The 55893-nt window shown below is 67.3% G+C and carries 51 protein-coding genes and 4 tRNA genes (1 of these 55 only partly in view); 24 read left to right on the forward strand and 31 right to left on the reverse strand.

The window, feature by feature from the left end:
* Positions 1-150 carry the beginning of a DUF92 domain-containing protein gene (locus GT355_RS07400; protein ID WP_160134077.1) on the reverse strand. The gene continues 1212 nt to the left of window position 1, outside the view, so only the first 150 of its 1362 coding nucleotides appear in the window; the start codon lies at positions 148-150; the stop codon falls past the left edge of the window.
* A gap of 627 nt (positions 151-777) precedes the next feature.
* Here GT355_RS07400 and GT355_RS07405 point away from each other — a divergent pair.
* Both GT355_RS07405 and GT355_RS07410 read left to right on the forward strand, forming a co-directional pair.
* A complete protein-coding gene (locus tag GT355_RS07405; RefSeq protein ID WP_120072844.1) occupies positions 778-1386 on the forward strand; it encodes an undecaprenyl diphosphate synthase family protein in 609 nt (202 codons plus the stop codon).
* Positions 1387-1472: 86 nt separating this feature from the next.
* A complete protein-coding gene (locus GT355_RS07410) occupies positions 1473-1856 on the forward strand; it encodes a hypothetical protein (protein WP_160134078.1) in 384 nt (127 codons plus the stop codon).
* Positions 1857-1934: 78 nt separating this feature from the next.
* On the opposite strand, the gene uppS is transcribed toward GT355_RS07410, so the two are convergent.
* Positions 1935-2864 carry a polyprenyl diphosphate synthase gene (gene uppS, locus GT355_RS07415; protein ID WP_160134079.1) on the reverse strand — a complete coding sequence of 310 codons (930 nt, stop codon included), beginning with the start codon at positions 2862-2864 and terminating at the stop codon, positions 1935-1937.
* Between the two features lie 169 nt (positions 2865-3033).
* Here uppS and GT355_RS07420 point away from each other — a divergent pair, with 169 nt between their 5' ends.
* The 8 genes from GT355_RS07420 to prs all read left to right on the forward strand — a co-directional run bounded on the left by GT355_RS07420 (position 3034) and on the right by prs (position 9058).
* On the forward strand, positions 3034-3228 hold the full coding sequence (locus GT355_RS07420) for a cold-shock protein (RefSeq protein WP_007695559.1): 195 nt from the start codon (positions 3034-3036) through the stop codon (positions 3226-3228).
* 2 nt (positions 3229-3230) lie between these two features.
* Entirely contained in the window at positions 3231-3425 is a 195-nt protein-coding gene (locus GT355_RS07425; protein WP_120072840.1) for a cold-shock protein, read from the forward strand.
* A gap of 86 nt (positions 3426-3511) precedes the next feature.
* On the forward strand, positions 3512-3907 hold the full coding sequence (locus GT355_RS07430; RefSeq protein ID WP_120072838.1) for a DUF5778 family protein: 396 nt from the start codon (positions 3512-3514) through the stop codon (positions 3905-3907).
* 37 nt (positions 3908-3944) lie between these two features.
* On the forward strand, positions 3945-5060 hold the full coding sequence (ahbB, locus tag GT355_RS07435) for a siroheme decarboxylase subunit beta (protein WP_160134080.1): 1116 nt from the start codon (positions 3945-3947) through the stop codon (positions 5058-5060).
* Positions 5057-5740, forward strand: a complete 684-nt coding sequence (locus GT355_RS07440; protein ID WP_160134081.1) for a precorrin-2 dehydrogenase/sirohydrochlorin ferrochelatase family protein — start codon at positions 5057-5059, stop codon at positions 5738-5740. The genes ahbB and GT355_RS07440 overlap by 4 nt, the downstream gene beginning before the upstream one ends.
* Positions 5737-7068: a glutamyl-tRNA reductase gene (gene hemA / locus GT355_RS07445; protein ID WP_160134082.1), complete on the forward strand. Its 1332-nt coding sequence runs from the start codon at positions 5737-5739 to the stop codon at positions 7066-7068. Before GT355_RS07440 ends, hemA begins: the two co-directional genes overlap by 4 nt.
* Before the next feature lie 340 nt (positions 7069-7408).
* Positions 7409-8185, forward strand: a complete 777-nt coding sequence (locus GT355_RS07450) for an HVO_0234 family beta-propeller protein (RefSeq protein WP_160134083.1) — start codon at positions 7409-7411, stop codon at positions 8183-8185.
* A 21-nt stretch (positions 8186-8206) separates the two neighbouring features.
* Positions 8207-9058, forward strand: coding sequence for a ribose-phosphate diphosphokinase (gene prs / locus GT355_RS07455; protein ID WP_160134084.1), 852 nt, complete (start codon positions 8207-8209; stop codon positions 9056-9058).
* A 74-nt stretch (positions 9059-9132) separates the two neighbouring features.
* On the opposite strand, the gene GT355_RS07460 is transcribed toward prs, so the two are convergent.
* The 4 genes from GT355_RS07460 to GT355_RS07475 form a co-directional block, all read right to left on the reverse strand.
* On the reverse strand, positions 9133-10401 hold the full coding sequence (locus GT355_RS07460; protein WP_160134085.1) for a digeranylgeranylglycerophospholipid reductase: 1269 nt from the start codon (positions 10399-10401) through the stop codon (positions 9133-9135).
* A 265-nt stretch (positions 10402-10666) separates the two neighbouring features.
* Positions 10667-10945, reverse strand: a complete 279-nt coding sequence (locus GT355_RS07465) for a hypothetical protein (RefSeq protein ID WP_160134086.1) — start codon at positions 10943-10945, stop codon at positions 10667-10669.
* A 92-nt stretch (positions 10946-11037) separates the two neighbouring features.
* A complete protein-coding gene (locus GT355_RS07470) occupies positions 11038-12258 on the reverse strand; it encodes a hypothetical protein (protein ID WP_160134087.1) in 1221 nt (406 codons plus the stop codon).
* A 311-nt stretch (positions 12259-12569) separates the two neighbouring features.
* Positions 12570-12691, reverse strand: a tRNA-Met gene (locus GT355_RS07475).
* 84 nt (positions 12692-12775) lie between these two features.
* Here GT355_RS07475 and GT355_RS07480 point away from each other — a divergent pair.
* Positions 12776-14152, forward strand: coding sequence for a DUF7115 domain-containing protein (locus GT355_RS07480; RefSeq protein WP_160134088.1), 1377 nt, complete (start codon positions 12776-12778; stop codon positions 14150-14152).
* Here the strand turns inward: GT355_RS07480 and GT355_RS07485 are convergent.
* From GT355_RS07485 to GT355_RS07510, 6 genes are all read right to left on the reverse strand, one after another.
* Complete coding sequence (locus tag GT355_RS07485) at positions 14136-14492, reverse strand: DUF5830 family protein (RefSeq protein ID WP_160134089.1); 357 nt, start codon at positions 14490-14492, stop codon at positions 14136-14138. The two genes, GT355_RS07480 and GT355_RS07485, sit on opposite strands and share 17 nt — an antisense overlap.
* 64 nt (positions 14493-14556) lie before the next feature.
* Positions 14557-15309, reverse strand: coding sequence for a maleate cis-trans isomerase family protein (locus tag GT355_RS07490; protein WP_160134090.1), 753 nt, complete (start codon positions 15307-15309; stop codon positions 14557-14559).
* Complete coding sequence (locus tag GT355_RS07495) at positions 15306-16982, reverse strand: hydantoinase B/oxoprolinase family protein (RefSeq protein ID WP_160134091.1); 1677 nt, start codon at positions 16980-16982, stop codon at positions 15306-15308. Before GT355_RS07495 ends, GT355_RS07490 begins: the two co-directional genes overlap by 4 nt.
* On the reverse strand, positions 16979-18988 hold the full coding sequence (locus GT355_RS07500) for a hydantoinase/oxoprolinase family protein (RefSeq protein WP_160134092.1): 2010 nt from the start codon (positions 18986-18988) through the stop codon (positions 16979-16981). The genes GT355_RS07495 and GT355_RS07500 overlap by 4 nt, the downstream gene beginning before the upstream one ends.
* The gene (locus GT355_RS07505; protein WP_160134093.1) at positions 18989-20197 is read right to left on the reverse strand and encodes an Nramp family divalent metal transporter; all 1209 of its coding nucleotides are present in this window, start codon (positions 20195-20197) and stop codon (positions 18989-18991) included.
* Between the two features lie 170 nt (positions 20198-20367).
* On the reverse strand, positions 20368-20925 hold the full coding sequence (locus GT355_RS07510) for a ribbon-helix-helix protein, CopG family (protein ID WP_120072809.1): 558 nt from the start codon (positions 20923-20925) through the stop codon (positions 20368-20370).
* Positions 20926-21032: 107 nt separating this feature from the next.
* On the opposite strand from GT355_RS07510, the gene GT355_RS07515 reads away from it, so the two are divergent.
* Entirely contained in the window at positions 21033-21698 is a 666-nt protein-coding gene (locus GT355_RS07515; protein WP_160134094.1) for a TVP38/TMEM64 family protein, read from the forward strand.
* On the opposite strand, the gene GT355_RS17990 is transcribed toward GT355_RS07515, so the two are convergent.
* Positions 21671-21811 carry an HVO_2523 family zinc finger protein gene (locus GT355_RS17990; RefSeq protein ID WP_192927988.1) on the reverse strand — a complete coding sequence of 47 codons (141 nt, stop codon included), beginning with the start codon at positions 21809-21811 and terminating at the stop codon, positions 21671-21673. The genes GT355_RS07515 and GT355_RS17990 overlap by 28 nt on opposite strands.
* Positions 21812-21912: 101 nt before the next feature.
* On the opposite strand from GT355_RS17990, the gene GT355_RS07520 reads away from it, so the two are divergent.
* Positions 21913-23562: a molybdopterin-dependent oxidoreductase gene (locus GT355_RS07520; RefSeq protein WP_160134095.1), complete on the forward strand. Its 1650-nt coding sequence runs from the start codon at positions 21913-21915 to the stop codon at positions 23560-23562.
* Between the two features lie 45 nt (positions 23563-23607).
* On the opposite strand, the gene GT355_RS07525 is transcribed toward GT355_RS07520, so the two are convergent.
* The 5 genes from GT355_RS07525 to trpD all read right to left on the reverse strand — a co-directional run bounded on the left by GT355_RS07525 (position 23608) and on the right by trpD (position 30954).
* The gene (locus tag GT355_RS07525) at positions 23608-26715 is read right to left on the reverse strand and encodes an adenosylcobalamin-dependent ribonucleoside-diphosphate reductase (protein ID WP_160134096.1); all 3108 of its coding nucleotides are present in this window, start codon (positions 26713-26715) and stop codon (positions 23608-23610) included.
* A 348-nt stretch (positions 26716-27063) separates the two neighbouring features.
* Positions 27064-27699: an anthranilate synthase component II gene (trpG, locus tag GT355_RS07530; RefSeq protein ID WP_160134097.1), complete on the reverse strand. Its 636-nt coding sequence runs from the start codon at positions 27697-27699 to the stop codon at positions 27064-27066.
* The gene (gene trpE / locus GT355_RS07535) at positions 27696-29309 is read right to left on the reverse strand and encodes an anthranilate synthase component I (RefSeq protein WP_160134098.1); all 1614 of its coding nucleotides are present in this window, start codon (positions 29307-29309) and stop codon (positions 27696-27698) included. Before trpE ends, trpG begins: the two co-directional genes overlap by 4 nt.
* Positions 29306-29938: a phosphoribosylanthranilate isomerase gene (locus GT355_RS07540; RefSeq protein WP_160134099.1), complete on the reverse strand. Its 633-nt coding sequence runs from the start codon at positions 29936-29938 to the stop codon at positions 29306-29308. The genes trpE and GT355_RS07540 overlap by 4 nt, the downstream gene beginning before the upstream one ends.
* Positions 29935-30954, reverse strand: a complete 1020-nt coding sequence (gene trpD / locus GT355_RS07545; RefSeq protein ID WP_160134100.1) for an anthranilate phosphoribosyltransferase — start codon at positions 30952-30954, stop codon at positions 29935-29937. The genes GT355_RS07540 and trpD overlap by 4 nt, the downstream gene beginning before the upstream one ends.
* Before the next feature lie 143 nt (positions 30955-31097).
* On the opposite strand from trpD, the gene GT355_RS07550 reads away from it, so the two are divergent.
* Positions 31098-31172, forward strand: a tRNA-Val gene (locus GT355_RS07550).
* Between the two features lie 972 nt (positions 31173-32144).
* On the opposite strand, the gene GT355_RS07555 is transcribed toward GT355_RS07550, so the two are convergent.
* A complete protein-coding gene (locus GT355_RS07555) occupies positions 32145-33059 on the reverse strand; it encodes a DUF726 domain-containing protein (protein WP_160134101.1) in 915 nt (304 codons plus the stop codon).
* A 92-nt stretch (positions 33060-33151) separates the two neighbouring features.
* Here GT355_RS07555 and GT355_RS07560 point away from each other — a divergent pair, with 92 nt between their 5' ends.
* Entirely contained in the window at positions 33152-34222 is a 1071-nt protein-coding gene (locus GT355_RS07560) for a deoxyhypusine synthase (RefSeq protein WP_160134102.1), read from the forward strand.
* Positions 34223-34252: 30 nt separating this feature from the next.
* Here GT355_RS07560 and GT355_RS07565 read toward each other — a convergent pair whose 3' ends face one another.
* Entirely contained in the window at positions 34253-34465 is a 213-nt protein-coding gene (locus GT355_RS07565) for a hypothetical protein (protein ID WP_160134103.1), read from the reverse strand.
* 275 nt (positions 34466-34740) lie between these two features.
* On the opposite strand from GT355_RS07565, the gene GT355_RS07570 reads away from it, so the two are divergent.
* The 3 genes from GT355_RS07570 (at position 34741) to GT355_RS07580 (ending at position 38465) form a co-directional block, all read left to right on the forward strand.
* On the forward strand, positions 34741-36441 hold the full coding sequence (locus GT355_RS07570) for a nitrite/sulfite reductase (protein ID WP_160134104.1): 1701 nt from the start codon (positions 34741-34743) through the stop codon (positions 36439-36441).
* Positions 36434-37912, forward strand: coding sequence for a Coenzyme F420 hydrogenase/dehydrogenase, beta subunit C-terminal domain (locus GT355_RS07575; protein WP_160134105.1), 1479 nt, complete (start codon positions 36434-36436; stop codon positions 37910-37912). The genes GT355_RS07570 and GT355_RS07575 overlap by 8 nt, the downstream gene beginning before the upstream one ends.
* A gap of 67 nt (positions 37913-37979) precedes the next feature.
* Positions 37980-38465 (forward strand): cupin domain-containing protein, encoded by a 486-nt coding sequence (locus GT355_RS07580; protein ID WP_160134106.1) that lies wholly within the window; start codon positions 37980-37982, stop codon positions 38463-38465.
* Between the two features lie 60 nt (positions 38466-38525).
* Here GT355_RS07580 and pdhA read toward each other — a convergent pair whose 3' ends face one another.
* The 6 genes from pdhA to GT355_RS07615 form a co-directional block, all read right to left on the reverse strand.
* Complete coding sequence (gene pdhA, locus GT355_RS07585; protein WP_160134107.1) at positions 38526-39632, reverse strand: pyruvate dehydrogenase (acetyl-transferring) E1 component subunit alpha; 1107 nt, start codon at positions 39630-39632, stop codon at positions 38526-38528.
* A 440-nt stretch (positions 39633-40072) separates the two neighbouring features.
* Positions 40073-40249 carry a hypothetical protein gene (locus GT355_RS07595; RefSeq protein WP_160134109.1) on the reverse strand — a complete coding sequence of 59 codons (177 nt, stop codon included), beginning with the start codon at positions 40247-40249 and terminating at the stop codon, positions 40073-40075.
* 144 nt (positions 40250-40393) lie between these two features.
* Positions 40394-40588 (reverse strand): cold-shock protein, encoded by a 195-nt coding sequence (locus GT355_RS07600; RefSeq protein ID WP_120072785.1) that lies wholly within the window; start codon positions 40586-40588, stop codon positions 40394-40396.
* 336 nt (positions 40589-40924) lie between these two features.
* Positions 40925-41031 (reverse strand) — tRNA-Glu (locus tag GT355_RS07605).
* 44 nt (positions 41032-41075) lie between these two features.
* A complete protein-coding gene (locus GT355_RS18545; protein ID WP_160134110.1) occupies positions 41076-41804 on the reverse strand; it encodes an HNH endonuclease in 729 nt (242 codons plus the stop codon).
* Positions 41805-41893: 89 nt separating this feature from the next.
* The gene (locus GT355_RS07615; protein WP_160134111.1) at positions 41894-43867 is read right to left on the reverse strand and encodes a 3-hydroxyacyl-CoA dehydrogenase/enoyl-CoA hydratase family protein; all 1974 of its coding nucleotides are present in this window, start codon (positions 43865-43867) and stop codon (positions 41894-41896) included.
* 200 nt (positions 43868-44067) lie between these two features.
* On the opposite strand from GT355_RS07615, the gene GT355_RS07620 reads away from it, so the two are divergent.
* A complete protein-coding gene (locus GT355_RS07620) occupies positions 44068-44631 on the forward strand; it encodes a DNA-3-methyladenine glycosylase family protein (protein ID WP_160134112.1) in 564 nt (187 codons plus the stop codon).
* A gap of 1 nt (position 44632) precedes the next feature.
* Here GT355_RS07620 and GT355_RS07625 read toward each other — a convergent pair whose 3' ends face one another.
* Positions 44633-45985: a putative ATP-dependent zinc protease gene (locus GT355_RS07625; RefSeq protein ID WP_160134113.1), complete on the reverse strand. Its 1353-nt coding sequence runs from the start codon at positions 45983-45985 to the stop codon at positions 44633-44635.
* A 108-nt stretch (positions 45986-46093) separates the two neighbouring features.
* Here GT355_RS07625 and GT355_RS07630 point away from each other — a divergent pair, with 108 nt between their 5' ends.
* Positions 46094-47110, forward strand: coding sequence for a succinylglutamate desuccinylase/aspartoacylase family protein (locus GT355_RS07630; protein ID WP_160134114.1), 1017 nt, complete (start codon positions 46094-46096; stop codon positions 47108-47110).
* A gap of 8 nt (positions 47111-47118) precedes the next feature.
* Here GT355_RS07630 and GT355_RS07635 read toward each other — a convergent pair whose 3' ends face one another.
* On the reverse strand, positions 47119-48084 hold the full coding sequence (locus tag GT355_RS07635; RefSeq protein ID WP_160134115.1) for a cation diffusion facilitator family transporter: 966 nt from the start codon (positions 48082-48084) through the stop codon (positions 47119-47121).
* Between the two features lie 271 nt (positions 48085-48355).
* Here GT355_RS07635 and GT355_RS07640 point away from each other — a divergent pair, with 271 nt between their 5' ends.
* From GT355_RS07640 to GT355_RS07650, 3 genes are all read left to right on the forward strand, one after another.
* Positions 48356-48556 (forward strand): hypothetical protein, encoded by a 201-nt coding sequence (locus GT355_RS07640; RefSeq protein WP_160134116.1) that lies wholly within the window; start codon positions 48356-48358, stop codon positions 48554-48556.
* A gap of 25 nt (positions 48557-48581) precedes the next feature.
* Positions 48582-48980: a CBS domain-containing protein gene (locus tag GT355_RS07645; RefSeq protein WP_160134117.1), complete on the forward strand. Its 399-nt coding sequence runs from the start codon at positions 48582-48584 to the stop codon at positions 48978-48980.
* Positions 48981-49060: 80 nt separating this feature from the next.
* Entirely contained in the window at positions 49061-49222 is a 162-nt protein-coding gene (locus GT355_RS07650; RefSeq protein ID WP_158589389.1) for a hypothetical protein, read from the forward strand.
* Positions 49223-49269: 47 nt separating this feature from the next.
* On the opposite strand, the gene GT355_RS07655 is transcribed toward GT355_RS07650, so the two are convergent.
* Positions 49270-51756 carry a heavy metal translocating P-type ATPase gene (locus GT355_RS07655; protein ID WP_160134118.1) on the reverse strand — a complete coding sequence of 829 codons (2487 nt, stop codon included), beginning with the start codon at positions 51754-51756 and terminating at the stop codon, positions 49270-49272.
* Between the two features lie 215 nt (positions 51757-51971).
* Here GT355_RS07655 and GT355_RS07660 point away from each other — a divergent pair, with 215 nt between their 5' ends.
* Positions 51972-52517: a COX15/CtaA family protein gene (locus GT355_RS07660; RefSeq protein WP_160134119.1), complete on the forward strand. Its 546-nt coding sequence runs from the start codon at positions 51972-51974 to the stop codon at positions 52515-52517.
* 1678 nt (positions 52518-54195) lie between these two features.
* Here GT355_RS07660 and GT355_RS07665 read toward each other — a convergent pair.
* Together GT355_RS07665 and GT355_RS07670 are read right to left on the reverse strand one after the other, a co-directional pair.
* A tRNA-Lys gene (locus GT355_RS07665) sits at positions 54196-54269 on the reverse strand.
* Positions 54270-54772: 503 nt separating this feature from the next.
* Complete coding sequence (locus tag GT355_RS07670; protein ID WP_160134120.1) at positions 54773-55666, reverse strand: 1,4-dihydroxy-2-naphthoyl-CoA synthase; 894 nt, start codon at positions 55664-55666, stop codon at positions 54773-54775.
* Positions 55667-55893 lie beyond the last annotated feature (227 nt).

Below are 55893 nucleotides of genomic sequence, written 5' to 3' on the forward strand. Positions count from 1 at the left end.
CTCGAACACGGGACCGTCGTCGATGACGAACGCCGCGAGCCCCGCGACGACGACGAACGGCGCGGCGCTCGCGGGGCCGAGCGCCGGGGCGGCGAGCGCGAGCGCGCCCACGACCGCGAACCCGCCCGCCCGCCGAACTCTTCGATTCACTGCCCGGTCACTGGCCGTGTTTTCGCGGATGGCCACTTAACCCTCCCGAAGGTGAGAGAGCGCCGAACCCCGCGATTGAGTCGATCCGCACTGCAAAACACACGATGATGACGACACGAACCCACGGAACGGCGCGATTGCTCCGACACAGCCGCCGGCGGTACGGAAGCGGTACGGATGCTGTGGCGCGCGCTCGCGGTCGTGCGCGAGTGAAACGAGCGCCGACCGCGGACACTGTGCGAGGGATGAGCACCGCAGCGAGCCGAAGGCGAGCGAGGAGCGCAGTCGGCTGGGGAGGCGTGTGGCTGTCGCGGGGCAGTGCGGTTGCGGTTCTCATTTGTGTCGGGTAAGTGGCGGACGAAGCGGTGCGGGCAAGAGTTGGACGGAGCGGTGCGGACAGGAATGCGGACAGAGCGGTGTGGACAGGAATGCGGACAGAGCGGTGTGGACAGGAATGCGGACGAAGCGGTGTGGACAGGAATGCGGTCGAAGCGGTACGGACAGGAGCGCAAAATGACCGACGAGAAACGACACCGGAGAACCGACGAGAAGCAGCGATCAATATCCAACACTGCCACAACCGTTTCGAGTCGGATGATTTAGGCCACATCACCACCACACCTCGCTGTGGGACTCTACGACCGGTATCTCGCGGCACGGGTTCGCCGAAACGACGCGCCGCTCCCCGAGCAGGTGGCGGTGGTCATCACCGAGCGCGACCTGCTGGAGGGCGGCGCGTACCGGACCCTCGAATCCTTCTTCGGGTGGGCGTTCGAGTACGGTGCCGAGCGGGTGCTGGTCTACGTCAGCGTGCTCGACCCCGGTGCGGTGCCGACGATCCGACGGGTGATCGAGCGGTGTGAGGCCCCGCGGCCGGTCGCGGTTCGGGGCCCCGACGACGCCGAGCGCGCCGACAGCCCGATCCAGGTCAGCATCGGCCTCGGGGGCAAACACGAGTTCGCGGCGGCGGTTCGCGACGTCGCCACCGAGGTCGAGTCCGGCACGCTCGCGGTCGAGGAGATCGACGGCGAGGCGATCGAGAACCGGTTAGTGTTCCCGACCGACCCGGACCTCGTGATCAAGACCGGTGCGGAGCGCCTCTCGGATTTCATGATCTGGCAGTCGGTCTACTCCGAACTCTACTTCACCGACGTCAACTGGCGGGACTTCCGCGAGCGCGACTACCTCCGGGCGCTCCGGGACTACCAGAACCGACAGCGCCGCTACGGCAAGTAAGCCCTCGTTTCGAGTCCGGGAACGCCCGTGATCGGGAGAATCGTACACAACCTTCATTGCTCGTCGAGCCGAACTGTTCGTGAACGATGAACGGACATGCCACCGGCGGGAGACGGTCGCGGTTCGGTTTCGCCGGGCGAGCGACGGGTGTGCTCGGGATGGTCGTTGGACTGCTCGGCGCGGGATACCTCGTCACCGTCGGCGTCGTGCCGTACCTGTTCTCGACGGGCGACAGCCTCGCCGTGGCGAACGCCCCCACGATCCTCGCCTGGTCCCTCGTCATCGCAGTGACCGCGGTCGGCGTCGGGTACTGGGCGTGGACCGCGAACGTGTGGAAGCTCTGTGGCCTCGCCGCCGCTTTGTCGGTGGTCTCGGTGGTCTCGCTCTTCAGTATCGGGAGAGTGGTCGTCCCGTTCGCGGTGCTGTCGGTGATCGCTGGCGTCCTGTTGACCCTCGAACGGACGGCGTGAGAACGGAGCAGGCTCCTGAGTACCGACTCCGGTCGACGGATCCGACGTCGCCAGCCGTCCGGAGCGGTCCCGTCTCCCTCAGTCCGAGGCGACCGGGTCGGGGTCGGTATCGGTGGTCTCGATGCCGTCGAGCGCGCCGCGTGGGAGGTACTCGGCTAGGCGCTCGACGATGGCGCGGGCCTCGTCGAGTTCCGCGCCGCCGACCGCCCGAACCAGCGCGAGCGCGCGCCGCGCGCGGGTCCGCCGCCAGGAGTGCTCGCGCGACTCGTAGGTCCGGATCGCGCGCAGGAAGTCCTTCTTCGCGAACGCGGGCCAGTAGGGTGTACAGAAGAAGACGGCGGCCTCGTTGCCGTTAGCGTGCCACGGCAGGAAGTTCGAGGTGCGCTCGTCGCCGCCGGTCCGGATGATGAGGTCGACGTCGCGCGCGGGGCCGTTGGCGAGCCGGTGTTCGACCTCCTCGACGTCGATGTCGCCGGGCGCGAGGTCGCCGGACTCGACTGCGCGGGCGGCGTTGCGCGCCGCTCCGAGGAGTTCGGTGCGACCGCCGTAGGCGAGCGCGATGTTGAGGGTGAGCTCGTCGTAGGCGCGCGTCCGCCGTTCGGCGTAGTCGATGGCGTCGCGGAGGGAGTCGGGGAGGCGGTCCGTCTCGCCGATGGCGCGTATTCGGACCTCGGAGTCGTGGACGCGGTCGGCCTCGGCGAACTCGTGGAGCTTCTCCTCGAGCATCTCGAAGAGGTGTTCGCGCTCGCCGGCCGGCCGGTCGAAGTTCTCGGTCGAGAAGGTGTAGAGGGTGAGCTCCTCGACGCCGCACTCGGCACACCAATCGAGGACCGCTTCGGTGGTTTCGGCCCCGGCGCGGTGGCCGTCGGCGGCGTCCTTGCCGTGCTCGTCGGCGTAGCGTCGGTTGCCGTCCTGTATCACCGCGACGTGGCTCGGCGCGCCGTCGACCTCGCGCTGCAACAGTCGCTCGTAGGTCCGGTTCAGGAGGGTCCGGGTTCGCGAGGACATCGTTCACGGGGGGAACTCGGGGCGAAGGGATGAATCTTGTGACATGCGTATCGGGCGAGCGAGAGTCGGAACGGACGAACGGGCGTTCCAGGCGGATCGTGCGTCGTCTCAACACGGCGGGTGGTGTTTGCGCAACTTTTTATGTACCCGGCACGTCGGGTCGAGTGCAATGGCGTCAGGTACGGTTGACTTCTTCAACGACACGGGCGGCTACGGCTTCATCGAAAGCGACGACTCCGAGGAAGATGTGTTCTTCCACATGGAGGACGTCGGCGGCCCGGACTTGGAGGAAGGACAGGAGGTAGAGTTCGACATCGTGCAGGCTGACAAGGGACCGCGGGCGGAGAACCTGGAGCGGCTGTAAACATGGCAACTGGAACAGTGGACTTCTTCAACGACACGGGTGGCTACGGCTTCATCGAGACCGACGAGGCCGACGAAGACGTGTTCTTCCACATGGAAGACGTCGGCGGCCCGGACCTCGAAGAGGGACAGGAAGTCGAGTTCGACATCGTGCAGGCCGACAAGGGCCCGCGCGCCGAGAACCTCGAACGACTGTAAACGAACGGCGTTTTCATGCTGCTCGGTCACCGAAGCGGTGCGGTCGGGACCGAGGAGCGTATCTTTTCCCGGCCCGAGCGACGGGTATGAGCGAACTCATCGACGAGGACCTCTACCAGCGAGCGAAGGCGCTGCTCGAACCCGGCGAGATCGAACTGAACGGATTGGTGCTCCACACCGACTTCGACCAGACCGAGGAGAGTCTGATGCACCGTACGACCGTCGAGGTGGGCGACACCATCGCCGCCCACGCCGAGTCGGGCGACACCTACGTCTTCTCGGGCACCGACGACCCCGATTTCGGGCTGAACCAGCACCAGGGGCTCACCCTCGCCGACGACGACTTCGTCTGGGAGTGCCAGCAGCTCCTCCGTGAGGGGACCTACGACGTGGTGTTCTACTACGAGGCGAGCGCCGACCACGAGGCCATCCTCGACGACCTCCGGGACGCGGGCCACGAGGTCACGGGCGTCGAGGGATGAGCGGGGCGCTTATCCGCGGCGCGGACCTCCCACAGCCATGAACGACGCGGACGCCGGGATCGACCTCGACGAGCGCGACCGCGCGGTCCTCAACGGGTTTCAGGGCGGCTTTCCGACCGTCGAACGGCCGTTCGAGCCCGCCGCACGCGCGCTCCGCGAACGCGGCATCGAGGTCTCGGCCGACGAACTCGTCGAGCGGGTCCGACGGCTCGACGACGAGGGAACCCTCTCGCGGTTCGGCGCGCTGATCGACGCCGAGGCCATCGGCGGCACCGCGACGCTGGTGGCGATGCACGCCGACGAAGAGGCGTTCGACGCGGTCGCCGAGCAGGTCAACGCCCACCGCGAGGTCGCCCACAACTACGAGCGCGAACACCCGTACCTCAACATGTGGTTCGTGGTCTCCGTCGCGGACGAAGAGGAGGTCGAACGGGTGCTCACCGAGATCGAGGCGGAGACGGGCGAGGAGACCTACAACCTCCCGAAGGAGCGCGAGTTCCGGGTCGAGGCGAAGTTCCTGTTGGACGGGCCGATCTCGGATGGCGACCTCGACCTCTCGGGTCTCGGCCCCGACGTCGAGCCCAGTAGTCGAAGTTCGCTGACGCCCGCCGAGCGCGACCTCGTGGTCGAACTTCAGGGCGGGCTCCCCATCACGGCGACCCCCTACCGCGACGTCGCCGACGCGCTCGGGGCGGACGTCGAGTGGGTCGTCTCGACGATCAAGCGGTTCGTCATCGAAGGCAAGGTCCGACGGGTCGGCGTGGTGCCGAACCACTACGCGCTGGGCTACACGGAGAACGGGATGACCGTCTGGAACGTGCCCGACGACCTCGTCGCCGAGGTCGGTCCGGCCATCGCGGAGCTCGACTTCGTGACCCACTGCTATCAGCGCCCGCGCCACGAGGGCGTCTGGCCCTACAACTTCTTCGCGATGACCCACGGGCGGAGCGAGGCCGAGAGCCAGCGCCGGGTCGAGCAGGTTCGCGAGCGAATGACCGGGTTCTTCGAGGTCGACGAGGACGACTGGGACACCCTCTTCTCGACACGGATCCTGAAGAAGACCGGCATCAGGATGGCCGAGCGTGCCGCCGCCAACACCGACGAGGGGGAGGGCGCGAGTCCCGAAGCTGCCGACGAGCCGACCACGAAATGATACCGCTGCTCCACGATTTCGCCGGGTCGACGGTCCTGGTCTTCGGCGGCGGCCGGGTCGGCGCGCGGAAGGCCCGCCGGTTCGCGCGCGAGGCGCGGGTCGTGGTCGTGAGCCCGACGTTCGCGGACGCGGCGTTCGGCGACGTGGAGCGGGTTCGGGCCGCGCCGACCCCCGACGACGTCCCCGAGTGGTTCGACCGGACGAACCCGGCGCTCGCGGTCGCCGCGACGGACGACGACGACCTCAACGACGCCGTCGCGCGGGCGGCGCGCGAGCGCGGGTGTTTGCTGAATCGGGCGGACCGGAGTCGGAGGGGGAACGAGTCGGCCGATGGAGCCGCCAGGGGTGAACGGAGCCGCGAGGTGGTCGTGCCCGCGACCGTTCGCGACGACCCGGTGGTGATGGCGGTCGCCACGGGCGGGCGGAGCCCGGCGCTGAGTCGCTACCTCCGCGAGCGCTTCGAGACGGAGTTCGCGGGCGCGGGTGCGATGGCGGACCTCACGGGCGAGATCCGAACGGAGCTCCGCGACCGATATCCACCCGAAAAACGGCGGGCGGCGGTCCGGGCGGTGGTCCGGTCCGATCGGGTTTGGAAGGCTTTAGGTGACTCAAGCACCAACGCAAAGCAAGAGGCACATTCAGTGATCTGCGATATGCTCTCGGGAGGTGGCGGTCGATGACGGTGGCTACCGGCGTGATCTCGGGCGTAAGCCTCGCCCACGGCACCGCGAGCGTCGAGCAGATCGAGGCCGCGTGCGTGGCGGACGACCACGCCGCCGTCGAGGCGCTGCTGGCGCACGACGGGGTTCGGGAGGCAGTCTGCCTCCAGACTTGCAACCGGTTCGAGGTCTACGTGGTCTCCGACGACCCCGAGCGGGGTCGCGAGGTGGTCACCTCGGTGGTCGAGGAGTTCCCCGACGAGGCGGTCGTCGACCTGAGCCACGAGGAGAGCCTGCGCCACCTCATGCGGGTCGCGTGCGGGCTCGAATCGCTCGTGCTCGGCGAGGACCAGATCCTCGGCCAGGTCCGCGAGGCCTACACGGCCGCGCGGTCGGTTGGCGGCATCGGGCCGGTCCTCGAAGAGGCGATCGAGAAGGCGATCCACGTCGGCGAGCGCGCCCGCACTGAAACGGAGATCGGCGAGGGCGTGGTCTCGCTCGGCAGCGCCGCCGTCGAACTCGCTGCCGACGAGCGCTCGCTGGCCGAGGCCACCGGACTGGTGATCGGCGCGGGCGAGATGGGGACCATCGCCGCCCAGTCGCTCGCCCGGTCGCTCGACCGACTGCTCGTCGCCAACCGCACCGAGGCGAACGCGGCGCACGTCGCCGACCAGGTCGAGACCGACGCCGCGGCGGTCGCGCTCGACGAGCTCCCCGACGCGCTCGCGGTAGCCGACGTGGTGGTTTCGGCGACCGGCAGCCCGAACCTCGTCGTCGACGCGGCCGACCTCGACGCCGCCGGCGAGACGCTCTTCATCGACATCGCCCAGCCCCGCGACGCACCCGCCGCCGCCGCCGACCTCGACAACGTCGACCTCCGCGACCTCGACGCGCTCGAATCGGTGACGGACGAGACCCGCGAGCGCCGTCGCGAGGCCGCCGCCCGGGTCGAGGCCATGATCGACCGGGAGTTCGACCACCTGCTCGCCCACTACAAGCGCGCCCGCGCCGACGAGGTCATCGCGTCGATGTACGAGAACGCCGAGCGGATGAAACACCGCGAGCTCTCGCGCGCGGTCTCGAAGCTCGAGGCCGACGGCCTCACCGACGACCAGCGCGCGGTGGTCGAGTCGCTCGCCGACACACTGGTGAGCCAGCTCCTCGCCGCCCCCACGAAGAGCCTCCGGGACGCCGCCGAGGCCGACGACTGGACCACCATCAACAGTGCGCTCCGGCTGTTCGACCCCTCCTTCGACGGACCGAGCATCCCCGAACCCGAGACCACCGAGGTCTCCGCCGAGACCCGCCACGCGCTCGCGACCGCGGTCCGCGAGCACCTCGACGACTAAACCCCACCTTTTGCTGCGCTTCGCTCGCTAGCGCTCGCTTCGCTGGCAAAATGTGGATCAAAAGCGCGTCGGGTTCCCTCCGGTCACCCTCGCGCCCGCTCACTCACTTCGTTCGTTCACGGTACAACCACTATCGTCCCGCATCCGCAAGCCGCACCGCTGACCACCTCCGTACCGCAACCGCACCGCCGAAGCCCTCGCTCACTCCGTTCGCTCGCCCTTCATCCACCAGGGACGCAACCACCCCGCCACCGCATCCGTCCGCACCGCGACCGCACCGCCGCCGCACCGCAACCGCTGTGCCGCAACGCTTTCGCCGAACCGGAAGCGAGGGGTCGTCATGAGCACCATCGACGAGAAGCGCGTCCACGCCGCGAACACGGACCCGCTGACGCTGTTCGTCGCCACCGACGTCGGCCTCGTACGCGTTGCCGTCGCGGGCGAGCGCGTCGGCGAGATCGGGCTCCTCGACCGCCGACCCGCCCACGACGTGGCGACGGCCGACGAGACCATCGCCGTGGCGACCGACGAGGACGTCCTGTTCGGCGAGGACCTCGACGAGACCGGCTTCGGCCCCGCGACGGCCGTCGGGTTCTCGAACGACCTCGTCGCAGCCGCCCCCGACGGCACCGTCGCGCGACGAACCGACGACGAGTGGCTCGACTGCGGCCAGCTCGAAGACGTCAGAGCCATCGACGACGACCTGCTCGCCACGCCGGACGGCGTCTATCGCCTCGCCGACGACGAACTCGAATACGCGGGGCTCGACGACGTTCACGACGTCGCGGGAGGCACGCCACGCGCCGCGACCGCCGATGGACTGTTCCGCCTCGGAAACGGCTGGCTCGACGAACTCGACGGCCGCTTCGGGATGGTCGCCAGTGGCCCGTCCGGAGTCGCACACGCCGCCACCGAGACGGCGTTCTACGCCTTCGACGGCGAGTGGACCCGTGTCGAGGCGGTCGAACGGCGGGTCGTCGACGTCGCTCGCGGGGTTTACGCGGTCTGTGCCGACGGAACCCTCCTGACCGCCACCGACGACGGCTGGCGCGAACACCCGCTCGGCACGCCCGGCGCGCACGCGGTGGTCGCGCGCCCGGACCGAAAACCCGTTTAGCTGCCCCGCGAAGGGGTGGACATGATCGTCAGCGCCTCCACCTCACAGTCACTCGCGAGTGCGCTCGCCGCCGAGACGGGCGAGCCGCTCGCGACGACCACCGTCGAGCGCTTCCCCGACGGCGAGTTCCAGGTCTCGGTCCCCGAGTTCGACGCCGAACGCGCCGTCGTGGTCTGTGCCACCACGACGGCCGACGCCCACCTCGAAGCGCTCCAGCTCCAGGACGCGGTTCGCGAGGCGGGCGCGACGGAGGTCGTCACCGTGATCCCCTATCTCGGTTACGCCCGCCAGGACAAGGCGTTCGAACCCGGCCAGCCGGTCTCCGTCCGAGCCATCGCACGGGCACTGAGCACCGGCACCGACCGGGTCGTCACCGTCACTCCCCACGAGGACTCCGTCCGCGAGTTCTTCGACGTTCCCTGCACGACCGTCGACGCCGCCGGCGTCCTCGCCGACCCGCTCCCCGACCTCCGCAACCCGGTCTTCATCGCGCCCGACGCGGGCGCGACCGACCTCGCCGCCACCGTGCAGGACGCCTACGGCGAGGGCGCGGTCGACCACTTCGAGAAGACCCGCCACAGCAGCACGGAGGTCGAACTCGAACCGCACGAGTCGGCGGTCGCCGACCGCGACGTGGTGCTCGTCGACGACATCATCGCCACCGGGTCGACGATGGCCGGCGCGGTCGCCCACCTCCAGGAGGGCGGTGTCGGCCGGGTGTTCGTGACCTGCGTGCACCCCGTGCTCGCGGGCACCGCACGGCTCCGGCTCGCACGCGCGGGCGTCGAGGCCGTCTACGGTACCGACACCGTCGAACGCGCCGAGACGACCGTCAGCGTCGCGCCCGCCGTCGCCGACGCGCTCGACGGCTGACCGACGCGAACGCTACTCGTCCCGAAACAATCCGTGGATCGGCCGGTTCGAGGTCGCTGCCCGACTTGCAGCGGTCAGGAACGCGAGAACGGGAGCTTGTGGTCGAGCGCGCCGGCGACGAGGTTGCGGTTCTCGCGGGCGAACTCCCAGAGGAGGGAGGCGTCCTCCCGATGGAGGAGCTTCGCCATCGCGAGGAGCTTCCCGCCGTTCGCGGCCGCGAGGGTGTCGGCGCTGAGCTGGTGGAGGTCGTGGATCAGCCGGTCGTAGCGCTCGGTCGGGGCGTGGTAGAGGAGGTGGGTCATGAAGAGACGGAGCTTGACCTTGGGCGCGACGTCGCGGTGCCAGAGGTCGGCGTAGACCCCGATCTCGTCGGCCGAGGTGTCCTTGACCCCTGTGAGACACCGGTCGGCGGTGACCGCCGCCGCCCGTCCGGATTTCATCCCCTTGTGGATCCCCTCCCCCCAGAGCGGGTCGATCGAGGGGACGGTGTCGCCGACGGCCATGAAGTTGTCCGTACAGAGCTTGGCCGGCGGCTGGATGTGGGCGGAGCCGCGGTGTTGTTTGCCCTCAATGCGTTCTGCGTTCGCGAACCGCGGGTCGTCGGCCAGCCAGTGTTCGAAGTAGTCGTCGATGCGGGTCGACGCCGACTGGGGGTGGTACTTCTCGTTCTGGATGTAGCAGATGCCGACCTTCGCGGTGTCCTCGCCGGTGTGGAAGATCCACGAGTAGCCGCCGGGAGCGATGTCGTGGTCGAGCCGGAGCATCATCGCGTCGCTGAGGTCGGCGTAGCCGGGGTGGTCCATCTCGACGCCCTCCATCTCCCACTCGATCCCGATCGCCTGGTACTTCCGTTCGAGCTCGCTCACGCCGAGCTGTTTGGCGAGCGGGGCGGCGGGACCGGTCGCGTCCACCACGATGTCGGCGTAGACCTCCTCGTCGCCGTCGTACCGAACCCCGACGACCTCGCCGTCGTCCATCAGGGGTTTCGAGACGCGGGAATCGAAGCGGTAGGTCGCGCCCTGCTCGCGGCCGTCGCGAACCAGGAATCGCTTGAAGTTCGGGAAGTCGAGCACCGCACCGGGCTGTTGGAGCGTGAAGTCGTCGGTCGCCGACTCCAAGACCACGTTCTCGGTGTAGTGCATCACGGCTTCGTCCGGGATCCCGAACGAAGCCATCATCGACGGGAACGTGCCGCCGGTCGATTTGTTGCTCTGGGCCGGGAACCCGTCTTCGGCTTCGGTTTCGAGAACGAGAACGTCATAGTTTCGCAGAGCGAGATCGCGCGCACACTGCGCGCCGGCGGGACCAGCGCCGGCGACAACGACGTCGAATCGATCCGTCATACGGGTAGGTCCGCCGGAATACTATTCAATCTTGCTAGCTGGGCTTCTCGGTGTGCCAATCATGTCCGGTCCGTGTGGGCCGATTCGGTCCGGTGGTCGGTGATATCGGTAATGATCGGGAATCGCCACTTCTTCCGATCGAACGGGCGACGAGCTGCGGATCGGCCGGTGGAGACAGCGGGATTCGGGGGAGTGACTTTCCCACACCCGAATCGACCCGTATCCGAGCGTGTCGGGGAATAGCAGAGGACGGGTCGGATCCTGTTCAGACCGAATGGAGGGTCGGACCGAGTACGGAGAGCAGTAGCCACACGAGGCTACAGAGGAACGCTGCGAAGATGAGGACCGCACCGAGAAATACCAGAAACGTTCCGACACTGGAACCGACGAACTCGCCAGTGAGCCACACGAACAACCCGGCAATGCCACCAACAGCGCCCTGCTTGAAGCGTGCCTGCCATTGGACAAGCCGGTCCGAGCCCCGGTCACCGCCGCTTCCCAGTAGCGTGTTGTCGGCAACGGCGGTATCGAGCTTCGGTGTCATATCCCGATGTTTTGGGCCCGAGCATATACGCTCGTTGACGCCGAAGTCCTTCCGGCGGACGGTCCACATCGCACGCTATCCAGTGATCAGGATCAGACGACGGTTAGGCGTCGAACGGTTTGCTTCCACTGTAGCGGTACGTAGCGTACCCAGAGCCAGTGCGCGCCCACGCCACCGAAGACGAGCAGCACCCACGAGAACATCTGCCGATGACGCACACCGGTCCCGAAATTGGCCGTTCCGAGCCCGTAGAATGTGACACCGAGAACGAAGTACGTCAGGAGGCCGATGGTCGCGACGCGGTCGCGTTTGAACGCGACCACGACACCAGCGACGCCGGCGAACGCATAGAGAATGTTCGTTAGGCCCTCGAACATCACGGGAACGTCGAGCACCGAACCGATCTGCCACGGAAACGGTGTGAACAGGAAGTACGCGGCACCGATAGGGGCGAAGCTAATCAGATCGAGGAGGGTATCGAATCGAACGCCGCTGAGATACACCGTCCGTCCGCGTGCACGGGCATCTCTGAAGAAGTTGAAACGCCCGAGGAGGAGTTCCCTGAGAACCCAAGCACCGACACCACCAGCGACCACCGCGAGGGCTGCGACGGCCTTCCCCCACCACGTCTTCGAGTAGTAAGCGATGCAACCGGCACCGATGGCGGCGACGTACAACGGGAGATTGTACTCCCGTAACAGCGTCGCGAACGCAAGTAAGCCACCCGAGAGAACCACGAGAGCGACGGTCTCTCGCGAGCGACTGCTGGCAAACGGGACTTGACCGTGGTCACTTACGATGAGCAGCAAGCGGGCAGTGGTGGTTACGCTGAACAGGACAGCTGCCTCGCGGAGTAGCGAGCTCTGAACGAGCACGATACTCGGGTAGACCGCGAGCGGGACACCGGTCAGGAGGCCAGCCATCGGCGTCCCGAGCCGCCGTGCGATCAGGACCGCGTTGTAGACGGCGCATGCACCGAGCATCGCGATGAATATTCGGGCGAGAACGGGCCCGCCAACGGGAAGGAACCAGAAAGGCGAGAGCACCGAGCTCCAGATCTCGTAGGTATCGGTGTATCGAGTCGCCGTCGAAAGCGTGCCGGAGAGTATCCGCTGAGCGAGTATCCCCGCCACGACGGAGAATCCGGTGGCATCGGCCTGCGAATACGGACTGATACGGAAAACGGCCAGCGGGATCGCCAGCAACCGGAGGACGAACGCGAGGCCGAAGAGCGTCCGTGGACGCGCGAGGAACTCCAAGATACTCTGGGCCGAATATGAGTGGCCCCGTGTATCAGTGAGACGAGAATTCATTGGTGCCAGTCCTAGGTAGTATTGCTTTAATACTTTGGTACGGAACGTCGACAGTGGCCCCTTCTAGCACGGATTGAATACGGGGACTACGTTCGCAACCGATTCCGACCCCTGCCCAACCGCTGTTCTCAGTATAACCTCAGGTGCGGTTTTGCGGATGAGTCTGTGTCCAAACTACGGCCCTACGGATCGCTGATCACCGTCGTCGCACCACGTATCCAGATCGATGTCATGAGCCGTCTTTTGCCCGCTTCCGGCGGACGGTATCTCTCGCGGAGGCACCGCTTCAAGGACGATTACCGAGGGAAGAGTGCCCGGGGTGGGCTCCGAACCCACGATCTCCGCATATCCCAGGTCCGAGGCGGCGGCCTCGGGGGAAACGCACTGTCAAACCCTATGAGTGCGGCGCTATGTCCAGCTAAGCCACCCGGGCTACTTCGGGGTATTCGACTCCCGGACATTAACCTTCTCATCTGGTCTCCGGCAGTCTTATGCCGAACGATCACACAGTCGTGGCATGGACGTCCCGGGTATCGTCCGCGAGCGCCTCGGGGACGAGCGGCGGATGACAAGCGTGAACATCGGTGGCGAGGACCGGGTCTACGTCACGCCGCCGCGGACGCTCGTCTACCACGCCTCCGGGCTCTTCAGTCGCGAGTCGATCGACGAGTACTCCCACGACGCACGACGGTTCGACGTCTCGGCCAACCGCCGCGAGGCCACGTTCGCGTTCGAGTACGACGACGGGGTCGAGGCGTTCTCGATCCCGCGCGAGCGCATCGAGACCGTACTCCCGCCGGTGCTCGCCGGCGTGCTCCGGACCACCGGCCACATCGACGACGAGGAGTCGGTCGAGGAGAGCTATCGCTTCGGCGAGCGGACGGTCGTCGTCACCGAGGCGCAGGTGCTGACCTCGGTCGGCGAGGCGGTCTGGGACCACGACCACGACAGCTATGCCTACGAGGACGTCACCGACCTCGCGTTCGACGACGGCGACCTCGTCGTCGTGATCGACGGCCGGTCGCGCCGGATCGAGCTCGACGACGACAGCGGGCGCGAGGCCTACGGGACGGTCGAGGCCGCGCTTCTCGCCTATCACGGCGTCGGGAGCGTCGACAAGATCGGTCGTCGACCGCCCGAACGCTCGTCGGTCGACGAGTCACAGGCCACGGGCGGCGTTTCGCCCGCCGGGAGCCGAGACTTCGATTCGTCGGCCGATGCCGCGCCAACCGACACCGCCCCGCCGACCGAACCGGCCGAATCAGGTCCGGAGCCGCTCTCCGGACGGGCCGACGAACCGGCCGAATCCGCCGGGCCGACCGAGCCGACCGAACCAACCGATACAACCGATAGGCCGTCCGAGGACGTGGATCGACCGGCGGAAGCGGCCGACCGAGACGGTGAACCGGACGACCGGAGCGAGCCGACCGCGTCGGCGAACGACACCGACTCGGGTATCGTCTCCTCCTCACCACCGAGCTCGCCCGCACCGGGCGGCCCGACCACCGACCCGCTGATCCCGGACGCACCCGACACCGGCACGTCACGGCCCGAGGCGGGTGACGACCCGGCGAGCGCCGAGGAGACCCCGCCGGCCGCCGACCCCACAGCGGAGACCGAGTCCACAGTGGGTAGCGAGCCCACGGCGGGTACCGACCGGGCGACGGACATCGGCTCGACGACGGATGTCGACCCCGAAACGAGCGCCGACCCCGCAGTCGATACCGGACGAGGCGGGAGCGACAGCACCGGCGATGCGCCCGACATCGGGGCCGAGCTCGACGCGCTGCGCGAACGCGTCGACCGCCAGAGTCAGCTCCTCGAACGGAACCGGGAGCTCCTCGAACGCCTCGTCGAGACCCGGGAATCGAAGCGCGTCAGCGACGACCGGTGACTTTCTCGATACACGACGACCCGAAGGGACCGAGCTCGCCGTTGTCGAACCGGATGAAGTGACCCGTCGAGAGCGACGCGCCGCATCGCCGGCAGGTGAACTCGCCCTCCCGAACCACGACGTCGCTCCCGAAGCTGACGTACTCGCCCGAGCGAACCCGGAGGATCCCGTCCTCGCGGTCGATGACGCCACGCTTTTCGGCCTCGTCGAGGATCGTGCGGGTGGTTCGGGGCTCGCTGGTCACGGTTTCGAGCCGGTCGAGTGCCGTCGCGAGGTCGAGCTGTCCGTCCTCGAGGTTCGCGAGGAGCTCGACACCGAGTTCGACCGTCTCGTCGCTCACGCCGGCGTTCGGCCGTCGGCGAGCCTAAACGTTGCGCGATCGGGTCGCGGGCGGCACCGAGCGCTCACTCGACGGATTCGGTGGGCTCCGGGAGGTCGCCCGGCAGGAACCCCGCGTCGAGTCCCGAGACCCGACAGAGGTCCCAGAGCGTCGCGAGGTTGCTCGTCACCGTCGGCACCTCGGTGAGCTCGTCGACCGCCGCGAGCGTCGGGTAGTTCGTACAGGAGACGAACAGCGCGTCGACCGCCCCAGGCGATCCCTCAACGGCATCGAGCAGCGCAGTCGCCTGTTCGAGCGCGTCCCGCGGCGTGAGACGCCCGATGTCGGTGTTGCGCTCGATCCCGCGTCCGTCGAGCGCCACCACGTCGTAGCCGGCGTCGGTGAGGTACTCACGCTCGCGGTCGTTCAGTTCGGCGACGTAGGGCGTCGCCACGGCGATCCGGGTCGCATCCAGCGCGTCGAGCAGCCGCTGGACCGACAGCGCCGTCGCCACGGCGGGCGCGTCGGTGACCTCGGCGAGGTCGGCTTCGAGTTCCGCGTCGAAGCCGTGGCCGTGGAGGAGGCTCCCGGTGGTGCAGGCGTAGGCGACCGCGTCGACCTCGGCGTGGGCGAGCCGCTCCGCAGCCGCGACGGCGTCGGCCGCCATCGCGTCGAGCGCCTCGACCGTCACGTCCACGAGCCCCATCCGCGCGGCGTGAATCGACGTCGCGGCCGGCGTCCACACGGCGAACTCGGGTTCCACGGTTGTATTCGAGGAGGGGACGACGACCCCGAGTCGTAATCGGTCGCCGTCGGCGGTCGGGTCGGGAGGGGTCACTCGCTCACCTTCCCGTCGGCGCGGTCGCGCTCGCGGGCCGTGGGGTCGCGGTCCACGGGGTCGCCGTGACCGCCGCCGCCGGGCGTGAGCAGGGTGACGGTCGTGCCGGCGTCGACGTCGACGGAGGTCTTCGCCGCGACGGTCTCCCCGTCGATGAGATTGCGACCGAGCGCGCCGGACTCGCCGCCGGCGAGGCCAGCGGGCGGAACTCGGCGGCGTTCGGTCAACAGCGAGACCGTCGCGTCCGTCTCAACCGTGAGGGAACGCTCGAGGCCGAGACCACCCCGGAATCGCCCGTCCCCGCCGCTGTCCGGACGGAAGCCGTAGCGCTCCACGCGGAGCGGGTAGGCGGCTTCGAGCGCTTCGACGGGGGTGTTGAGCGTGTTCGTCATCCCGACCTGGACGCCGTCCATCCCGTCCTTGCCGGGTCGTGCGCCGAAGCCACCGGCGATCGTCTCGTAGTAGGTGAACGAGCCGCTCCGGCTCCCGACGATGAGGTTGTTCATCGTGCCCTGGCTCGCGGCGGGCACCCGGTCGGGCACCGCCTCGGCGAACGCCGCGAGCACGACGTCGGTAACCCGCTGGCTGGTCTCGACGTTGCCGCCGACGACCGCCGCCGGGAGCTTCGGGTCGAGCAGCGACCCCTCGGGGATCTCGACCGTCACCGGGTCGTAACAGCCCTGGTTCGGCGGGATCTCGGGGTCGGTGACACAGCGCACGACGAAGTAGGCGGCGCTCTTCGCGACCGCGACCGGCGCGTTGAGGTTTCCGGGGACCTGCTCGGCGGTCCCCGCGAAGTCGACGGTCAAACCGTCCCCGTCGACGGTGACGGTCGCCTCGATGGGGATCGAGACGTCCGCCGGGTCGATACCCGATCGATGTTCGAGAACGCCGTCGCCCTCCAGCACGTCGCTCGCGGTGTAAGTACCATCGGGCAGCGACTCGATCTCGGTCTCGATCCGGGCGCGCGAGTAGTCGATGACCGCGTCGAAGGCGTCGAGCACGAGGTCGCCGTGGTCGTCGAGGAGGTCGCCGAGCCGTTCCTCCGCCCGGTCGTTGGCCGCGATCTGGGCTCTGAGGTCCGCACGGCGCTCGTCCGGCGTACGGACGTTGGCGAGTAAGAGTGACATCACGTCCTCGTTCACCGCCCCGCGCTCGCGACCCGGTTCGGAGTCGTTCGAGCCCGCCGCGCCGACGACGAGCCGAACCGGCGGCAGACGGAGCCCTTCCTGGTAGATCTCGCGCGCGCCAGCGGGCATGCTGCCCGGCGTCATCCCGCCGACGTCGGCGTGGTGGGCGCGCGAGACGGCGTAGCCGAGGACCTCGCCGTTCGGCGCGAGCGGCGAGACGAGCGTGACGTCGGGTAGGTGGGTGCCGCCGTCGAAGGGGTCGTTGAGGACGAAGACGTCGCCGGGCTGGGGGTCGCGGTCGCGGACCGCGTCGACGGCCTCGGGCATCGCGCCGAGGTGCACGGGGATGTGTTCGGCCTGGGCGACCATCCGGCCGTCGGCGTCGAAGAGCGCGGTCGAGCAGTCCTGGCGCTCCTTGATGTTGGGGGAATAGGACCCCGTGATCAATACCTGCCCCATCTCCTCGGCGACGCTCTCGAACTGGTTGCGGAGGATCTCGAGGGTGACCGCGTCGATGTCGGTCTCAGGGGAATCGGAACTCATTTCGAACCCTCCGTGAGCACCGCGGTGCCGTCGGGGTCGACGGTCGCCTCCCAGTTCGGCGGCACGACGACCGTGCTCTCGTCCTGTTCGAGCACGGCGGGCCCCGCCACCGTCTCGCCCGGCGGCAGGCGTTCGCGGTCGTAGATCCGCGTCCGCGTGGCACCGTCGGCGAAGTGAGCCTCGCGTTCGTCGACCAGCGCATCGCCGGGCGCGTCGTAGGCGACGTCCGGGTCGGCGCGTTCGACGGCCGCCTCGACCCGGAGGTTGACCAGATCCACGGCCTCGTCCATCCGGTAGCCGTAGGTCGTCTCGTGGCTCTCGTGAAACCGCCGGGCGACCGCCTCGGGGTCGAACGGCCGGTCGGCGGCGACGGTGAGTTCGAAGCTCTGGCCGGCGTACCGGAGGTCGGCACGACGGGTGAGGACGGCCGATTCGGGGTCGCTGCAGTCCTCGCGCACGGTGGTTTCGAGTTCCTCGTAGGCCGCGTCCACGTCGGAAGCGTCGACCGTCGACAGCGACTCGCGGTGGGTGCGGACGGCGTCGTGTTTCTCGTCGGCGGCGAGCAGGCCGAACGCCGAGAGCACGCCGCAGGCCCGCGGGACGACGACCGTCGAGATGTCGAGGCGGTCGGCGAGCGCCGCGGCGTGCATCGGGCCCGCGCCGCCGAAGGTGACGAGACCGAAGTTTCGGGGGTCGTGACCGCGTTCGAGCGTGACCGCGCGGATGGCCCGGGTCATGGTCGCGTTGGCGACGCGGTAGATCCCGCGGGCGGCGTCGAGCGGGCCCTCCAAGTCCGCGTCGTCGGCGAGGTCGGCGAGCGCGTCGCGGGCGGCCCCGACGTCGATCGAGAGCTCGCCGCCGAGGCTCGTGCTCGACCCGATGAAGCCGAGGACGACGTTCGCGTCCGTCACGGTGGGCTCGGTTCCGCCCTGCCCGTAGCAGACGGGCCCGGGGTCCGCACCGGCCGACTCGGGGCCGACCCGGAGCGCGCCGCCGGCGTCGACCCAGCCGACGCTCCCGCCGCCCGCGCCGACGGTGGTGACGTCGACCATCGGGGTGTTGATGGGATGGCCGCCGATGACCGCGTCGGTCGTGCGCTCGACCTCGCCGTCGCGGACGAGGCTCACGTCGCTCGACGTGCCGCCCATGTCGAAGGTGACGAGGCCGGCGTGGTCGCGGTCGGCCGCACTGCCGACGCTGGCGCGTGCACCGACGACCCCGGCGGCGGGGCCGGAGAGACACGTTCTGACCGCCTGCTCCCTGACCGTCGCCGCGTCGGTGATGCCGCCGTTGGCCTGCATCACGGTCGGTTCCGGCACGCCCGCGCTCGCCGCGCGATCGACCAGCCGGCCGATGTAGGCGTCGATGGCGGGCGTGACGTAGGCGTCGGCGACCGTCGTCGACGTCCGTTCGTACTCGCGGAACTCCGCGAGCACCTCGTGGGAGGTCGAAACGGGGAGATCGAGTTCGGTTTCGAGCACGTCGGCGACGGCGGCCTCGTTGTCGGGGTGGGCGTAGGCGTGGAGGAGACAGACCGCGACCGCCTCCGCGTCGGTCCCGTCGATCCGACGGGCGACCTCGCGGACGGCGTCCGGGTCGACCGCCCGTTCGATCCCGTTCGTCGTCGCGCGTTCGTCGACCGTGAACCGTCGGCGGCGGGGCACCAGCGGGGCGGGCTTCTCGGCGTCGAGGTCGTAGAGCGAGGGTCGGTTCTGCCGACCGATCTCGAGCACGTCGCGAAAGCCCTCGGTCGTCACGAGCGCCGTCCGCGCGCCGTTCCCTTCGAGCAGCGCGTTGACCGAGACCGTCATCGCGTGGGCGAAGTCGTCGATTTCGCCGGGGTCGACGGCCGCCCGTTCGCAGGCCTTCTCGATACCGTCCATCACGCCGACGCTTTGATCCCCGGTGCTCGGGACCTTCGCGGTGACGAGGTCCGACCCTCGAAGAAGGACGACGTCGGTGAACGTGCCGCCGACGTCGACGCCGACGGTGGTCTTCCCACGCACTCAGACCACCCCCACGATCGAGAGCAGGCTGCGGACCCCGAGCCAGACGACGACGAGCGTCACGACGGCCCCGAGGGCGTTCTGCACGGTCGAATTGACGTAGTCGCCCAACGTGTCGCGGTCGTTCATCACCAGGATGAGGAAGAGCGCGATGATAGGCAGGAGGATACCGTTCGCGACCTGGGCGAAGAGGATGGCCTCGACGGGGCTGTAATCCAGCGCCGAGAAGACGACGCCGACGGCGAGGATCGCGACCCAGACCGCCCGGAACCGCGTGGACTTGAGGTCGCCCTCCCAGCCGAGCGCGCCGGCGGTGGCGTACGCGCCGGCCAGCGGGGCGGTCGTCGCGCTGGTGAACCCGGCGGCGAAGAGGCCGATACTGAAGAACACCTGCGCGTAGGTGCCCGCGACGGGTTCGAGCTGTTCGGCCATCCGGCCGACGTCGGAGATCTCGGTCCCGACGGGGAACACCGCCGCGGCGGTCACGAGGATCGAGAGCGTGATCAGCCCGCCGACGACGATCGAGAGGACCGTATCGGTGCGGCATTCCGAGAGGTCCTCCGGGCCGTTCCAGCGCTCCTGGACGCTGCTGGCGTGGAGGAAGAGGTTGTAGCTCACGACGGTCGTCCCGATGAGGCCGGTGATCAGGAAGGCCGAACCCGGCGGCACCGACGGCACGAAGCCCGCCGCGAGCGCACCGAGGTCCGGCCCGATGAGGATCGCGTCGATGAGGAAGGAGACGCCCATTATCGCCACGAGCCCGACGAGCGCGCGCTCGATGAGTTCGTAGCTCCCGGTCCAGAGCAACGCGGCGGCGACCAGACCCATGAGCGGACCCCACACCGACGCACTCACGCCGGTCACGGTTTCGAGCCCCGCCGCGCCGCCGAGGATGTTGCCCGTCTCGTAGGCCGCGGTGCCGATGCCGATGGCGCTGACGACGAGCGCGACGCTCGCGTAGCGCAGCGCCGGCGAGTCGAAGCGGTTGCGGAGCGCCTCGCCGAGCCCCTCGCGCGAGACCAGCCCCAGCCGGGCGCTCATCTCCTGGAGCACGATGGTGGCGATCACGGAGAAGACGATGGTCCAGATCAGCGCGTAGCCGTAGGCCGCGCCCGTCACGCTCGCGGTCGTGACAGTGCCAGGACCGATGAAGGCCGCCGCGACCATCGCGCCCGGTCCGACCGAGCGGATCCGCTCGACCAACGTCATCGTGCACGCCTCTCGTGTGTCATGCTCACACGAGACTCGCTTGAGGGGATAAGGGTTGTTATGAGGGATGTGCATCGAAGACGTGCGTTCCACGATCGGATGTGAAGCAGGGTGCGCGAATCGTCCAGTTCGTAACGAAATCCCGGGGAACTGCCCGGGAAAACACACCGTCAGGACGACTCGACCGGTCGTTCCGTGATGAGGACCTTCGAGACGCTCTCCTCGACGTCGAGTTCGACGGGGAGGTCGCGGACGCTTCGCACGATGAAGCGCATCATGAACCACCGGAGCGACGCGGACGGGAAGACGACGTGGTAGGTGCGCCCCTCGGCGGCGCGAACCGAGACGAACCCACAGAACGAGAGCCAGTCCAGGAGCTCGCCGACGCTCTCGAACCGCTCGGCGTACTCGCGGGCGTGGTAGTCGGCGACGGTGTCGGCGGCCTCGACGAAGGCCGGGTCCGGTTCCCCCGACCCGTCCTCGACGTACTCCAGAAAGCAGTGCAGGAAGTCCACGTCGAGCAGGACGTGTTCGCCGCTCGCGAGCATCCGGTGGTAGGCCGCGAGGTTCGGCCCGGCGTCGGTCGTCGCGGCGTCGACGTTCGCGGCGTAGAAGTCGAGCGCTCGGCGGACCACCTCGCTCCGGCCCGCCCCGGTGTGGTCGAGGAGGGTGTCGAGCGCCGCCGCGGCGTCGTCGTCGAGCGAGACGGTCACTCGGTCGGTCGGCATAGCGAAGAAGGGAGGCTGGACGGGGAATAGTTGACGCTCGATCCCACGCGCGGACCCGTGGACGCCCGACCGCAACACGGATGCTCGACGGTCGCACGATATCGGACGTGTCACGCGTTCCCCGGTGGGCGGTCGGCGCGGCGGTCGCCGGGTCGGTCGTGGCGCTCGCGGCGGTGCTGGTCTCGCCCGACGCGGTGCTCGCGTGGGTGGCGACCCTCCGGGCGGATCCACTGCTGTTCGGGCTCGCCGTGATAGCGCTCTACGCCGTCCGACCCGTCGTCGCGTGGCCGCTGAGCCTCTGTTCGGCGGTCGTGGGCTACGGGTTCGGGCTCGTGGGGTTGCCGCTCGCGCTCGCGTGCGTCTGCCTCTCGTGTCTGCCGGCCTACACGCTCGGGCGCACCGCCGACGGCGGGTCGGGCTTGCTCGACTGGATCGGCAGCGCCGGCGAACGCTTCTTCGAACACACGGGCGGTGTTCGCGGGGTGGTCGCGGCCCGCCTCGCGCCGCTACCCGCCGACCCCGTCTCGTTCGGGGCGGGCGTCTCGGGCATCGGACTCCGGGCCTACCTCGTCGGCACGCTGCTCGGCGAGACCCCGTGGACGGCCGCGGCCGTGCTCGCGGGCGGTTCGGTCTCGCGACTCGCCACCGAGGGACTGGCGGGCGTGGGGATCGAGTTCGTCGTCGCGGCGGTCGCGGTGGCCGGGCTACTGCTCGCCGGGCCGGCCTACGAGCACCTTCAGGACCGTCACCAGAACGTGTCCGAGCAGTCGTAGACCACGCCGTGGCGTGGGCAGACGTACTCGCAGTGGCGGTGCTCCATCGCGGCCCCGCAGGCCGGACACGGCCGCCCGCGTTCGTTCCCGGTGTCCGTACGCGTCTCGTGCATACCGCGAGGACCCGGGCGGCGGTCCTAAGCCTTTCCTCGTGGACGGGGAATTGGGTGGGAATACGGCCAAGCTTCATTCCGCCGAGGGACCGAGAGAAGCCATGAGCGAATCGCAACGTGGGTCGGTGGTCGGCTGGGTCGTGACGGCGCTGCTCGCGGGCGTCGCGGGAGTGACCGGGTCGTACGCGCTCGCGGGCTACACCGAGTCGTTCGTCGCCGCGCCGGTGACGTCGTTCGTGACCCAGAACGCGCCGGGTGCCCTCCTCCAGTTCGCGATCGGGCCGCTGACGACGATCGGGAACCAGGTCGGGATCGAACACCTCGGCCAGCAGGCCAACCTCGTGCTGGCGATCGGGCTCGGCGTGGTGCTGTTCGCCTGTCTGGTCCTCGCGGCGCTCGCGACCGGCCGGCGATACGGGAACCGGTTCGTTCCCGTCGGGCTCGCCGGCGTCCTCGTCTGGCTCGCGGCCGCGGTCCTCACGGGCGCACCGGTGACCGCGCTCGGGGCCGGCCTCGGAAGCGCGGTCGTGGTCGGTCTCACGGCCCTCGCCGGAAGTGCCGGCGGGACCGACGAACCGGTCTCGGGCGGTCGTCGGTCGGTGCTCGGGAGCGTCGCGGGCGTGTTCGGTGTGGGCGTCCTCGGCTACCTCCTCGGGAGTCGTGGCGGGGAGAGCGCGAGCGAGGCCGCCTCACAGGTCGAGATTGGCAACGAGAGCGGAAGCAGCGGCGGTAACGTCTCGGATGGGAGCGCGGGCGGACCGAACGGTACTGCCGGGAGCGACGACGGTGGGACGAACGGAAGCGAGGGGAGCGCCGCGAGCGGCGGAAACGGTGGACCGTCGGTGGGCGAGATGCTCTCACGGGCGGAATCGAGCTCGCTCGGCATCAGCGGGCTCGAAGGGCTCGTGAGCGGCGACGACTTCTACCAGGTCGACATCAGCAACATCAACCCCGACGTGAACGCCGACGAGTGGTCGCTGTCGGTCACCGGCGCGGTCGAGAACGAGCGGACGTTCACCTACGACGACATCACCGGGATGGCCTCGGAGAACCGGTTCAACACCCTCCGGTGTGTCAGCGACCAACTCAACGGCAAGAGCATGGACAACGCGGTCTGGACGGGCGTGCCGATGCAGCGCGTCCTCGAGGAGGCGGGCCTCCAGGGCGAGTTCGTGATGGCCCGCGCGGCCGACGACTACTACGAGGAGTTCCCGGTCAAAGCCCTCGAAACCGGCTTCCTCGCCTACGGGATGGACGGCGAGGTGCTCCCCCAGAAACACGGCTACCCCGTGCGCGCGCTGATCCCCGGCCACTGGGGCGAGATCAACGTCAAGTGGCTCACCGAACTCGAAGTCCTCGACAAACCCGCGAAGGGCTTCTGGGAGAAGAAGGGCTGGCACGGCACCGGTCCCGCCAACACCGTCGCCAAGCTCCACGCGACCAACCGGTTCGACGACGGTCGGATCCAGGTCGGCGGCCACGCCTACGCCGGCACCCGCGGGATCGAGAAAGTCGAAGTCTCGACCGACGGGGGGAGCTCGTGGACCGACGCGAAGCTCTCCGCGGTGCTCACCCCGAACCTCGCGGGCGACGTCTGGCGACAGTGGGAGCACACCTACGACTCGCCGGGCGGGAGTCACGATGTGGTGGTGCGCGCGACCGACGGCACCGGCACGCTCCAGCCGAAGAAGAACCAACAGCCGTTCCCGAGCGGGGCGACCGGCTGGGTCTCGAAGACGATCGACGGCTGAGTTCGACTCCTTCAGCCGTCGGGATAGTGTGAGGGGAGTTCTACGTCAGCACTCAGACCAGCCGCAGGACTCGCAGGTCTTGCAGCCCTCAGAGTAGTAGAGCGTGAACGAACCACAGCTCGGACACTCGGGGCTCTCGCCGTTGTCGATGAGTTTCTGGGCGTCCGACTTGGTTCGGCCCCGGTCCGCCGAGCCCGCCTGCGTCGCGACCCCGCCGTCGGGTTCCGCGCTGTCGGGTTCCGCACCGCTCGCCGTGCTCTCGTCGGCGATCTCGTCGAGGTTCGCCTGCTTGGGGTAGGCCTGCTCGATCTCGCCGTCGAGGTAGCGCCGCATCGCGGTGCCGATGGCGTCCGGGATCGACTGGATCTGCTCGCCCTTGTCCCAGGCGACCTTCGGGCTTCGGGTGCCGTTGAGTTCGTCGGCGATCTCGATCGGGTCGACGCCCGAGCGGAGCGCGGTCGAGATGACCTTCGCGAGCGCCTCGGTGAACGAGTTGGTGAACCCGCCGGAGTGGCCGATGTTGGCGAACAGTTCGAAGGCTCTACCCTGCTCGTCCTCGTTGATGTTGACGTAGAGCTTGCCGTAGCCCGTGTCGATACGCTGGGTCACGCCGTGGAGCACGTCGGGTCGGGGCTGTTTCTCTGCATACGCGGGCTCGGCGAGCCCGTCGAGGTCGGCGTCGAGCGCCGCGCGGACGTCCTCGTTGTCGAGGAAGCCCGAGAGACCGCCGAAGACCTCCTCGATCTGCTCGGCGATGACCGTCGCCGCCTCGTCTTCGTCGGCGAACTCGGCGTTGTCGGCGCGAGTCGTCAACACCTGCTTCGAGCGCGTGCCGTCGCGGTAGACGGTCACACCTTTTCCGCCGTTGTCGTAGATGTAGCGGTAGACCTCGTCCATGTCCTCCCGGCTCGCCGAGTTCGGGAAGTTGCAGGTCTTCGAGATGGCCGAGTCCACGCCGGCCTGACAGGCACACTGGACCGCCGCGTGCTGCTTGCCGGTGAGGTCCGCGGTCACGACGAAGAGCTCGCCGATGGCGTCCGGCACCGAATCGAGCCCCTCGACGCCGTCGAACACGTTCGAGGCCATCTGGTCTTGGGCTTCTCGCTTCACGGCGTCGACGTCGATGTCGTTGGCCTCCAGGACCCTGAGGAAGTAGTCGTCGAACTCCACCAGCATCTCGTCGCCCTGGACGTCGTCGGAGACGTTCTTGTAGTAGGCGACGTTGTAGATGGGCTCACAGCCCCCAGTCGTATTGCCGACCATCGAAGTCGTGCCCGTCGGTGCGATGGTGGTGGTGTTGTGGTTCCGCATCGGGTAGCCGTCGGCCCAGTCGTCGGCCGATTCACCCGTCTGCGCCTCGAACCACTCGCGGTACGCGGTCGGGTTCGCGTACTTCGAGTCGGCCCAGTCGTCGAAGCTCCCACGAACCTCGGCGAGGTCGTGCGAGGCGGCTTTCGAACCGTGGTTGATGTGGGTCATGAGCTGGCGCGCGACCTCGTTGCCCTCCTCGGAGCCGTAGCGCACACCCAGCTGGATGTAGAGCTGCGCGAGCCCCATGACTCCCAGTCCAATTTTCCGCATCTCGCGGACCTTCTGTTCGATCTTCGCCACCGGGAAGTCGCTCATCGTGACGACGTTCTCGAGGAACCGCGTCCCGAGTTCGATACGGCGGTCGAACTCCTCGAAGTCGATGGCTTCCTCCAGGTAGGCGTCCATCGCGGCCTCGTGGGAGTCGTACTCGGCCTCGTGCTCGGCCGACCAGACCCGCCAGTCGGGCGCGTCGCTCGCGGCGAGCGTCGAGAGGTTGATGTGCCCGAGGTTGCAGGCCTCGTACTCCTCAAGTGGCTGCTCGCCACATGGGTTCGTCGCGAGGATCTCGTGGTCCGGGTGTTCCTCGACGTCGAACGAGTGCTCCTTGTTGACGCGTTCGAGGTAGATCACACCGGGCTCGCCGTTCTGGTAGGCCCCGTCGACGATGTGCTCCCAGAGCGCCTCGGCGGGGATCGAGAGGACCTCGCCGACCTCGACGTGCTCGCCGAGGTCGTAGCACTCGTAGAGCTCCTTCGTCTCTGGCGTGGCGACGTGCGGCTCCTCGGTTCGGGGGTTCGTGAACGTGAACTCGCCGCCCTCCTTCAGCGCGTCCATGAAGTCGTCGGTGACACCCACGGAGATATTGAAGTTCGAGAGGTGGCCCTCGACGGCGTTCCGGAGGTGTTTCGGGACGCGGCCCTCCTCGTCGATGAGCTCGCGGGCCTCTTCGAGCGCGTCCACGAACTGGGTGTGGGTGAAGTCGTCGGGGTCGTTGAGCCGGAGGGAGTGCGCGAGCGAGACGTCCTTGTTCTTGGCGTGGATGAACTGGATGACGTCGGGGTGGGAGACGCGCATGACGCCCATCTGTGCGCCCCGTCGCGCGCCGCCCTGCGCGATGGTCTCGCACATCTGGTCGTAGGTCCGCATGAAGGTGATCGGGCCGGAGGCGATCCCGCCCGTCGAGCCGACGGCGTCGCCGTAGGGGCGGAGCTTCCAGAACGCGTAGCCCATGCCGCCGCCGGACTGGAAGACCTGCGCGGCTTCCTTCGCGGTCTCGTGGATGTCGTCGATGTCGTCGCCCGGCGAGTCGACGAAACACGCCGAGAGCTGCTGGAGTTCGTCGCCGGCGTTCATCAGCGTCGGCGAGTTCGGCATGAACGAGAGGTGCTCCATCGAGTCCTGGAACGATTTGGCGGTGTCCTCGACGTGCGTTCGGATGTCCTCGGGGAGCTCGGGAACGATGGTGTCGTAGGCGAACTTGTTGACGTTGTAGGCCGAGAGGGTGGTTTCGGCCTCGGCGTCGGCGGTCGTGCCCGTGCCGAAGACCTCGCTCGCGAGCTCGTCGCGGCGCGGGTGGTCCGGTTTCAGCTGGTCGGGCCGCACGGTGATATCGATGTCGCGCGCGTCGGCCTCGAAGACCGCCTCCGCGAGCGCGACGTTCTTCGCGACGCGCTCGAAGAGGTCCTCCTGACTCTCGACGAGTTCGCCGTCGGCGTCCTTGCGGAGGTAGCGCGCCGGCAGGATGTTGTCGTAGGCGTTCGCGGTGAGGCGCTCCTGGAGCGTCTCGCCGTCGACGCGCTTGACGGGGAGGCTGACCTCGTCGGCGGAGTCCGCGCGGCTCACGCGTCGCTCCTCCGGGCAGGTACGGCGGTTCTGCGGTCGATTCGGCGGGTGAAGTAAGAGGAAGTCCCAACCATCTGTGACGGGAATCTCCTACTGAAGCGAGGGTGATGAACGCTTCGGCCCGCGTTTTCCTGTACTGTCTCGTCGATCGAAATCAAGGTCCGTTGGCTGGTCATGTGAACTCCTGTTTGCGCCCGCACGCGTCGTACTGAGACACTCTCCACCTGAGCACATAACCGTAGGTAGACCAGAGTGAAAGTAATCTGATCGCCAGCCAAATCACCCAAGGGAGGCGAGATATCGACGCGAAAGCAGAGGGGGTTTTCGGATGGAAGTCGAGGGTTGAAATCAGCGCTCGATGGTCGGTCGTTCGGGGTCGCTCGTGACGCGTGCGAGGAAGTTCCGGATGACGTCGTGGCCGACCCCGGTCAGCACGCTCTCGGGGTGGAACTGGACGCACTCGATGGGGTACTCGCGGTGGCGGATCCCCATCACGAGGTCGTCGGTGCGTGCGCTCACGGCGAAACAGTCGGGGACCTCGGTGGCGACGAGGGAGTGGTACCGGCCGGCCCGAAATCCCTGGTCGAGCCCCCTGAACACGCCTTTGCCGTCGTGGTCGATGGCGAACGCCTTGCCGTGGACCGGCTCCGGCGCGCGCCCGACCGACCCGCCGTAGGCGTAGACCGCGGCTTCGAGCCCGAGACAGACCCCGAGCGTGGGTACCTCGGGACCGAGTTCGCGGAAGACGTCGAGGGTGACACCGACGTCGCGTTCGTTCTCGGGGTGGCCCGGACCGGGGCTCACCACGATGGCGTCGGGGTCGTAGGCGCGGATCTCGTCGAGCGAGGCGGTGTTCCGAACGACGTGGGTGTCGGCGTGTTCGCTGACGTACTCCACGAGGTTGTAGGTGAACGAATCGAAGTTGTCGACAAACAGCACCCGCGGGCGGTCCGCGGTGGCTGTCGAGCCGGTCGACCCGGTCATCGGCCCGCCTCCGGGATGGAGGGTTCGTCCGGCGGGCGCTCGATGGCTTCGAGCGCGGCGAGCACCCCGCCCATCTTGCGTTCGGTCTCCTCGTACTCGCTCGCGGGGTCGGAGTCCGCGACGATGCCCGCACCCGCCTGCACCACGATCCGGTCGAGCGCGCGTCGGTGCGCGTCGCGTCGTTCGCTCCCGTGGTCGACGAGGGCCGTGCGGATTACGATCGCCATATCGGCGTCGCCGTCCCACGAGAAGTAGCCCACGCCGCCGCCGTAGAGCCCGCGATGACTGGGTTCGAGGGCGTCGATGATCTCCATCGCGCGGACCTTCGGCGCGCCCGAGAGCGTCCCCATCGGGAAGGTCGCGCGCGTCGCGTCGAAGGCGTCGCAGTCCGCGGCCAACCGACCCGTGACCGTGGACTCGATGTGCTGGACGTGCGAGTACTTGAGGACGCTCATGAAGTCCCGGACCCGGACGGTCGTGGGTTCGCTCACCCGGCGGACGTCGTTGCGCGCGAGGTCCACCAGCATCGTGTGCTCGGCGCGTTCCTTCTCGTCGGCCAGGAGTTCGCCCGCGAGCCGACGGTCCTCGACCGGGCTCGCGCCCCGCTGGCAGGTCCCCGCGAGCGGGTTCGAGACGACCTCGTTCTCGCGAACCGAGACCAGGGTCTCGGGGCTCGACCCCACGATCGAGCGCTCGCCGTATTCGAGGAGGTACATGTACGGCGAGGGATTCACGTCGCGGAGCGCGGCGTAGAGCCCGCGGGGGTCGACCTCGCCGACGAGTTCGCGGGCGCGCGAGAGCACGACCTGATAGCTGTCGCCGTCGAGGACGTGCTCCTTCGCACGGCGGACGGCTTCCTCGTAGGCCTCGCGCGACTCGGCGCGTTCGTCCTCGCGTTCGAACCCGCCGAACGCGGGATCGGTGTCCGAGAGCGCCGCGGTCACCCGCTCGACCTCGCTCACGAGGTCGTCGTAGACCGTGCCGGGGTCGTCGCCGGGCCGGAGGAGGGGCGTGAACACCAGCGAGACCTCGTCGGCGGCGTGGTCGAACGCCAGGGTCTTCGTCGTCAGTACGAACTGGGCGTCCGGAACGGTCGAATCGGGGCGGTCGAGCCCCACCTCGTCGAGGTGGAGGTCGTAAACGGCGTCGTAGGCGAGGAAGCCGACGAGCCCGCCCTCCAGCTGCTGGCGGTCGGTCTCGGGGAAGTTCGCGCGCTCGACCGCGGGGAGCGCGTCGCGGAGACGGTCGAGGGTGTCGCCCGTGCCGGCGTCGATGAGTCCCTCGTAGCGCGAGTCGAAGGTCTCGACGTCGGTCCCGGTCGGGTCGACCGTGACGGCGGCTGCGGGGTCGTAGCCTACGAACGAGTAGCGCGCGTGGCGGTCCTCGGGGGCGGGCGCGAACGCGCCGTCCGGGTCGCTGGAGGCGACCTTCTCGGCGCTCTCCAGCAGGAAGGTGTACTCGGCATCGACGGTATCGGCGAGCGCCGCGTAGGCCGCCAGCGGTTCGGTGTCGCCGTCGAGCGGTGCGGTGGTGTGGATCACGACCGGGCCGTCGGCGTCGTTCGCGAGTTCGACGAACCGGTCGCGATCGAGGTCGAGCGGCGAACTCATGCGCGCACCGACTCCGCCGTCGCGCGCTCGACGAACCGCCGGAGCGCGTCGTGGTCCTTCCGCCCACCGGTTTCCTCGACCCCGCTCGAAACGTCGACCCCGAACGGCTCGGCGGTGTGGACCGCGCTCGCGACGTTCTCGGGTGTGAGACCACCGGCGAGGAGCACCGGGGTGTCGAGGTCGGCGACGACCTCGCGGGCGTGGTCCCAGTCGTGGGTCTCGCCCGTCCCGCCCGCGCCGTGCTCGTCGGTCGAATCCAGCACGATGGCGTCCGCCGCGGTGTACCCAGAGAGGTCGCCGGCCGCGTCGACGGCCGCGAACACCGACCGGTCGGTGGCCGCCGCGAGCGCCTCGATCTCCGCCGGCGAGAAGCCGTGGACCTGTATCGCGTCGGTCCCCACACGGTCGGCGAGGTCGGCCCCCGCGGCGGGCGAGTCGGGCATCGTGACGAGGACGCTCGTGACGTCGTCGGGAACCCGGTCGGCGAGCGCGGCGGCCTCGTCCGGCGTGACCTCGCGTGGCGTCTCGATCGGCACTCCGGAAACGAATCCGACGAGGTCCGCACCGGCGTCGAGGGCGGCGTGCAGGTCGTCGTCGTTGGTCAGCCCGCAGAGCTTCGCGCGCGTCACGCGGTCTCACCCGGGACCGCCTCCGCCCCGCAGAGCATCGCGAGCGTCTCGCCCGCTGCCCCCGAATCGATGGCCTCGCGGGCCGAGGCGACCCCGGCTTCGAGGCTGTCGGCGAGGCCGGCGACGTAGACCGCCGCGCCGGCGTTCGCGAGCACGATGTCTCGTTTCGCGCCCCCGAGGTCGCCGGTCACGATACCCCGGAGGTCGGCGGCGTTCTCCGCGGGCGTGCCGCCGGCGACGGCTTCGACCGGGGCAGGGTCGAGCCCGAGGTCGGCGGGCGTCAGGTCGTACTCCTCGACCTCGTCCCCGTCGACCTCGGCCACCGTCGTCCCCCCGTGGAGACAGATCTCGTCCATCCCGGAACCGTGGACAACGAGCGCGCGCTCGACGTCCATCTTCGTGAGCGAGCGGGCGAGCACCGGCACGAGGTCGGGCGAGTAGACCCCGACGACCTGGGCATCGGCGTTCGCGGGGTTCGTCAGCGGGCCGAGCGCGTTGAAGATCGTCCGCATCCCGAGCTCCTTTCGCGGGCCGATGACGGCCTTCATCGCGGGGTGGAACACGGGGGCGAGCATGAAGCCGATCCCGTCGCGCTCGATGGCGCGCTCGACGGCCGGCGGTTCGGCGTCGATGTCGACCCCGAGCTCGTCGAGCACGTCGGCGCTCCCCGAAGAGGAGGAGACCGAGTAGTTGCCGTGCTTCGCGACGTTGACCCCCGCGCCCGCCGCGACGACCGCGCTCGCCGTCGAGACGTTGATCGTGTCGTGGTCGTCGCCGCCCGTCCCACAGGTGTCCACCAGCGGCCGGGAGTCGGGGTCGATGGTCCGGGCCGCGTTCCGCATCCCCTGGGCGAAGCCCGCGATCTCGGTCTCGGTCTCGCCCTTCGCCCGGAGCGCCGCGAGCAACGCCCCGATCTGGGCGTCGGTCGCGTTCTCGAACACCGCCGTGGCGGCCGCTCGCGCCGCCGACAGGTCGAGGTCCTCGCCGTCCGTCACGTGTTCGATATGCTCTTTCATTGGATGGTGATGTACGATTTCGCGTTGTAATGGACAAATCAGTACATCGACTTAAACGTGTCGTCGGCCGGTCGCGGCGCTCCGTCGATCGGGGCGTTTCGAAACGTTCAATTATGCCCCGGATGAACCACTATTCCCAAGACGGGTTCGTGGTCTAGGCTGGTTATGACACCTCCTTGACATGGAGGAGGCCGGCGGTTCAAATCCGCCCGAACCCACTCTCTTCACTCGGATTCCGGTCATTCCACCATTGAGGCACACCGCTGTAACCGTCGAAACTGGGGTGGTCGCGGTGAGCCGGTCCGCTTCACTGCCCTCCGATATGCGACTAGTGTGGATGAGAGCCAGTAGTGCGCAGCGCAGAATGAAGGACGGTGTCGCCCACAAGCTTCGTCGCAGATGCTGTTCTACGCGAGCGTGTCGAGAGATACCTCGTACGCGATCCCGGACGACGCTCCCGGAGATGCTCGGACAGTTCCTGATCGACCACAACGAGACGAATAGTGGCTATTACCCGCAGATTTGGTTCAAGGTGTAGTTTCGGACGAGGAGGACCCAGTCGTCCTCCAGATCGTCCAGACCCCAATCGAAAGCAATATTATACCAAGTATTAGTACAGCCCACCCGATTGTTTCTCCAGAGACCGTGTATGATGCAATGTCGTAATAAACAGGTTGGCAAGTGTTCCGTATCAATTTCCCGTCTTCCCATACCTCGGTACAGCTAGTGGCAGGTAGCACGGCTACGAATATGTATACGGAGAGTGCACCGAAGAGAAATGAGAGAGAGCCAATGATTCGTTCGGACAAGATCTTTAGATCCATGTATCACTCAACACCAACCGAAACTAGAAACCGCCCTTTCTGATACCACCCTATTTGCCATTGGTGCCGCCTCTTAGGTTTGTGTGGTGTTGCGGAACGCATATCGATTTTGCCAAGAGGTAACAAATACTGCCTCCCGTAGCTATGGCGACGCGCGTCGACGTACCGAAACGCACCGAGAAACCAGGCTCAGTGGATGAGGATAACGTGTCCGCACTCCGGACACTCGACCTTGTCGTCGTCCGATTCGAACGCCACAGCGTTCTCACATTCGTTGCATCGTTTCTCCATTCGACGGTGTTGGTACCGAATGGCAAAGGCGCTTCCGACGGTCGGGACTCGCCTCGTGCCCGGTTCGGCGGCCTCTCACCACTCGGCGAGCACGCGGTCCATCACCCCGTCGTCCTGTTGGTAGTAGCCGCTGTGACCGTCGACGCGGTCGGTCACGTCGTGGTCCTCGTAGTTGTCGGGGGCCGGACCCTCGATACCGACCTCGCCGACGGCACTCTCGAACTCGCGGGTGTTGAAGATGTAGCGCAGCACCGGGTCGTCGCCGCTATAGAAGTTGTCGAACTCGTCGACGGCGTACTCGATCGAGGGGCCGTACTCGTCGTCGAACCAGCCCGCGTCGAGCGAGGGGTCGTCGTCCTCGATCGCACCGCCGAGCAGCGTCGCCGACGTGAGGGCGTCGGGCTCCTCGAAGTCGTCCTGGAGCGACCGGCAGGCGTCGACGGTGACGCGCGCGCCGAGGGAGTGGGCGACGAGTCGAACAGGGGTGTCGTGGTCGGCGCTCCAGTCGGTGAGGAAGTTCGCCAACTTCTCGCCGTTCCCGTCGGCGATGTCCTTGGCGTCGGCCCACCCGAGGTCGAGGCTGTCGCCCTTGTCGGCGTCCCACGAGTACGCGACGACGTCACCCCCGTACCCGTTCGCTTCGAGCGCCGACTGCGCCTCTCCGGCCCCCTCGACCGCCTCCTGAGCGTCGGTCCGCCAACCGTGAACCCAGACCGTCAGCGTGTCGTCGCCGATAGCCGACCAGTCCCCCTCGACGTCGTAGCTGTGGGCCGTCTCGCCGTCGGTCAAGTCCGCGTCGTCGTCGAAGTGGCCCCGCGTCGAGACGCGCGGGTAGTCGTCGGTCGCGTCCGCAGCGCCGGCGGTGCCGACGGTCGCGAGGCCGGTCACGCCGACGGTAGCGGCCGCGGCGAACCCACGAAGGAAGCCGCGCCGCTCGACGTGTCCCCCGCCCCGGCCCGTCCTGCCACCCTGTCTGTCATGGTCCCTCATCCTCGATGACTGCTGGCCGAGTCCATATGAATCTTCGTCCGTCCCCGACCGCGGACCGCGCGGTTGAAACCGACACCATCCCGATCCGGCCCATGAGCGACCACGACCCGAACGACCCGCCGCGCGAGGAGTTCCACCACGACCCCATCGAACACGCGGCGGTCTCGGGCGGGATGACCGTCGGCGAACTCGCGACCGAGTACGGCAAGGCGGGCATCGGCGCGAACGCGCTCGCGGAGGCGGTCGACATCTATGCCGAGATGCTCGACCCCGAGGTGACGACCTTCGTCGGCCTCGCGGGCGCGATGGTGCCCGCCGGGATGCGCCAGGTCGTCGTCGACCTGATTCGGGATGGCCACGTCGACGTGCTCGTCACCACCGGCGCGAACCTCACCCACGACGCCATCGAGGCCATCGGCGGCAAACACCACCACGGACGAGATCACGGCGACGCAAGCCTCCGAGAACACGACGAACAGTTGCGGGACGAGCAGGTCGATCGGATCTTCGACGTCTACCTCCCCCAGGAGCACTTCGCGCTGCTCGAAAGCCACCTCCGCGAGGAGGTCTTCCCCGCGATCGAGGCTAGCGCGGAGCAAAGCTCCGCGAGCCATTCGAGCGGGCCTTCGGCCCGCGAGAAGAAGACGGTGAGCATCGCCCGGCTCACCGACGAACTCGGGCGCGCGAACGCCGAGGTCAATAGGCAAGAAGGGATCGACGAAGACCCGGGTATCGCGGCCGCCGCCCACGAGCACGACGTCCCGATATACGCCCCGGCGATTCAGGACTCCGTGTTAGGCCTCCAGGCGTGGCTCTACTCCCAGACCACGGATTTCTCGCTCGACGCGCTCGACGACATGAACGGGTTGAACGACATCGCCTACGAGGCCGACAGCACGGGAGCGGTCGTGGTCGGCGGCGGAGTACCCAAAAACTACGTGCTCCAGACCATGCTGGTCGCGCCCGACGCCTACGACTACGCCGTCCAGTTGACGATGGACCCCGAACACGCCGGCGGGCTCTCGGGGGCGACGCTCGAAGAAGCTCGGTCGTGGGGGAAGTTGGAGAAAGCCGCCCGAAACGCGAGCGTCTACGCCGACGCGACCATCACGCTGCCGCTGCTCGTGGCGGCCGCCCGCGAGCGCGTCGCGGAGACCGAGTAGTCCCGGGATCGAAGAACCGCGGGTCCCGAGTCACTCCGCGAGGTCGACGACGTCCTCGCGGAACTCCTCGACCGAGGTGGAGTACTCGCCGAGCCGGTCGCCCTCGTCGTCGTACTGTACCACGTCGACCTCGTCGTCGGCCACGCCGACGACTTCGAGCGTCGTGCCGTCATCGAGTCGGTAGCGGTCGCCGGCGGCGATCGAACCCGAACCGTCGGCCGAGACCGGCCAATCTTCGCTCATGTGCCGTCTCCGGGGGCTATCGGTTTGAGTCCTTTTCTCCCGTCGACCCGGTATCCGTGTACGCTCCGTAATGGCGCTATCCGGCCGAATCGATGGCGAGTGGCGCGTTCGGCACGGTTCCGTGTCGACGTCCGTCTCGTAGACTCCAGCAACACCATCCGGAACCGTCGAGCCGCGTCAGACCTCGCCGTGACCCGGGAATACTATGAGTAGAGGGAAGTAGAGTCCGCAAGGGTAGCCGGCACGGTCGCCGGTGGCGCTGATTTGAGACTACAATGAATACAGTCGAACGCTGGAAACAGGAGAAGCATCCGCTCGACGTCATCGAGGACGTGCGGGAGTACGCCGAAGAGGGACTCTCGTTTGACGAGATCGAGGAACGCGCCGGCGACGGCGAGTGGGAACGGCTCAAGTGGGCCGGGATGTACAGCCACGGGGTACAGGACGGTTACTTCATGATGCGGACGAAGGTCCCCGGTGGCTATCTCACGCCCGAGCAGGGGGTCGTCGTCGGCGAGGTCGCCGACGAGTTCGCCACCGCGCCCGAGGAGTACGGCGGCGACCAGCAGAACGACCTCTGGGGCGACGCCTACGTCGACATCACGACCCGCCAGGACTTCCAGGAACACTGGATCGAGGTCGAGGACGTCCCCGAGATCTGGAATCGCTACGACGACGTGGGGCTGACCACGATCCAGGGCTGTGGCGACTCCGCGCGGAACGTCTTGGGCTGTCCCGCCGCGGGCCTCGACCACCACGAGGCCTTCGACGCCCAGCCCGTGATCGACGCCGTCTCGGACTTCTTCACCGAGAACCGGGAGTACGGCAACCTCCCGCGGAAGTTCAAGATTACTATCACCGGTTGCCGCGAGGACTGTGCCCAGTCACAGATCAACGACGTCGGGATGACCCCGGCGCGCCGCGAGGTCGACGGCCAGTACCAGTACGGCTTCCACGTCCGCGTCGGCGGCGGGCTCTCGGACGGCCCGCGAATGGGTTCGGAGCTCGACGTGTTCGTCCCGCCGGAGGACGCCGTCGAGTTCACCCGGGCCGTCGCCCAGACGTTCAAGGAGCTCGGTAATCGGTTCAACCGCGGCGTCTGCCGGATGCGCTACCTCGTCCAGCAGATGGGGCCCGAGAAGTTCGAGGAGGCCGTCCGTGACCGCTGTCAGGTCGACCTCGACACCCGTGGAGAGGACCTCACCGAAGGGTATACAGGAGATCACGTCGGCGTCCACAAACAGCGCGACGAGGACCTGCGATACGTGGGCTTCAACGTCGTCGCGGGCCGGATGGGCGGCGACGAGTTCGCCGAGGCCGCCCGCGCGGCCGAGAAGCACGGCACCGAGGACGCGAGCCTCCGCCTCGCGACGGATCAGAACTTCCTGATCACCCACATCCCCGAGGAGAACGTCGAGGACCTCCTCGCGGAACCCTTCGCGGAGAACTACCAGCCCGACCCGGGCCCGTTCGCACGCGGCGCGGTCGGCTGTACGGGAAGCGAGTTCTGTAACTACGGCATCATCGAGACCAAGAATCGAGTCAAGCGGTGGGCCCGCGAGCTCGACGACCGGATCGACACCCCCGACGACCTCGAAGTGGTCCGGATGCACATGTCGGGCTGTTCGGCCTCCTGTGCCCAGCCTCAGATCGCCGACATCGGCTTCCGGGGCGAGACGGTCAAGACGGACGTCGACGACGAGGACGACGAGAACGACGAGATCGTCGAGGGGATGGACTTCGGCCTCGGCGGCTCCTTGGGTGCCGACAACGAGTTCCTCGACTGGGTCGAACACGCGGTGCCCGCGACCGCCGTCATCCCGGCGCTCGAGAAGCTGTTCACGGCCTACACCGACGAGCGCGAGGAGGGCGAGCGCTTCTACGAGTGGTGCCGTCGCGCCGGCAACGACGAACTCCGCGCCGTGATGCGGCAGGCGGACGCCAACGTCTCGGGAGGTGTCGCGGCGGATGACTGATCGCAGCCCCCTCCCCGGCGTGCCGGGGACGAGCGACGACGGCGACGAGTGCTGTACCGACGGACAGTGTACCTGCGGCGGGCAGGCGTCGGAACCCAAGGCCATCGCCGACGGCGGGATGAAGTCGGCGAACGTCGACGAGAACGGCAGCCTCGGTGACGTTCAGTTCACCGAACCCGCCGCCGAGGGCACGAGCCAGGACATCGAGAACGGCGACTCGCCCGACCACCGCGTCGGGGTTCCCGACGGGGTGGACCTCGACACGCCGGGCTACTCGATCCGCTCGGAGATGAACGACATCGAGGAGCCCGACGACAAGACGTGGTTCATGGAGCTCGACACCGCCGTGATCGACGACGGCCGGTGTATCCAGTGTGGGACCTGTGTGGCCTCGTGTCCCTCGGACTCGATCGGCATCGGCGACGACGGGCTCCCCGAGTTGGTGAAGATGTGTACGGGCTGTTCGCTCTGTTGGGACTTCTGTCCCCGCGGCGGCCTGCGCTACGAGCGCCAGTGGAAGATCACTGGTGGCGAGGACAACGTGAAGGGCGCGGGCGACCCCATCACCGAGTTCTCGGCGAAGGTCGAGGAGGAGTGGCGCGAGAACGCCCAGGACGGTGGCGTGGTCTCCTCGGTCCTGATCCACCTGCTCGAAGACGGCGAGATCGACGGCGCGCTGATCGCCACCGAAGGCGAGGACGAGGCCTGGAAGGCCGAGAGCTTCCTCGCGACCACTCCCGAGGAGGTCATCGAGAACGCCGGCAGTTTCTACAATCAGACGATGGCGCTCGGGAACCTCGACCTTGACCAGTGGGAGCACAAGCTCCCCGACAAGGACCCGGAAGACCTCTCGCTGGCGATGGTCGGCACCCCGTGTGAGATCGAGGGCATCCGGGCGCTCCAGGACTTCTCGTGGGAGTACGGCTCGCAGGACGGCGGTGCGCGGGCCGTCGACTACACCATCGCGCTGATGTGTACGAAGAACTTCAACTACGAGCGACTCATCGGCGAGCAGCTCGAGGAGAAGCGTGGCATCAGCCCGGAGGAGATCGGGAAGTTCGACATCCTCCACGGGAACATGTACATCTACGACCACGACGGCGAGAAGATGCTCGAGGAAGATATCGAGAACTTCCACGACGCCGCACTGAAGGGCTGTGACGAGTGTGCCGACTTCACGGGCTTCACCTCCGACATCACGGTGGGCTCGGTCGGCTCCTCGGACGACTATTCGAGCGTCATCATCCGAACCGAACAGGGCCTCGACGCGTGGGAACACACCGAGGCCGACCTCGACTACCACGACCTCGAGGACCGCTCGGCGATCGGCGGGCTCCAGTCTTGGGACAAGAAGAAAGCGTTCAACTCCCTCGAACGACCGTTCGACCCGGACGCACCCCGGTTCATCGAGTACACCGAGCACGCCGAGAACTACGGCACCGTGCTCAACCCGCACGAAGCCGACCACTGAACGCCGCGTTTTTCGATCTCGGCGTCGTGGCAGGAACGTTTTTGCTCGCGAGAGCGATGCGATCGGTGTGGAAAAAGTCAACATCGACGATGTGGATGTCGTCACCAACCCGCTCGGGGTCCACTCGGTTCGGAAGCCGGTTTCGAGCGCCCTCGGCACCGAGGACTTCGCGATGAACTACTTCGAGCTCGAACCCGGCGAGTCGTTCTCCGGGGGCCTCCACACCCACCACGACCAGGAGGAGGTCTTCTACGTCCAGGAGGGCACGGCGACGTTCGAGGTCGGTCGCGAACGCGAGGAGACGGACGTCGAGGCGGGCGGGTTCATCCGGTTCGCGCCCGGCGAGTTCCAGACCGGCAAGAACGACTCCGACGACCGGGTGGTCGGGTTCGCGCTCGGCGCGCCGAAGGCCCGCCACGACTTCGAGGAGATCGAATCGCTGGTCCACTGCCGGGAGTGCGGCGAGGAGACCGTCCACGGGCTCGACCTCACGGACGAGGGCCAGTTCGAGTTCACCTGCACGGCGTGCGGCAACGAGTTCGCGACGGGGTGATCCGCCGCGACGAGTGCGCGCCGGGTGCAGACCGAGGAGTCGGTGGTGCGATGGCTCGGCTCACTCGTCGAGGAGGGCGTCGTCGCCGTGGCGTTCGCGCAGCTCCCGGAGGTACTCGCGCTGGTCGCGAAGCCGGTCGGGAAGCTCCGCGTAGGCGTCGGCGAACAGGTCGTCCGGGTCGGCCTCGGCGCTCCCCTCGGCCGTCTCGACGGCCTCGGCCACGCCGGCTTCGATCTCGTTCTCGATAGCGTCGACCCGCTCGTCGTCCAGCCGACCGGTGTCGCGGAGGAAGCGTTCGAGCCGTGGGATCGGGTCTTTCTCCTTCCACTCCTCGACTTCGCGCTCCTCGCGGTAGACCGAGGGATCGTCGGCGGTGGTGTGCGCGCCGAAGCGGTACTGGACCGCCTCGATCATGGTCGGACGGCGCTCGTCGTCGGTCTCGCCCCGGGCCTTCTCGACGGCGTGCTTCGTGACCTGATACATCGCGAGTGGGTCCATCCCGTCGACCTGGATCCCCTCGAAGCCGTAGGCCTCGGCCTTTTGAGCCAGTGTTGCGGACGCGGTCTGGCGCTCGCGGGGAACCGAGATCGCCCACTGGTTGTTGTTGCAGACGAAGACGTTCGGGGTGTCGAACACGCCCGCGAAGTTCATCGCCTCGTGGAAGTCGCCCTCGCTGGTCGCGCCGTCGCCGAAGTGGCTCACGAACGCTTTGCCCTCGCCCTTGAGCTTCGAAGCCCACGCCATCCCGACCGCGTGGGGGAGGTGGTCGGCGATGGTGATGTTGAGCGGTGCGATGTTGACGTCGGCGAGCGCGGCGTTGGCCGATTCGTGGCCCATCCAGTACTGGAGGTACTCGGCGAGCCGTCCTCGCACGACGACCGTGCCGTGCTCGCGGTACTGATAGAGCACCCAGTCGGCCTCGTCGAGCGCGTACATCGAGCCGATCTGCGAACCCTCCTGGCCGGCGAGCGAGGAGTAGGTCCCGAGTCGCCCCTGGCGCTGGAGGCTGATCAGGCGTTCGTCGAGGTGGCGCGCGAAGCGCATGTCGTGGTAGATGGAGACGAACGCCTCGTCCGAGAGGGCCGGCACGGTCGCGCCGTCGACGACCTGGCCGTCGGCGTCGAGCACCTGCACGCGGTCGTCGCCCCGTGTGCGATCAGTGGTCACGGTTCCCGAACCCTGCGTGGCGCGGCGGCATAGCGTTTCCGTCCACGAGGAAAACCGTCTTGCCGGTCGCGTCCGTCGCGTCGGATGGCCGATGACGAGCCGTGGTTCCGAACCGGACTCGGCACCCGGATGGTGACGAACCCTATGAGTACCGAGGCCGACCACTTTCACTGGTTCGGGGTCAGGGATATACGCTATCGACGGGAAACAGGAGTATGTCGCACGAAAACCGCTCCGTGTGGCGCGAATGCCCGGAGTGCGGCGAGAAGCAGAAGGTGACGGGGCAGTGGACGACGTGCCGAAGCTGCGGCGAGAAGTTTCACGCGTGACCGGGACCCTGCGGGGTCGAGCCGTGGCTCAGTCGTCCACCGGCCGTCCCGCAGCGTAGATCCGCCCCACCTCCGCATCGAACCGGTCGAGGATGTTCCGTCGTTTCCGCTTCAACGACGGCGCGAGGAGGTCGTTCTCGGGGTCCACTCGGTCGGCACGAGTTCAAAGCGCTCGATCCGCTCGTGGGGTTCGAGTGCCCGGTTCACGTTCTCGATGTGGCCCTCAACCCACGCGCGGGCGTATTCGTCCCGACGGACCGCCGCACGGTTAGGTTCCGTGAGACGCATCGACGACCATGGCCGTTCGCCCGGTACCGGCGGTCGTCCGGTGGTCGATGGGACCTCGGACGGACGACGCGGACGCGTCGCTGGTCGGGAAGCTACTCGAAAAATTGTTGGTTAGTGAAGTGCTGCGTACGCTACTCGTCCGACTTACAGTCGTTCGAGGTTGGTCGCGCGCGGGCCCTTGTCAGCCTGTTCGATGTCGAATTCGACTTCCGTGTCCTCTTCGAGATCCGGGCCGCCGATGTCTTCCATGTGGAAGAACACGTCCTCCTCGGAATCCTCAGTGTCGATGAAGCCGTAGCCGCCAGTGTCGTTGAAGAAATCAACCGTGCCTTTTGCCATTGCTTCTAAAGCCAACGCCCACCGGGTCATAAGAATTGCGCGAGTCGCGGTATCATGCGGGGTGCGATGGACACTCATCCAGAAATCGAGGCCCGTGGGGGATGGAACCGAACGCCGTGGCTTCCCGGTCGGATGCTCGGAAAGTACTCGTCACTTCGTGTTCCGTGACTCCGCTCCGCTCGTCACGACGTTTCACTCGCTCTACTCGTGAGAACCCACGCAGAATGCTCGGTCGGGGATTTGAACTTCGGAAGACGGTCGCTCGCTACGCTCGCGCTGCGACTTCCGTGCTCAAATCCACCTCCCTGCGCGCTTCGCTCACTTCGTTCGCTGTAGTGCTCGGTCGGGGATTTGAACCCCGGTCATCGGCTCTCTTCCAAACCGGGCGCGAGCCCTCATTTGTCGAAAGGCCGAAATGATTGGCCGGACTACACCAACCGAGCGTAATTGATTCTCAGTATCGGGTACTGATAAACACTGTTGTTTGCTATCGGGAGTGGTCCGTCTTCTCACGACCTCTCGCGTTCTCGAGACACGTTTCGAGGGTGAAGTTTCCGGACGGCTGAACAGCAATGTGTCCGTGCTCGGCTCTACTGTGGCATCGTTTACAGAGAAGAACGAGATTTCGTTCGTCATGAGCACGTTCGAGCGCGACGCCGTTCGTCTCTCGAAACAGTCGAACAGGGATGATGTGATGGACATCGAGGCCTCGGTCCGCTCCGTCGTGGCCACAGTGTTGACAGACGGAGTCACGACCACGCACTCGTCTCCGTGCTTCCGTCCATCCGGGACCGTACCGTCTGCTGTATCCACCGTTCCAGTTCGGGTTCCGTTCCCCGGCCGTGGAACGGCTCATCTTCCGACGGGTTTCCCGTGACCGGGAGACGCCTTGCAAGGACCGAGAGATCTTCTCTCTGACGTCCGCCGGTAGTTCGGTGCCGTTCTTCGCTTCAGCCATCCGTCTACGCGTCGCCTCCGAAAACCGTCGGTCCTTCAACGAAGCAGCGATCCGCCGTTTTACAGCGTCGGGGCGCTCTCGACCATACAGGGGGTGGTCCTCGCCGCTTATTTCACGGGTTGGAATGTCGAACCGGTTCATATACGTGCGGACCGTCCTGGGCGAGACGTTGCATTCGTTGGCGATCGCTTCCTGTGTCAGCTCTTCGTCCCAATATTTGACATCGAGCCACCAACCGCTTCGATAGCGTCTCACCATCGGCAGTAGCCGTTCGATCCGTTTCGAGTGATAAAGCCTCGGGCCGACCCCGTTTTCACAACCGTTGGAGTTCGACGGTGGCGGTCCGTCTATTTCCCCTCGAATTCGGGGTCCGAATCGCCCATGAACGCGGTGACACCCTCCATCAGGTCGTCGGTGTTGATGAGGTGGCCGAACGCCTGGGATTCGATCTCCAGGCCGGCCTCGGTGTCCTCCCAGCCCCGGAGCATCGCGCGTTTGGTGAGCTTCTGGGCCACCGGCGGGCCGGCCGCGAGGTCGGCGGCGAGGTCGTGGGCGGCGTCCCGGAACTCGTTCTTCGAGACCACGTCGGTGACGAAGCCGTAGTCAGCCATCTCCGCCGCGTCGTAGCGCTCGGCGGTGAGGATGATCTCCTTCGCGCGGCCCTCGCCGACGATGTGCTGGAGACGCTGTGTGCCGCCCCAGCCGGGCAGGAGCCCCAGGTTCAGTTCGGGCTGGCCGAACTGCGAGCGCTCGGTGGCGATCCGGAGGTCCGCACACATCGCGAGCTCCATCCCGCCGCCGAGACAGTAGCCGTCGATGGCCGCCACGACCGGCATCGGGCACTCCTCCAGCTTGCCGAAGGTCTCCTTGCCCTTCTTCGAGAGCTCGATGGCTTCGAGCGGCTCGGCGCTCGCCGCCATCGATTGTACATCTGCACCCGCCGAGAAGGCGTCGTCGCCCGCGCCCGTGATCAGGATCGTGCGCACCTCGTCGTCGTCCTCGAACAGCTCGATGGCGGCGGCGAGCTCGTCGAGCACGTCCATGTTGATGGTGTTCATCCGGTGGGGGCGGTCGATGACGATCTCGCCAACCATGTCGCCCGGATACTCGATGCCGACCGTCTCGAACTCGATCGTGTCGCCGTCACCGTCGTCCGAGCCCGCGTAGAAGCCCTCGCCGGCGAGCTCGTCGAGCGCGGGTGCGGGTTCGTAGCGCGCCGCGCCGGTCTCCTCGTGGAGCTCCGAGAGCGTCTCGTGGAGCGAGTCGAGCCCCGCCTCGTCGGCGAGCTTCGCGGGGCCGTTCGGGAACCCGGCCCCCAGCATCACGGCCTCGTCGATGTCCGCGGCGGGCGCGACGTCGTTCCCGACGAGCTTCGCGACCTCGTTGGCCATCACCGCGAGCAGTCGTGCCTCGATCTCCTCGGTGCCCGCGTCGGTCGGGATGTCCGCGCCGTCGCCGTTCTCGTAGTCGTAGAAGCCCTTGCCCGTCTTCTTCCCGAGCTCCTCGGCCTCGACCTTCGATTCGAGCAGCGGGCACGGTGCGTAGGCATCCCCGAGCACGTCGTGCATGTATTCGAGGACGTGATAGCCCACGTCGATCCCCACCTGGTCGGCGAGTTCGAAGCTCCCCATCGGGAGCCCCATGTCGAACTTCGTGGTGCTGTCGACTTCCGCCATCGTCGCCACGTCGTCTTCGACCAGCCACGCCGCCTCGTTCATCAACGGCACCAGCACGCGATTGACGATGAAACCCGGACTGTCCTTCCGAACCCGAACTGGTGTCTTGCCGAAGTTCTCGGCGAGCGCCTCGATCGTGTCGAGGGTCTCGTCGGCGGTGTGCTCGCCCGAGATGACCTCCACGAGCTGCATCCTGACCGGGGGGTTGAAGAAGTGCATCCCGCAGAACTGGCCCGGACGCTCCGTGACCTCCGCGAGGTCGGTGATCGAGAGCGAGGAGGTGTTGGTGGCGAACAGCGCTTCTTCGGGCGCGTACTGTTCGACCTCCTGGTAGACGTCCTGTTTGATGTCCATCTTCTCGGGGACCACCTCGATGATCACGTCCGTGTTCGAGACGGTCTCCTCGACGTCGACCAGCGTCGTCACACGGTCGAGCGCGGCCTCGGCCTCCTCCTCGGTCAACTGGCCCTTCTCCTCGAGCTTGCCGACGCTCCACTCGAGCTGGTCGTACCCCTTTTCAACTAGCTCCTCGTTGATATCGCGCAGCCGGACGTCGTAGCCCGCGAGCGCAGCGACCTCGGCGATGCCGTGACCCATGTTCCCCGCGCCGAGCACGGCAACGGTCTCGATGTCGTCGACGTTCATGATTCACCGTTACAACTCGCTCGCGGGATTTCAACGTTTCCGTCCGGCCGGCTCCCGGTTCACGACCGCGCCGGTCGAAGCGCGACGAACCGATCGCTAACAACTCGATTCGAGTTTATTTTCGAGTGCGACGACGAGCGCGGAGCCGGCTTCGCCGATGACACGACTCAAGCGGCTCGCGACCCTCGATCGACCACCGAATGGACGAACTCACCCAGGACCCGGTGATGGCCGAACTCGTCGCGGAGTACGGTCCCCTCGAACTCGACCCCGCCGAGAGCGAGTTCGAACGGCTCGTGATATCGATCATCAACCAGTCCGTCTCGACGGCCTCGGCCAACGCCGTTCGCGAGCGGACCTTCGCGCTGTTCGACGAGATCACCCCCGAGGCGGTGCTCGCGGCCGACGAGGAGACCCTCGTCGAGGCGGGCCTCGGGAAGGCCAAGACCGAGTACATCAGGAACGCCGCCGAGGCGTTCATCGAACGCGACCTGACCCGTGCGGGGCTCGCCGACGCCACCGACCAGGAGGTCATCGACGAGCTCGCCGAGATCCACGGGATCGGCGAGTGGACCGGCCGGATGTACCTGATCTTCGCGCTCGGGCGCGAGGACGTCTTTCCGGTGGGGGACCTCGCCGTTCGGCGGGCGATGGAGTCGCTCTACGGCGAGATGAGCCGAGCCGAGATGCGCGAGTTCGCCGAGCGCTGGGAGCCCCACCGTTCGCTCGCGACGCTCTACCTCTGGGAACACTACGAGTCGTAGTTCACTCTTCGAGGACGTCCTCGTCCGGCTGGGGCTGGTCGCTGTCGGACCGCCGCCGAACGTCGACCTGGTAGTGTTTCAGGATGTCCCGACCCAACAGGAGCGGGTAGTTCATGTGACTCCGGTCCTCGACGCTCGCGGTCACGGTGTGTTGGGTACCCCCGATCCCGACCACGAGGTCGACCACCGGCCGCGCCTTTCCGGATTTCTGGCTGCCCGAACGAACCCTCGTGAGACTCTTTATCGGCCCGGCACCGATCGTAGCCGCGAGCGAGGTGTCGATGCTGGTTCTAGTCGCCCCCGTGTCCGACTTGGCGAGCGTCGACTGCGACCCGCTGGTCCCGCTGACCACCACGTCCTCGATGTAGCCGATGGTCGGTGTCTCGCCGGGCGCGGGCCGTTCCTCGCGCGGCATCGACGACGGCGTGGAGTCGTCGAGGGTTCCCGAGAGCTCGCGCACCCGGTCGTCGTCGACGCTGCCGCCGACGTGTTCGACGGCGAGCTTCGCGATGTAGGGAGCCGGACTCTTCCCGGTGGCTTCGTAGAGCCCCTTGAACCCCGCCGTCGGGTTCATCTCGAGGACGTACCAGCCGTCGTTGGCCTCCACGAGGTCGACGCCCACGTAGTCCAGATCGATCACGTCGGCGGCGTAGAGCGCGGTCTCGCGCGCTTCGTCGGGGATCTCGTCGGTGACGTCCTCGACCGCCCCGCCGAGCGCGACGTTGGTTCGCCAGTCGCCCTCGGGGGCGTAGCGGTGCATCGCGCCGATGATCCGGTCGCCGACGACGTACACGCGAAGGTCGCGGTGCTGGGTCTCGTCGCGCTCGATGAGCTCCTGGAGGAACGCCTGCCGGTTCCCCACTCGGGGGTTGACGGGGTCGCTCAGGTCGACCTTCCACGTCCCGCCGCCGTGGGTGCCGATGGCGGTCTTGTAGACGCCGACGTCACCGAAGCGCTCTCGCCCCCGGTTCAACCGGTCGTTCGAGAGCGCGAGCAGCGCGTCCGGCACCCGCACGTTCCAATCGGCGAGCGTCGCCGCGGTCGCGAACTTGTGGATCGCGGTGAGGGTGGCACCCGGCCGGTTCAGCATCGGGCGGATCCGTTCGAAGGTGGCCGCCAGCCCCAGCCCCTCGGCGGGCTCCTCGGTGTTCGAGAGCAGGAGCCGGTTGGCAACCACGTCGACGTCGGGTTCGAGGCTCACCTCGCCGTCCCGGATCGAGACCGCGGTGTTCTCCCGACGGAGCCAGACGGGCTCGTGACCGAGATCCTCGACCGCGTTGAGGATCGCCTTGGTCTCCTTGCTGTTGTGGAGGCTCAACACGCCGACACGAACCGCGTCGTTGGAGGATTCCATGCCGTTCCTTGGTCGAGCCCGAGGCAAAGTTGTAGCGATGCGCCGTGGTCTCGAACGAGTGAAACCGGAGACGGGAGGGCTTTAGGGGTGGTTCACCTTCGAGGGGCAATGGCCGAGGGCGCGTTCACGTACAACGGCGGGAAGGTCGAACCGGGCGAGACCCAGAACATCAGATACGGTATCAGCGAGACCTACATGGGCGACCCCGTCCGGATCCCGGTCACCATCGTCAACGGCGCGGAGCCCGGCCCGACGGCCTTCCTCAGCGCGGCGGCCCATGGCGACGAGCTCAACGGCGTCGAGGTCGTTCGAACCGTCGCCCACGACTGGGACCACACCGACCTCCACGGAACGCTGGTCTGTCTCCCCGTCCTGAACGTCCCGGGTTTCCTCGCCCAGCAGCGCTACCTCCCGATCTACGACCGCGACCTCAACCGGTCGTTCCCCGGGAGCGAGACCGGCACGAGCGCGCGTCGGATGGCCCACCGGATCTTCGAGAACTTCATCGCACCCTGCGACCTCGGGCTCGACTTCCACACCTCGACCCGCGGGCGGACCAATATGCTCCACGTCCGGGCCGACACCGGGGAGGAGGCGGTCGAGCGCGTCGCCAAAGCGTTCGCCTCGAACGTCGTCATCGGCGGTTCGGGACCGGACGGCACCCTCCGTGGCGAGGCGAGCGCGAGCGGTACACCCACGATCACCATCGAGATGGGCGAGGCCCACCGCTTCCAACGCGAGCTCATCGACCGCGCGCTCGCGGGGGTCGAGAGCGTGCTCGCGGAGTTCGGAATGCGACGGACGAGCGCCGTTCGGTGGCCCGGCTGGCGCACCGTGATCGACGGAAGCTCGGCGAAAACGTGGCTCCGGGCGGATACCGGCGGACTCGTCGACATGCACCACGACGGCGGCGACCTCGTTCGCGAGGGCGAACGGGTCTGTACCATCACCGACCCGTTCATGACCGAGTCCGAGACCGTCCGCGCGCCCTTCACGGGACTGCTCGTCGGCGTGCTCGAAAACCCGCTCGTCTATCCCGGCAACCCGCTGTGTCACCTCGTCGAGCTCGACACCTCGACCCGCCACGCGCTCGAACGCGACCTGTCACGAACCGCGCCCGCCTGAGCTCCCGGTCAGTGGTCGTGGGCGGTGAGGTGGGGGTGGTGGGTGTTCGCGGGACAGCACTCGACCGTGGCGTGGTCGACGCCCGCCTCGGCCAGCACGTCGTGGACCTGCCGGGTCACCGATTCGCGGTCGACGCCCTCCACCGCGGTCTCGACGTGGGTCGTGGCGACCGTGATCTGCGAGCAGACCTGCCAGGCGTGGAGGTCCGTCACGCCGGTGACACCGTCGACCTCGGCGATCGCCGTCCGGACCGCCTCGCTGTCGAACGGGGTCCGGTGGAGGAAGATCGCGCCGCTGCCGCGGAGGAGTTTGCCGGCGCTCCAGAGCACCACGAGCGCGATCAGGCCGGCGGTGATGGGGTCGATGACGCTCACCCCAGTGTACTCGACCGCGAGCACCGAGACGATCACCGCGACGGAACCGCCGGCGTCGCCCAGGAGGTGATAGAACGCACCGCGCTCGTTGAGGCTCATCTCGCCGCCTTCGAGCACGAGCACCGACCCGAGGTTCACCGCCAGACCGAACCCCGCGATGAGGAGCGTGGGACCGGTCGCGATGCCGACGGGGTCGATGAAGCGCTGGACGGCCTCGTAGACGATGAAGACCACCATCGGGACGAGGAGCGCGCCGTTGACGAACGCCGAGAGGGGTTCGAGGCGGTGGAGGCCGAACGACCAGCGGTCGGACGTCTCGGCGTTCGTGGCGACGTGGGAGGCGGCGAACGCCATCACGTACGCGAGCGCGTCGAACAGCATGTGGACCGCGTCGCTCAGGAGCGCGACGGAGCCGAACAGCAGCCCACCGGCGAGTTCGGCGACGAACCCGACGACGTTGATACCGGCGACGAGCGCGAGTGTTCGAGTGCTGGCGTCGTCGCCGTGGCCGTGTCCGTGGCTGTGGTCGTGCCCGTGGTCATCGTGTCCGGCCCCGCCGCCGGTCGACGAGCCGCTGGCGTGTGACGACCCGTTGGACATGGAAGGAGGTAGAACTCGACGTCATATTAAATCTACTGCCATCAAACCGGGTTTCGGTATTTATCGTTGATAAAAATTCGACGTTCTGTTAGCAAAAAGTTGGGCGCATCTGGTCGTTCGTCGCTTGAATAGATCGCCGGATACGGCTGTGTGGTTGATCTTCGGAACCGAAATTCCTCAGTAGTGGATATTCGTTTCCTGAAATCATCTGCAATGAATATATCGTGTATTAGGGGAAGATAGATACGCGACGTCGGTCGAGCGAGTACACATGGGAACTGCTTCGGGAGCCAGCGACGTCGGGACCACGTGTCGAACCGCGGTGACGGAGGTCTGGCCGGGCGAGTTCGAACTCAGGATCGAGACCGGGCGCGGGGACACCCCGACGACGACGGTCCACACGCTCGACGCCGCCCAGCTCGACGCGCTCGGCGACCACATCGGGGACGCGCTCCGGGACGCCGACAGATGACGACGTTCGTGCGCCGCGCTCTCGGATGATCGAAACCCTCGTTGCCGAGGTCATGACCGCACCCGCCTCGACCATCGAGGCCACGGCGACGGCTGCCGAGGCCGCCGAACGCCTCCGCGACCGTGCGGTCGGCTCGCTCGTCGTGGTCGGGGACGACGGGATAGCGGGGATCGTCGTCGAGTCCGACATCGTCGTGCTCGTCGCCGAGCACCGCGATCCGGGGCTGCCGGTCTCGTCGGTCATGACCACCCCGGTGGTGGTGGTCGAGAGCGGGGCTCACATCGCCGCGGCCGCCGAGCGGATGCAGGACCACGGGATCAAGCGACTCCCCGTGGTCGACGACGGCGACCTCGTCGGCGTGGTCACGACCACCGACCTCGCGTACTACCTCCCCCGCTACCGCACCGAGATCGTCGAGAACTGACAGCTATCGGGACCCATCGACCTCGACCCGCTACGCCCGTTCGGGGAAAGCTTATGCCCCCGTGCTTCGGAGTCCTGGGTATGGGTTCCCTCATGGACGAACGTGTTGGTTCCAGCGAGAACATCGAGGTCGGGGAGGTCCGGAAGTGTCGGGTTCACGGACTGTTGTTCGACGCCGATATCGCCGAGATATGTCCGATGTGCGAGTTCGAACGTACCGACCGGATCGCCAACGGATCCTGAACGCCGACGAGAGCGGTCCCGTCGGGACTGGTACTCTTTTCCGGTCTTCAGACCTCGCGGGTGCCGCCGTCGGTCGCCCGCGGTGAGCCGCCCTCCGCGGGCGCGATCGACGGTCGCGAGTCGGGGGTCGGGTCGTCGGGGAGCGGGTCGATGCCCATCCCGCGGGCGGAGTTCGTGACCACGACCAGCGAGCTCACCGCCATCGCGGCCGCGGCGATCAGCGGGTTGACGAGGCCGGCCACCGCGAGCGGGATGGCGACCAGGTTGTAGCAGAACGCCCACCCCAGGTTGGTCCGGAGCCGGCGGCGCGTCCCGCGCGCGACCGCGAAGAAGGCCGGGATCGGCCGGAGGCTGTCGCCGGAGACCACGGCGTCGGCGGCGTCGATCGCGAGTTCGGTCCCGTTGGCCATCGCGATCCCCAGATCCGCCGCCGCGAGCGCCGGCGCGTCGTTGGTGCCGTCGCCGACCATCGTCGTCGTGCCCTCCTCGCGGAGCCGACCCACCACCGCCTCCTTGGCCTCCGGTGGCACGCCGGCGAAGACCTCGGAGACGTCGGGGTGGCCCGAGAACCGCTCGGCGATCTCGCGGTCGTCGCCCGTGAGCACCACCACCCGGGGACCTTCCTCGGCGATCGACGAGACCACCTCTGCCCAGTCCGCACGCGGGGTGTCCCCCACCTGAAGGACCCCCTTCGCCTCGTCGTCCCACGCGACGAGCGTCGCGAGGAAACCGTCTGACCGCGTCTCCCGGACCTGCTCGTCGATGGGCTCGGGGACCGCGTAGCCCGACTCGCGAACGAAGCCCGGATGTCCGACGACGACGCGCTCGCCGTCGACGGTCGCCGCCACGCCGCGGGCGTGGCTCTCGAAGTCGGTGACCGTGCGAGCGGTTGCATCGCTCCCACGGTCGCGGTCGGCGGCCACGATGGCCTCGGCGACCGGGTGGCTCGACCGGCTCTCGACCGCCGCCGCGCGCGCGAGGAGTTCGTCGGGGTCGTCGCCACGCACGCCGTCGAGCGACATCTCGCCCGTCGTGAGGGTGCCGGTCTTGTCGAACGCCACGATCTCGGTATCAGTGATCCGTTCGAGCACGGTGGCGTTGAGCACCGTGATCCGGCGTTCGGCGGCCTCGCGAACGCCCGAGACGATCGCGAGCGGGGTCGCGAGCCCGAGCGAACACGGACAGGACACCACGAGGACCGAGACCCCGATCAGGATCGCCTGGCCGATGGATGCGCCGGTCAAAAGCCAGCCGACGGTCGCGAGCGTCGCGATCGTGACCACCACGGGCACGAAGACGCTCGCGACGCGGTCGGCGAGCCGCGTCGCGCCCGAGTCCGAACTCTGGACGTTCCAGATGAGTTCGACGAGCCTGTCGAACGTGCTGGTGGCCTCCTCGCCGACCTCGATCTCGATCGCGTTGTCGGTCACCACCGACCCGCCGACGACCTCCTCGCCGAGGCCCTTCGAGACTGGTACGGATTCACCGGTGACGAGCGACTCGTCGATCGCGGCCTGCCCCTCGACGACCGTCCCGTCGATCGGGACGCGCTCGCCGGGTTTGACGAGCACACGGTCGCCGGGCGAGAGGGATTCGAGCGCGACGTCGTGGTGGCCCTCGTCGGTGAGCACGCGCGCCTCGGTGATCCTGGACTCGGTGAGCGCCGAGAGGTCGCCGAGCGCGCGGCGCTTGAACCGGGCCTCGATGTGGTTGCCGATGCTCACCACCACGATCACCATCGTCGAGACGTCGAAGTAGACGTGGGTGGTGTCGAGGAACGCGAGCGCGAACACCGAGTAGACGTAGGCCGCGAGCACCGCGAAGGCTATCAGCACGTCCATGTTCGGCTGTCGGACTTTGAGGCTGACGTAGGCCCCCCGGAGGATCGGGAAGCCGACGCCGAAGAGCACGATGGTGCTCCCGAAGAAGACCGGCACGAACGCGATCAGGCTGGCGCTGGTGCCCGAGAGGAAGCTCTCGGGGTAGTAGCCGAGGTAGACGGGATAGAGGAAGGCGGCGTAGAACATCATCACCGCCATCGCCGCCAGCCCGCCGAAGACCAGACGGAGGCGGCCGAACTCAAAGCGCTCCTCGGCCCCCTCGTCCTCCTCGTCGGGGTCGCTGGCGTGGTAGCCGAGCTTGCTGACCGCGTCGATCAGCCCCCCTCTGTCGATCGTCGACGGATCGTAGTCCAGCCGGACCATGTCGGTCGCGTAGCTGGCCTGGGCGTCGTTGATCCCGTCGGTCTCGGTCGCGCTGGTCTCGATGAACGACTCGCAGGTCGAACAGTGCATCCCGTCGACCGAGAGGAAGGCCGTCTCGCTCCCCTCCGAGTGCTCGTGGTCCGACCCGTGTTCGTGGTGGGCGTGATGGTCGTGGCCGTGCTCGTGGAGGTCCTCGGCGGAGACGTCCTCGGTCTCGTCGAGCCGTTGGAAGGTCGCGAGACAACCCTCACAGCAGAAGACCCCGTCGACGTCGGCTGCGGTCGCGGGGTCGTCGCCGACCGGCGACCCGCACAGCGTACACTCGGTCACTGGGTCGTCCCCGCGCTTCGGCGGTCGCGCACGGAGCGGCGGGCGGTGTGGACCCGCTGTCGTAGTCGGCGTTCACCCCACGGTCCCGGTCCAGCGTGCATGGGAGAACTGGGGTCCGCGGACGGGTATCGGTTGCGGTTACCCCCTCCACGGTACCCGCGGTACGCTCGCGCTTTCGAAAAGGTGAGGGTCGCGGAACGGGTACCGGCGGACGAATGGCCAACGAACCCGCGGACGCCGCGGCCGGCGGGCGGTGGCCGGCCCGGCTCCTCCGCTATCTCGTGACGCTCTCGCTCGTGGGCACGGTACTGTTGATGGGCTTCGGGATGTACTCGGTGGCGATCCGGGGTTGGATGTCCTGCGGCGAGGCGTTCCCGATGTGTGCCGGCTCGCTGGTTCCCATGCTCGACCCCGGCGCGGCGCAGTCGACGGGCTACACCGCGACCCAGGTCTACGCCGAGTGGTTTCATCGTGCCGTCGCGTTCGTCACCGGCCTCGTGATGCTCGCCGCGACGGCCCTCGCGTGGTGGCGCGTCGAGGGCTACACGCTCACGACGTGGACGATCACCCTCGCAACCGCGCTCCTGCCCTTCGAGGCCTACCTCGGCGTCGTCACCGGCGTCCCAGATCCCGCGACGACCCTCGTCGCCATCCACCTCGTGGTCTCGTACCTCGTGCTCGGCGCGCTGGCCGTCGCCACGGGGATCACCTGGTGGTCGCGCGGACGGCGGTCGCGACGACACACCGGCCACGTCCACTGACTCGCGACGGGAAACCGAGTTCATCGGGCCGCGAGTCGACCCGGCTCGCAGCGCCGACGATTCCGTTCGACGGCCACACTACCAGGGGTCGGTCGCGGTTTCGATTTAAAACGCGACGGCGACGGGATAGTTGTTCGCCCCCACCGTACTGTGCGTTACCACAAGCCTCAGTATCGTAACTCACGAATCGTTCGGTGCTCGGGAGAGGGGTTCGCAAAAAGGGGAAACCCCGTTGCGTGGCATCACCCTGCTCTCGAGTTTCCCGGACTGGTCCGTTGACCAGTACCAGTGACAGCGGGGCGACTTTTATAGGCCTTGTGAAATGATACCAAATCGTTCTGTTCTAACATATCCTCCCGGCGTTGGAGACCGTCGTCGGTCACTTGGTGGAGGAGAGGACGCTTCGGACCGAACGTCCACTCCCCTTGTGAAGGGGACGAAGTCGTCCGCGTGAATGGTGTTCTGTGAACGTGGTAGGCATCGATCCGATTTCCTCACGGGACGAACGTCGTGTTTTTACGAGTCAGCCGACGAAGGTTTGCAGTAATGTTATAAACGATACCCATGATCATGCAAGTGGGTGATGCCAATGCAACGGGACGATGGGACGAGTGGACGGGAACGGAGCGTGAAAACCTGCGACCGGTGTGGAAAGGGGATGCCGGACCCCTACGTCGGCAACGGAACCTGCTATCACTGTCGGAGAACCAGCCAGTAGAAGCCCGATACGTCATTCACATCGACCGCTTAGCTGCCGCTCTTCGTGAGGGAAAACGGGGGGGGAGGGAAGGTAGGACCGGAGGGGAAGTGTTACAGGTGATGCCAGGCAACGGAGTCCCCGTATCGGTCCTATATCAACGTCACTGCTATTCCGTAATAAGCTTTGTGTGGGCGGGCGAATCCGATGGTTAGCACGAGCACAATCGGGTCCAAGAGGAGTCGATGCACCGACCAAACCGGCCGGTGCTCGGTCGACGCCATCGCTCGTCGACTGACGATGCCGATGCCGATGAACCGCGAAGCGATGACGTGGATCCATCGAGGACGACGAAGTTCGCCTTCGGTGGTTCTATCGCCGCTCTAACTCACACCGAGATTCGGAATAAGGCGTGTTCGGGGGAACTACCGACAGCTCGTGCACGTCCCGTCCACGATGTCCATCGCCGCTTCGCCACACAACTTGCAGTACTCTACGACACCGCTGCCAACGTTCGTCTTCGCCATACGTGATTTTTGGCTCCGTCGACGGTTGTGTGGCTGGCTTTCAACGGCAAGGTAACGGGCGGGACGGGAGGAGCGCTCACATCGAAGCACGTCGTCGCGCAAACCGGCGGATCATACGGGTGACAGCCGAGGTCTATCGGACCTCGCGGTTCGGAACAACGGATACGAGTTGATTCCGATGGGAGGAGGTCCTACGAGGGTTGTGGTGCGAACGAGGTGACTCGAAAGGAGTAGCGGAAGTCACTCGCCGATTCGCGTCGCTCGTCGGCTCGTTGTCCTCGAAAATCGAAGGTTTTCGTGATGACGAGGAACTGCGCCGTGCAGTTCCTCGATCCATACGGGCCGGAAGGGATTTGAACCACGGTCGTTCCGCTCACTTCGTTCGGATCACTTCCTGATTCAAATCCTCCGGCCGGTTCACTCGCCGATTCGCGTCGCTCATCGGCTCGTTCCACGGGCCGGAAGGGATTTGAACCCTCGACCGTCTGATTAAGAGTCAGATGCTCTCCCTAACTGAGCTACCGGCCCTGTGATTTCGAGTTACTCCGGCCGGGTGAAATACGTTTTCCTTCGGTCGGGCTGCCGCGGCCGCGGGACGGCGCGGTCCGCGGCCGCGGTGCGGAGGCGGTACGGTCGCGCGACCTGGTGGATGAAGGGCGAGGCGCACGGCTCACGGGTCGCTCCGCTCACGGTTCACTTCGTTCACCGTTCGCCTCGTGGTCGTTCGAGAGAGCGAAGCTCTCTCGTGATGACGAAAGACGCGAAGCGTCTTTCGAACCACCTCCCAGTGGTCGGCCACGGCCCCCTCCCCGTTCGCATCGAGGCGCGTCGCTTCGCTCGCGCCTCGCTGGCGAGGGCTTCGGCGGAGCGGAGGGGGTGCCGTGCGGTTGCGGAACGGTGACGTTAGTGATTGCACCGCGAGCGAACGAAGTGAGCGAGCGGGCGCGAGGGTGACCGACGGGAACCCGACGCGCTTTTGATCCACATTTTGCCAGCGAGCCGAAGGCGAGCGCAGCAAAAGGTGGGGGTTTCTAGTAGTACCACGGCACGTCGGAGAAGTCGGGGTCGCGGCCCTCCATGAACGCCTCGCGGCCCTCGCGGGCCTCGTCGGTCATGTATCCCAACCTGGTCGCCTCGCCCGCGAAGACCTGTTGGCCCACCATGCCGTCGTCGGCGAGGTTGAAGCCGTACTTGAGCATCCGCATCGCGGTCGGCGACTTCGAATTGATGGTCTCGGCCCACTCCAGAGCTACTGTTTCGAGCTCCTCGTGTGGCACCGCCTCGTTGACCATCCCCATCTCGGCGGCCTCGGGAGCAGAGTAGGTCTTCCCGAGGAAGAACACCTCGCGCGCCTTCTTCTGGCCGATCTGCTTGGCGAGGTAGGCCGAGCCGAACCCCGCGTCGTAGCTCGCGACGTCCGGATCGGTCTGGAGGAACTGCGCGTGCTCCTCGCTCGCGATGGTGAGGTCACAGACCACGTGGAGGGAGTGACCGCCGCCGACCGCCCAGCCCGGCACCACGCAGACGACGGGTTTCGGGAGGTGGCGGATCGCGCGCTGGACTTCGAGGATGTGGAGCCGGCCGGTTCGGCTCCCGCCGTCCGACTCGTCGTCCTCGTCGTACTCGTAGCCCGACCCCCCACGGACGGACTGGTCACCGCCCGAGCAGAAGGCCCAGCCGCCGTCTTTCGGCGATGGGCCGTTGCCGGTAAGGAGCACACAACCGACGTCGGTCTGGCGTTTGGCGTGGTCGAGCGCGGTCGCGAGCTCGTCGACGGTCTTCGGTCTGAAGGCGTTGCGGACCGCGGGACGGTCGAAGGCGATCCGGACGGTACCGGAATCGGTCGCGCGGTGGTACGTGAGGTCGTCGAAGTCGAATCCCTCGACCGGCGTCCAGCGGTCGGCGTCGAACAGGTCCGAAACCATACGCAACCATCTCGGCTGGCCGAAAAAACTTCGTCGCTCGACCGGTCGCCGGTAACGTCACGTGAACGGACCCGGGTTCGGGTCGGGATCCGGCAGCGGGTTCACTACCCCGGCAGTGCGGCTCTCGTTCAGAGGGGTTGGCACGTGCAAGCACGGAAGGTATCAGTGGGTAAACGTATGCTTCGGTGGCTTCCTCATGGACCATCACACGCGTCGAACCGGGGAGC

It is taken from the genome of Halococcus salsus (assembly GCF_009900715.1).
GTDB classification, from domain to species: Archaea; Halobacteriota; Halobacteria; order Halobacteriales; family Halococcaceae; genus Halococcus; species Halococcus salsus.

Excerpts from the sequence above, each read along its gene's own strand:
- GT355_RS07430 (WP_120072838.1), top strand. The coding sequence starts at position 3,512 with ATGAGCGAACTCATCGACGAGGACCTCTACCAGCGAGCGAAGGCGCTG.
- GT355_RS07650 (WP_158589389.1), top strand. The coding sequence starts at position 49,061 with ATGGGTTCCCTCATGGACGAACGTGTTGGTTCCAGCGAGAACATCGAG.
- trpD (WP_160134100.1), bottom strand. The coding sequence starts at position 30,954 with ATGAAAGAGCATATCGAACACGTGACGGACGGCGAGGACCTCGACCTG.
- GT355_RS07510 (WP_120072809.1), bottom strand. The coding sequence starts at position 20,925 with ATGCCGACCGACCGAGTGACCGTCTCGCTCGACGACGACGCCGCGGCG.
- uppS (WP_160134079.1), bottom strand. The coding sequence starts at position 2,864 with ATGTCCTCGCGAACCCGGACCCTCCTGAACCGGACCTACGAGCGACTG.
- prs (WP_160134084.1), top strand. The coding sequence starts at position 8,207 with ATGATCGTCAGCGCCTCCACCTCACAGTCACTCGCGAGTGCGCTCGCC.
- GT355_RS07635 (WP_160134115.1), bottom strand. The coding sequence starts at position 48,084 with ATGTCCAACGGGTCGTCACACGCCAGCGGCTCGTCGACCGGCGGCGGG.
- GT355_RS07420 (WP_007695559.1), top strand. The coding sequence starts at position 3,034 with ATGGCGTCAGGTACGGTTGACTTCTTCAACGACACGGGCGGCTACGGC.
- GT355_RS07495 (WP_160134091.1), bottom strand. The coding sequence starts at position 16,982 with ATGAGTTCCGATTCCCCTGAGACCGACATCGACGCGGTCACCCTCGAG.
- trpG (WP_160134097.1), bottom strand. The coding sequence starts at position 27,699 with ATGACCGGGTCGACCGGCTCGACAGCCACCGCGGACCGCCCGCGGGTG.
- GT355_RS17990 (WP_192927988.1), bottom strand. The coding sequence starts at position 21,811 with ATGCACGAGACGCGTACGGACACCGGGAACGAACGCGGGCGGCCGTGT.
- GT355_RS07670 (WP_160134120.1), bottom strand. The coding sequence starts at position 55,666 with ATGGTTTCGGACCTGTTCGACGCCGACCGCTGGACGCCGGTCGAGGGA.
- GT355_RS07555 (WP_160134101.1), bottom strand. The coding sequence starts at position 33,059 with ATGAGGGACCATGACAGACAGGGTGGCAGGACGGGCCGGGGCGGGGGA.
- GT355_RS07480 (WP_160134088.1), top strand. The coding sequence starts at position 12,776 with ATGGACGTCCCGGGTATCGTCCGCGAGCGCCTCGGGGACGAGCGGCGG.
- GT355_RS18545 (WP_160134110.1), bottom strand. The coding sequence starts at position 41,804 with ATGGTGAGACGCTATCGAAGCGGTTGGTGGCTCGATGTCAAATATTGG.
- GT355_RS07570 (WP_160134104.1), top strand. The coding sequence starts at position 34,741 with ATGAATACAGTCGAACGCTGGAAACAGGAGAAGCATCCGCTCGACGTC.
- hemA (WP_160134082.1), top strand. The coding sequence starts at position 5,737 with ATGACGGTGGCTACCGGCGTGATCTCGGGCGTAAGCCTCGCCCACGGC.
- GT355_RS07575 (WP_160134105.1), top strand. The coding sequence starts at position 36,434 with ATGACTGATCGCAGCCCCCTCCCCGGCGTGCCGGGGACGAGCGACGAC.
- GT355_RS07450 (WP_160134083.1), top strand. The coding sequence starts at position 7,409 with ATGAGCACCATCGACGAGAAGCGCGTCCACGCCGCGAACACGGACCCG.
- GT355_RS07520 (WP_160134095.1), top strand. The coding sequence starts at position 21,913 with ATGAGCGAATCGCAACGTGGGTCGGTGGTCGGCTGGGTCGTGACGGCG.
- GT355_RS07615 (WP_160134111.1), bottom strand. The coding sequence starts at position 43,867 with ATGAACGTCGACGACATCGAGACCGTTGCCGTGCTCGGCGCGGGGAAC.
- GT355_RS07640 (WP_160134116.1), top strand. The coding sequence starts at position 48,356 with ATGGGAACTGCTTCGGGAGCCAGCGACGTCGGGACCACGTGTCGAACC.
- GT355_RS07625 (WP_160134113.1), bottom strand. The coding sequence starts at position 45,985 with ATGGAATCCTCCAACGACGCGGTTCGTGTCGGCGTGTTGAGCCTCCAC.
- GT355_RS07460 (WP_160134085.1), bottom strand. The coding sequence starts at position 10,401 with ATGACGGATCGATTCGACGTCGTTGTCGCCGGCGCTGGTCCCGCCGGC.
- trpE (WP_160134098.1), bottom strand. The coding sequence starts at position 29,309 with ATGAGTTCGCCGCTCGACCTCGATCGCGACCGGTTCGTCGAACTCGCG.
- GT355_RS07560 (WP_160134102.1), top strand. The coding sequence starts at position 33,152 with ATGAGCGACCACGACCCGAACGACCCGCCGCGCGAGGAGTTCCACCAC.
- GT355_RS07470 (WP_160134087.1), bottom strand. The coding sequence starts at position 12,258 with ATGAATTCTCGTCTCACTGATACACGGGGCCACTCATATTCGGCCCAG.
- GT355_RS07660 (WP_160134119.1), top strand. The coding sequence starts at position 51,972 with ATGGCCAACGAACCCGCGGACGCCGCGGCCGGCGGGCGGTGGCCGGCC.
- GT355_RS07600 (WP_120072785.1), bottom strand. The coding sequence starts at position 40,588 with ATGGCAAAAGGCACGGTTGATTTCTTCAACGACACTGGCGGCTACGGC.
- GT355_RS07630 (WP_160134114.1), top strand. The coding sequence starts at position 46,094 with ATGGCCGAGGGCGCGTTCACGTACAACGGCGGGAAGGTCGAACCGGGC.
- GT355_RS07645 (WP_160134117.1), top strand. The coding sequence starts at position 48,582 with ATGATCGAAACCCTCGTTGCCGAGGTCATGACCGCACCCGCCTCGACC.
- GT355_RS07425 (WP_120072840.1), top strand. The coding sequence starts at position 3,231 with ATGGCAACTGGAACAGTGGACTTCTTCAACGACACGGGTGGCTACGGC.
- GT355_RS07620 (WP_160134112.1), top strand. The coding sequence starts at position 44,068 with ATGGACGAACTCACCCAGGACCCGGTGATGGCCGAACTCGTCGCGGAG.
- GT355_RS07410 (WP_160134078.1), top strand. The coding sequence starts at position 1,473 with ATGAACGGACATGCCACCGGCGGGAGACGGTCGCGGTTCGGTTTCGCC.
- GT355_RS07595 (WP_160134109.1), bottom strand. The coding sequence starts at position 40,249 with ATGCGTCTCACGGAACCTAACCGTGCGGCGGTCCGTCGGGACGAATAC.
- GT355_RS07505 (WP_160134093.1), bottom strand. The coding sequence starts at position 20,197 with ATGACGTTGGTCGAGCGGATCCGCTCGGTCGGACCGGGCGCGATGGTC.
- GT355_RS07465 (WP_160134086.1), bottom strand. The coding sequence starts at position 10,945 with ATGACACCGAAGCTCGATACCGCCGTTGCCGACAACACGCTACTGGGA.
- GT355_RS07565 (WP_160134103.1), bottom strand. The coding sequence starts at position 34,465 with ATGAGCGAAGATTGGCCGGTCTCGGCCGACGGTTCGGGTTCGATCGCC.
- GT355_RS07440 (WP_160134081.1), top strand. The coding sequence starts at position 5,057 with ATGATACCGCTGCTCCACGATTTCGCCGGGTCGACGGTCCTGGTCTTC.
- ahbB (WP_160134080.1), top strand. The coding sequence starts at position 3,945 with ATGAACGACGCGGACGCCGGGATCGACCTCGACGAGCGCGACCGCGCG.